Annotated in this window: 61 protein-coding genes and 1 tRNA gene (1 of these 62 running past the window's edge); 55 read left to right on the forward strand and 7 right to left on the reverse strand. The window is 45.6% G+C overall.

What is annotated here, in order from left to right; translation table 11 throughout:
• Positions 1-532: 532 nt before the first annotated feature.
• The 15 genes from ACSW3C_RS18435 to rsmI all read left to right on the forward strand — a co-directional run bounded on the left by ACSW3C_RS18435 (position 533) and on the right by rsmI (position 13,105).
• Positions 533-1,750 carry a sensor histidine kinase gene (locus ACSW3C_RS18435; protein WP_486564374.1) on the forward strand — a complete coding sequence of 406 codons (1,218 nt, stop codon included), beginning with the start codon at positions 533-535 and terminating at the stop codon, positions 1,748-1,750.
• Positions 1,747-2,412, forward strand: coding sequence for a response regulator (locus tag ACSW3C_RS18440; protein WP_486564375.1), 666 nt, complete (start codon positions 1,747-1,749; stop codon positions 2,410-2,412). The genes ACSW3C_RS18435 and ACSW3C_RS18440 overlap by 4 nt, the downstream gene beginning before the upstream one ends.
• Before the next feature lie 137 nt (positions 2,413-2,549).
• Positions 2,550-3,482, forward strand: coding sequence for an ABC transporter ATP-binding protein (locus tag ACSW3C_RS18445; protein WP_486564377.1), 933 nt, complete (start codon positions 2,550-2,552; stop codon positions 3,480-3,482).
• A gap of 12 nt (positions 3,483-3,494) precedes the next feature.
• Positions 3,495-4,706 carry an ABC transporter permease gene (locus tag ACSW3C_RS18450; protein WP_486564378.1) on the forward strand — a complete coding sequence of 404 codons (1,212 nt, stop codon included), beginning with the start codon at positions 3,495-3,497 and terminating at the stop codon, positions 4,704-4,706.
• Position 4,707: 1 nt separating this feature from the next.
• Entirely contained in the window at positions 4,708-5,853 is a 1,146-nt protein-coding gene (locus ACSW3C_RS18455) for an ABC transporter permease (RefSeq protein WP_486564380.1), read from the forward strand.
• 127 nt (positions 5,854-5,980) lie between these two features.
• Positions 5,981-7,411 (forward strand): aminotransferase class I/II-fold pyridoxal phosphate-dependent enzyme, encoded by a 1,431-nt coding sequence (locus ACSW3C_RS18460; RefSeq protein ID WP_486564382.1) that lies wholly within the window; start codon positions 5,981-5,983, stop codon positions 7,409-7,411.
• A 12-nt stretch (positions 7,412-7,423) separates the two neighbouring features.
• Positions 7,424-8,062 (forward strand): dTMP kinase, encoded by a 639-nt coding sequence (tmk, locus tag ACSW3C_RS18465; RefSeq protein ID WP_486564384.1) that lies wholly within the window; start codon positions 7,424-7,426, stop codon positions 8,060-8,062.
• A 48-nt stretch (positions 8,063-8,110) separates the two neighbouring features.
• Complete coding sequence (locus ACSW3C_RS18470; protein ID WP_060206001.1) at positions 8,111-8,440, forward strand: cyclic-di-AMP receptor; 330 nt, start codon at positions 8,111-8,113, stop codon at positions 8,438-8,440.
• A 56-nt stretch (positions 8,441-8,496) separates the two neighbouring features.
• A complete protein-coding gene (locus tag ACSW3C_RS18475; protein ID WP_486564385.1) occupies positions 8,497-8,937 on the forward strand; it encodes a YaaR family protein in 441 nt (146 codons plus the stop codon).
• Between the two features lie 52 nt (positions 8,938-8,989).
• Positions 8,990-9,985, forward strand: a complete 996-nt coding sequence (gene holB, locus ACSW3C_RS18480; protein ID WP_486564387.1) for a DNA polymerase III subunit delta' — start codon at positions 8,990-8,992, stop codon at positions 9,983-9,985.
• Complete coding sequence (locus ACSW3C_RS18485; RefSeq protein ID WP_238079168.1) at positions 9,978-10,805, forward strand: PSP1 domain-containing protein; 828 nt, start codon at positions 9,978-9,980, stop codon at positions 10,803-10,805. Before holB ends, ACSW3C_RS18485 begins: the two co-directional genes overlap by 8 nt.
• Positions 10,806-10,818: 13 nt before the next feature.
• Entirely contained in the window at positions 10,819-11,178 is a 360-nt protein-coding gene (gene yabA, locus ACSW3C_RS18490; RefSeq protein ID WP_207959658.1) for a DNA replication initiation control protein YabA, read from the forward strand.
• Between the two features lie 55 nt (positions 11,179-11,233).
• A complete protein-coding gene (locus tag ACSW3C_RS18495; RefSeq protein WP_486564389.1) occupies positions 11,234-11,983 on the forward strand; it encodes a tRNA1(Val) (adenine(37)-N6)-methyltransferase in 750 nt (249 codons plus the stop codon).
• A complete protein-coding gene (locus tag ACSW3C_RS18500; protein ID WP_486564391.1) occupies positions 11,967-12,233 on the forward strand; it encodes a GIY-YIG nuclease family protein in 267 nt (88 codons plus the stop codon). Before ACSW3C_RS18495 ends, ACSW3C_RS18500 begins: the two co-directional genes overlap by 17 nt.
• Positions 12,230-13,105 carry a 16S rRNA (cytidine(1402)-2'-O)-methyltransferase gene (gene rsmI, locus ACSW3C_RS18505; RefSeq protein WP_486564393.1) on the forward strand — a complete coding sequence of 292 codons (876 nt, stop codon included), beginning with the start codon at positions 12,230-12,232 and terminating at the stop codon, positions 13,103-13,105. The genes ACSW3C_RS18500 and rsmI overlap by 4 nt, the downstream gene beginning before the upstream one ends.
• A gap of 70 nt (positions 13,106-13,175) precedes the next feature.
• On the opposite strand, the gene abrB is transcribed toward rsmI, so the two are convergent.
• Both abrB and ACSW3C_RS18515 read right to left on the reverse strand, forming a co-directional pair.
• Complete coding sequence (gene abrB / locus ACSW3C_RS18510) at positions 13,176-13,451, reverse strand: transition state genes transcriptional regulator AbrB (RefSeq protein WP_238079164.1); 276 nt, start codon at positions 13,449-13,451, stop codon at positions 13,176-13,178.
• A 394-nt stretch (positions 13,452-13,845) separates the two neighbouring features.
• The gene (locus tag ACSW3C_RS18515; RefSeq protein WP_486564395.1) at positions 13,846-14,340 is read right to left on the reverse strand and encodes a tetratricopeptide repeat protein; all 495 of its coding nucleotides are present in this window, start codon (positions 14,338-14,340) and stop codon (positions 13,846-13,848) included.
• A gap of 199 nt (positions 14,341-14,539) precedes the next feature.
• On the opposite strand from ACSW3C_RS18515, the gene metG reads away from it, so the two are divergent.
• The 21 genes from metG to spoVT all read left to right on the forward strand — a co-directional run bounded on the left by metG (position 14,540) and on the right by spoVT (position 34,481).
• Positions 14,540-16,498 (forward strand): methionine--tRNA ligase, encoded by a 1,959-nt coding sequence (gene metG / locus ACSW3C_RS18520; RefSeq protein WP_486564397.1) that lies wholly within the window; start codon positions 14,540-14,542, stop codon positions 16,496-16,498.
• Positions 16,499-16,627: 129 nt separating this feature from the next.
• Positions 16,628-17,398, forward strand: coding sequence for a TatD family hydrolase (locus ACSW3C_RS18525; RefSeq protein ID WP_486564399.1), 771 nt, complete (start codon positions 16,628-16,630; stop codon positions 17,396-17,398).
• A 158-nt stretch (positions 17,399-17,556) separates the two neighbouring features.
• The gene (locus tag ACSW3C_RS18530) at positions 17,557-18,780 is read left to right on the forward strand and encodes a resuscitation-promoting factor (RefSeq protein WP_238079160.1); all 1,224 of its coding nucleotides are present in this window, start codon (positions 17,557-17,559) and stop codon (positions 18,778-18,780) included.
• Positions 18,781-19,016: 236 nt separating this feature from the next.
• A complete protein-coding gene (gene rnmV, locus ACSW3C_RS18535; RefSeq protein ID WP_486564400.1) occupies positions 19,017-19,571 on the forward strand; it encodes a ribonuclease M5 in 555 nt (184 codons plus the stop codon).
• Positions 19,568-20,455 (forward strand): 16S rRNA (adenine(1518)-N(6)/adenine(1519)-N(6))-dimethyltransferase RsmA, encoded by an 888-nt coding sequence (gene rsmA / locus ACSW3C_RS18540; protein ID WP_238079158.1) that lies wholly within the window; start codon positions 19,568-19,570, stop codon positions 20,453-20,455. The genes rnmV and rsmA overlap by 4 nt, the downstream gene beginning before the upstream one ends.
• A gap of 145 nt (positions 20,456-20,600) precedes the next feature.
• A complete protein-coding gene (gene veg / locus ACSW3C_RS18545; RefSeq protein ID WP_238079157.1) occupies positions 20,601-20,867 on the forward strand; it encodes a biofilm formation stimulator Veg in 267 nt (88 codons plus the stop codon).
• Between the two features lie 194 nt (positions 20,868-21,061).
• Positions 21,062-21,235, forward strand: coding sequence for a small, acid-soluble spore protein, alpha/beta type (locus tag ACSW3C_RS18550; protein WP_184212132.1), 174 nt, complete (start codon positions 21,062-21,064; stop codon positions 21,233-21,235).
• Between the two features lie 179 nt (positions 21,236-21,414).
• The gene (gene ispE, locus ACSW3C_RS18555) at positions 21,415-22,281 is read left to right on the forward strand and encodes a 4-(cytidine 5'-diphospho)-2-C-methyl-D-erythritol kinase (RefSeq protein WP_486564402.1); all 867 of its coding nucleotides are present in this window, start codon (positions 21,415-21,417) and stop codon (positions 22,279-22,281) included.
• 55 nt (positions 22,282-22,336) lie between these two features.
• On the forward strand, positions 22,337-23,170 hold the full coding sequence (gene purR, locus ACSW3C_RS18560; RefSeq protein WP_486564404.1) for a pur operon repressor: 834 nt from the start codon (positions 22,337-22,339) through the stop codon (positions 23,168-23,170).
• Complete coding sequence (locus ACSW3C_RS18565) at positions 23,167-23,538, forward strand: RidA family protein (RefSeq protein WP_238079154.1); 372 nt, start codon at positions 23,167-23,169, stop codon at positions 23,536-23,538. Before purR ends, ACSW3C_RS18565 begins: the two co-directional genes overlap by 4 nt.
• 385 nt (positions 23,539-23,923) lie before the next feature.
• Positions 23,924-24,379, forward strand: a complete 456-nt coding sequence (locus ACSW3C_RS18570) for a MarR family winged helix-turn-helix transcriptional regulator (protein WP_486564406.1) — start codon at positions 23,924-23,926, stop codon at positions 24,377-24,379.
• An 84-nt stretch (positions 24,380-24,463) separates the two neighbouring features.
• Positions 24,464-25,093 (forward strand): hypothetical protein, encoded by a 630-nt coding sequence (locus tag ACSW3C_RS18575; RefSeq protein WP_486564407.1) that lies wholly within the window; start codon positions 24,464-24,466, stop codon positions 25,091-25,093.
• Positions 25,071-25,349: a hypothetical protein gene (locus ACSW3C_RS18580; RefSeq protein WP_486564408.1), complete on the forward strand. Its 279-nt coding sequence runs from the start codon at positions 25,071-25,073 to the stop codon at positions 25,347-25,349. Before ACSW3C_RS18575 ends, ACSW3C_RS18580 begins: the two co-directional genes overlap by 23 nt.
• A gap of 201 nt (positions 25,350-25,550) precedes the next feature.
• Positions 25,551-25,835, forward strand: a complete 285-nt coding sequence (gene spoVG, locus ACSW3C_RS18585; RefSeq protein ID WP_207959675.1) for a septation regulator SpoVG — start codon at positions 25,551-25,553, stop codon at positions 25,833-25,835.
• Positions 25,836-26,065: 230 nt separating this feature from the next.
• Positions 26,066-27,442, forward strand: coding sequence for a bifunctional UDP-N-acetylglucosamine diphosphorylase/glucosamine-1-phosphate N-acetyltransferase GlmU (gene glmU, locus ACSW3C_RS18590; protein ID WP_486564409.1), 1,377 nt, complete (start codon positions 26,066-26,068; stop codon positions 27,440-27,442).
• Positions 27,443-27,452: 10 nt separating this feature from the next.
• Positions 27,453-28,412, forward strand: a complete 960-nt coding sequence (locus tag ACSW3C_RS18595) for a ribose-phosphate diphosphokinase (RefSeq protein WP_248514047.1) — start codon at positions 27,453-27,455, stop codon at positions 28,410-28,412.
• Positions 28,413-28,517: 105 nt separating this feature from the next.
• Positions 28,518-29,138 (forward strand): 50S ribosomal protein L25/general stress protein Ctc, encoded by a 621-nt coding sequence (locus tag ACSW3C_RS18600; protein WP_486564411.1) that lies wholly within the window; start codon positions 28,518-28,520, stop codon positions 29,136-29,138.
• Positions 29,139-29,275: 137 nt separating this feature from the next.
• Positions 29,276-29,839: an aminoacyl-tRNA hydrolase gene (pth, locus tag ACSW3C_RS18605; protein WP_486564412.1), complete on the forward strand. Its 564-nt coding sequence runs from the start codon at positions 29,276-29,278 to the stop codon at positions 29,837-29,839.
• Positions 29,840-29,892: 53 nt separating this feature from the next.
• A complete protein-coding gene (locus tag ACSW3C_RS18610) occupies positions 29,893-30,126 on the forward strand; it encodes an anti-sigma-F factor Fin (RefSeq protein WP_486564414.1) in 234 nt (77 codons plus the stop codon).
• Between the two features lie 193 nt (positions 30,127-30,319).
• A complete protein-coding gene (mfd, locus tag ACSW3C_RS18615) occupies positions 30,320-33,856 on the forward strand; it encodes a transcription-repair coupling factor (protein WP_486564416.1) in 3,537 nt (1,178 codons plus the stop codon).
• 88 nt (positions 33,857-33,944) lie between these two features.
• The gene (spoVT, locus tag ACSW3C_RS18620; protein WP_486564417.1) at positions 33,945-34,481 is read left to right on the forward strand and encodes a stage V sporulation protein T; all 537 of its coding nucleotides are present in this window, start codon (positions 33,945-33,947) and stop codon (positions 34,479-34,481) included.
• A 108-nt stretch (positions 34,482-34,589) separates the two neighbouring features.
• Here spoVT and ACSW3C_RS18625 read toward each other — a convergent pair whose 3' ends face one another.
• Both ACSW3C_RS18625 and ACSW3C_RS18630 read right to left on the reverse strand, forming a co-directional pair.
• Positions 34,590-35,273 (reverse strand): hypothetical protein, encoded by a 684-nt coding sequence (locus ACSW3C_RS18625; protein ID WP_486564419.1) that lies wholly within the window; start codon positions 35,271-35,273, stop codon positions 34,590-34,592.
• Positions 35,270-36,094, reverse strand: a complete 825-nt coding sequence (locus ACSW3C_RS18630; protein WP_486564421.1) for an ABC transporter ATP-binding protein — start codon at positions 36,092-36,094, stop codon at positions 35,270-35,272. The genes ACSW3C_RS18625 and ACSW3C_RS18630 overlap by 4 nt, the downstream gene beginning before the upstream one ends.
• Before the next feature lie 176 nt (positions 36,095-36,270).
• Between ACSW3C_RS18630 and ACSW3C_RS18635 the strand changes: the two genes are divergently transcribed.
• Both ACSW3C_RS18635 and ACSW3C_RS18640 read left to right on the forward strand, forming a co-directional pair.
• On the forward strand, positions 36,271-37,263 hold the full coding sequence (locus tag ACSW3C_RS18635) for an ABC transporter substrate-binding protein (protein WP_486564422.1): 993 nt from the start codon (positions 36,271-36,273) through the stop codon (positions 37,261-37,263).
• Positions 37,263-39,227: an iron ABC transporter permease gene (locus tag ACSW3C_RS18640; RefSeq protein ID WP_238079137.1), complete on the forward strand. Its 1,965-nt coding sequence runs from the start codon at positions 37,263-37,265 to the stop codon at positions 39,225-39,227. The genes ACSW3C_RS18635 and ACSW3C_RS18640 overlap by 1 nt, the downstream gene beginning before the upstream one ends.
• 138 nt (positions 39,228-39,365) lie before the next feature.
• Here the strand turns inward: ACSW3C_RS18640 and ACSW3C_RS18645 are convergent, their stop codons facing one another.
• A complete protein-coding gene (locus tag ACSW3C_RS18645; protein WP_486564423.1) occupies positions 39,366-40,073 on the reverse strand; it encodes a permease prefix domain 1-containing protein in 708 nt (235 codons plus the stop codon).
• A 272-nt stretch (positions 40,074-40,345) separates the two neighbouring features.
• Between ACSW3C_RS18645 and ACSW3C_RS18650 the strand changes: the two genes are divergently transcribed.
• From ACSW3C_RS18650 to ACSW3C_RS18685, 8 genes are all read left to right on the forward strand, one after another.
• Positions 40,346-40,762 (forward strand): YhfM domain-containing protein, encoded by a 417-nt coding sequence (locus tag ACSW3C_RS18650; RefSeq protein WP_486564425.1) that lies wholly within the window; start codon positions 40,346-40,348, stop codon positions 40,760-40,762.
• A 9-nt stretch (positions 40,763-40,771) separates the two neighbouring features.
• On the forward strand, positions 40,772-41,236 hold the full coding sequence (locus tag ACSW3C_RS18655; protein WP_486564426.1) for a hypothetical protein: 465 nt from the start codon (positions 40,772-40,774) through the stop codon (positions 41,234-41,236).
• A 230-nt stretch (positions 41,237-41,466) separates the two neighbouring features.
• Positions 41,467-42,726 (forward strand): MFS transporter, encoded by a 1,260-nt coding sequence (locus tag ACSW3C_RS18660; RefSeq protein WP_486564427.1) that lies wholly within the window; start codon positions 41,467-41,469, stop codon positions 42,724-42,726.
• 409 nt (positions 42,727-43,135) lie between these two features.
• Positions 43,136-43,594 carry an NUDIX domain-containing protein gene (locus tag ACSW3C_RS18665; protein ID WP_486564428.1) on the forward strand — a complete coding sequence of 153 codons (459 nt, stop codon included), beginning with the start codon at positions 43,136-43,138 and terminating at the stop codon, positions 43,592-43,594.
• Between the two features lie 133 nt (positions 43,595-43,727).
• Positions 43,728-43,922 carry a hypothetical protein gene (locus ACSW3C_RS18670; protein ID WP_486564429.1) on the forward strand — a complete coding sequence of 65 codons (195 nt, stop codon included), beginning with the start codon at positions 43,728-43,730 and terminating at the stop codon, positions 43,920-43,922.
• A gap of 281 nt (positions 43,923-44,203) precedes the next feature.
• A complete protein-coding gene (locus ACSW3C_RS18675) occupies positions 44,204-45,796 on the forward strand; it encodes a putative polysaccharide biosynthesis protein (RefSeq protein ID WP_486564431.1) in 1,593 nt (530 codons plus the stop codon).
• A gap of 4 nt (positions 45,797-45,800) precedes the next feature.
• Positions 45,801-47,267 carry a bifunctional methyltransferase/pyrophosphohydrolase YabN gene (gene yabN, locus ACSW3C_RS18680; RefSeq protein WP_486564433.1) on the forward strand — a complete coding sequence of 489 codons (1,467 nt, stop codon included), beginning with the start codon at positions 45,801-45,803 and terminating at the stop codon, positions 47,265-47,267.
• Positions 47,257-47,547 carry an RNA-binding S4 domain-containing protein gene (locus ACSW3C_RS18685; protein WP_486564435.1) on the forward strand — a complete coding sequence of 97 codons (291 nt, stop codon included), beginning with the start codon at positions 47,257-47,259 and terminating at the stop codon, positions 47,545-47,547. Before yabN ends, ACSW3C_RS18685 begins: the two co-directional genes overlap by 11 nt.
• Positions 47,548-47,617: 70 nt before the next feature.
• Here ACSW3C_RS18685 and ACSW3C_RS18690 read toward each other — a convergent pair whose 3' ends face one another.
• The gene (locus tag ACSW3C_RS18690; RefSeq protein WP_486564437.1) at positions 47,618-48,169 is read right to left on the reverse strand and encodes a hypothetical protein; all 552 of its coding nucleotides are present in this window, start codon (positions 48,167-48,169) and stop codon (positions 47,618-47,620) included.
• Between the two features lie 408 nt (positions 48,170-48,577).
• Between ACSW3C_RS18690 and yabP the strand changes: the two genes are divergently transcribed.
• The 5 genes from yabP to ACSW3C_RS18715 all read left to right on the forward strand — a co-directional run bounded on the left by yabP (position 48,578) and on the right by ACSW3C_RS18715 (position 50,970).
• A complete protein-coding gene (gene yabP, locus ACSW3C_RS18695) occupies positions 48,578-48,874 on the forward strand; it encodes a sporulation protein YabP (protein ID WP_184212190.1) in 297 nt (98 codons plus the stop codon).
• Positions 48,871-49,338: a spore cortex biosynthesis protein YabQ gene (yabQ, locus tag ACSW3C_RS18700; protein WP_486564438.1), complete on the forward strand. Its 468-nt coding sequence runs from the start codon at positions 48,871-48,873 to the stop codon at positions 49,336-49,338. The genes yabP and yabQ overlap by 4 nt, the downstream gene beginning before the upstream one ends.
• 56 nt (positions 49,339-49,394) lie before the next feature.
• Positions 49,395-49,811, forward strand: coding sequence for an FtsB family cell division protein (locus ACSW3C_RS18705; RefSeq protein ID WP_486564440.1), 417 nt, complete (start codon positions 49,395-49,397; stop codon positions 49,809-49,811).
• A 127-nt stretch (positions 49,812-49,938) separates the two neighbouring features.
• Positions 49,939-50,355, forward strand: a complete 417-nt coding sequence (locus tag ACSW3C_RS18710; protein ID WP_238079125.1) for a S1 domain-containing RNA-binding protein — start codon at positions 49,939-49,941, stop codon at positions 50,353-50,355.
• Between the two features lie 147 nt (positions 50,356-50,502).
• Complete coding sequence (locus ACSW3C_RS18715; RefSeq protein WP_486564442.1) at positions 50,503-50,970, forward strand: DinB family protein; 468 nt, start codon at positions 50,503-50,505, stop codon at positions 50,968-50,970.
• Positions 50,971-51,017: 47 nt separating this feature from the next.
• On the opposite strand, the gene ACSW3C_RS18720 is transcribed toward ACSW3C_RS18715, so the two are convergent.
• Positions 51,018-51,091 (reverse strand) — tRNA-Met (locus tag ACSW3C_RS18720).
• A gap of 215 nt (positions 51,092-51,306) precedes the next feature.
• Between ACSW3C_RS18720 and ACSW3C_RS18725 the strand changes: the two genes are divergently transcribed.
• The 4 genes from ACSW3C_RS18725 to ftsH all read left to right on the forward strand — a co-directional run.
• On the forward strand, positions 51,307-53,715 hold the full coding sequence (locus ACSW3C_RS18725; RefSeq protein ID WP_486564443.1) for a SpoIIE family protein phosphatase: 2,409 nt from the start codon (positions 51,307-51,309) through the stop codon (positions 53,713-53,715).
• A 32-nt stretch (positions 53,716-53,747) separates the two neighbouring features.
• Complete coding sequence (gene tilS, locus ACSW3C_RS18730; protein WP_486564445.1) at positions 53,748-55,184, forward strand: tRNA lysidine(34) synthetase TilS; 1,437 nt, start codon at positions 53,748-53,750, stop codon at positions 55,182-55,184.
• Between the two features lie 71 nt (positions 55,185-55,255).
• Positions 55,256-55,798 (forward strand): hypoxanthine phosphoribosyltransferase, encoded by a 543-nt coding sequence (hpt, locus tag ACSW3C_RS18735; RefSeq protein ID WP_184212206.1) that lies wholly within the window; start codon positions 55,256-55,258, stop codon positions 55,796-55,798.
• Between the two features lie 129 nt (positions 55,799-55,927).
• Positions 55,928-57,671: the 5' portion of an ATP-dependent zinc metalloprotease FtsH gene (gene ftsH / locus ACSW3C_RS18740; protein ID WP_486564447.1), read on the forward strand. Its footprint extends 278 nt past the window's final position; 1,744 of the gene's 2,022 nt are visible here — the first part of the coding sequence; the start codon lies at positions 55,928-55,930; its stop codon lies beyond the right edge, outside the window.

Genomic DNA, 57,671 nt, shown 5'->3' on the forward strand with positions numbered 1-57,671 from the left:
GTAGATACCGCAAGGTATCCTAAGAGATCTTGTAAGAAACATTCTTTTCTTTCATTCAAGTAAGAACCGATTGCGCGGCTTTGCCGCTTCCCTGTGATAATAGGACGTCGCCAGGATAAGACCTGAGAGATGTTTTGTTGTGTTTACATAGTCACTCTGGCTAAGGAAACTTGGAGAGTTATGGTGAGGATTGTTAATTGGCAAAGTTACAAATGGAGAATCCTCTGGTGTATTGCCATTTATAATATAATCATCTCTACTTAGAAGAAGATCATCCTTCCTCATGCTCCAAAAAGTCCCCATTAACTCGTCTATCACCGCCTAAACCCAAATGATCACCACTTGACTACAATTCAGCCGGAAAAATGTGTGTTCCTTCATAGTCAGACGTGGCACACCCGCCCCCGCCTATCAAAAATCCTCCCCCTCCCTTCCACCACACTACCGCAATATAAAAGATTATGTTGCGGGCGCTCTCTTTTTCATTCATCATAAGAAATAAGTAGAAATAGTTTAATAAAAGGAAGATGTCATGAAAAGCTTATCGATGATGTTGCTCACTTCCATTCGGCTTGTTACTTTGATGATCTTATGCATCTACTATATTCCAACCGACAAAGCGTCATGGACGGGATGGTCGTTTTATGTGCCTGTTGCAATGCTGGTATTTGTCCTGACTCATTTCATCCATATGTCGACTTCCCGGTCCATTGTGCGGATAATCTGCTCGTCTGTCGACTTTTTATTGGCCTTCGGATTTGGCATGATTTTTCCGGACAGCGGTTATTTGTATCTGATCTTTTTTGGGATTATTGCTACTACTGTTTTCATTGCCTATGATGCAAAACAAGTGGTGAGGGTGTTTCCAATTGCCTTTTTTGCTGCGTGGGGGATTGTGAGTTATCGCCAATATGTATTGAACGAATTTATGATTACCAGTAATTTAATCAATCTGACGTTTGTCATTTACTGTGCGTTGGTGGGGAGTTTGATTCGCCATATCCAGTTGGCGAAGGAAACGATTGCGGTGCAATATGAACAATTGAATGAGACGCATACAGCGCTGCAGGATGCGCACGGGCAGTTGGAGCGTTATGCAAATCAGGTGGAAGAGTTGACTGTGATCCGGGAGCGCAATGAAATTGCCCGGGAAATTCATGATACGGTTGGACATAAAATGACAGCACTGATAGTTCAGCTACAGTTGGCGAATGAAATGTCTGTCCGTGATCCGGATAAGACCAAAGCGATCATTGGGACGTGCGAACAGTTGGCGCGCGATTCGCTTCATGAGGTGCGGTTGTCTGTTCGAACCTTAAAAGAAGAGGATCATTTGCAGGTGTCCTTCTTGCATGTCTTAAAAGAACTAATGAAGGACTTTGCCGACTCCGCCCATATGCAAACTGAATTGGATGTACAGGGTGATTTGTCGTCGATACCCCTTTTCTTGCAGCCAACCTTGAAACGAATTGTCCAGGAGGCATTGACGAATGCCAAGCGCCACGGGGATGCAGATGTTTGTAAGGTTTCCATTCGGGTGCATCCGAAGGAATTGCGGCTGGAGATCCAGGATGACGGAAAGGGGGCCGGTCAGGTGGTCCCGAGTTTTGGTTTGTTGAATATGAAAGAACGGGTGGCCGAGCACGGAGGCATTTTGCAGATGGAGAGCGAAGAAGGAAACGGATTTACGATTCATGTGTCCTTTCCGCTGCAACGGGTGAGATGGTCATCGACAGGAGTGATTGCATGATAAATGTATTGATTGTAGATGATCAGCCGTTAATCCGGGAAGGGTTAAGTTCCTTGCTGAGCCTGCAGGAGGATATCCATATTGTCGGTACAGCAGTGGAAGGCTCCGACGCTTTAGCTCAAGCATCCCGGCTGGAGCCGGATATTGTCCTGATGGATATACGGATGCCGGGCGTCAATGGAGTGGAAGGTACGAGGCTGATCCGAGAAAAGCTGCCGCATATTAAGGTTTTGATCCTCACGACGTTTAATGACAGTGAATTAATTTTTGATGCATTGGAGGAAGGGGCCAGCGGCTATTTATTGAAAGACATGCCGACCGAGACGATTGCCAAAGCAATTAGCACGGTCTACCATGGGGGCGTCGTGCTACCAAAGGATTTTACGGCCCATCTTCTGGCGGAAGGACGGCTTAAGCAAGCGGAGAAGGCATTGGAAGGTGCATCGGAACCTCCGGAAGGCCTGTCTGAGCTGACGATCCGTGAGCGGGAAGTGTTGCAGTATTTGGGGCAGGGGCTGAACAATAAAGAGGTGGCGGAAGGGTTGTTCATTACAGAAGGCACAGTGAAGAATCATGTTTCGAACATCATCCATAAACTTGGCCTCCGAGATCGTACGCAAGCGGCCATTTTTGCGGTCCGTTATGGCATCACCACTTTTTAAATATGACATCTCGCATAAGCGACTATGAAAAACGGCATACGCATGCCGTTTTTTTTCATGGCCAAAAATCTATCGCGCGCCAGATGGAGAAATCTTCCCTTTCTCTTATGATAGGAAGTGAAGAAGGAGGCATTTGCATGTTAACGATGACGAATGTAAAAAAGCGCTTTGGTGAGAAAGAAGTAGTAAAGGGGATTACGTTGCATGTAGGAAAAGGTGAAGCATTTGGCTTGCTTGGACCGAATGGTGCAGGGAAATCGACTACCATTTCTATGATTTGCGGACTTGTTCCTTATGATGAAGGTGACATTCAAGTGGATGGTTTATCTGTAAGTCGGTCTCCTTATGAAATTAAAAAGAAAATCGGGGTTGTTCCGCAGGATATCGCCCTTTATCCAACTTTGTCGGCATTTGATAACTTAGTGTTTTGGGGGAAAATGTATGGCTTGAAGGGAAGGGAGGCAAAGGCCCGTGCCTTGGAAGTATTGGAGACGGTAGGGCTTTCAGAACGAGGAAAAGACCGGATTGAGACATTTTCTGGGGGAATGAAACGCCGCATCAATATCGGAGCTGCTTTGCTCCATCGGCCCGAGCTTCTTATTATGGATGAACCGACCGTTGGCATTGACCCACAATCGCGCCATCATATTTTAGAAACGGTGAAGCGCTTGAATGAACAGGGAATGACGATTATCTATACGAGTCACTACATGGAAGAGGTTGAATTTCTATGCAAACGGATCGCCATTATGGACCATGGGCAAGTGATTGCAACCGGGTCAACGCAGGAGCTTTGCAAACGATTGGCCGGGGGAAATCAGCTGCTATTGGATGTTGAGGAAGCGCGGCCTGCCTTTGTGGAGAAATTAAAACAGCTGGATGGGGTCGAGAAGGTAGTGAATCCGGAACCGTCTGAGATCCATTTGTATATGAAACAAGGGCAGGACATGATGGCTTCCATTGTTTCGATGGCTGCTGAAGAGGCTGTGAAACTTCGACAAATCAAACTGAAAGAAGCGGACCTGGAAACACTGTTTTTGCAAATGACGGGCCGTTCTTTGCGAGACTAAGGAGCGTTTAGTATGAAGAAAATGGTGTTGATTGCCCGAAAGGATATGGCCATCCAGCTGAAGGACCGAAAAGCTTTTTTGCTCCTATTGCTCATGCCCTTTTTGTTAACGGCCATATTGGGGTTTGCCTTAAAAGGGGTAATGGAAGGGGAATCACTCCCTGCCACGGTGATTGGGATCTATGCGGAAAAAGACGATCCTCTGGCTAAGGAATTCGTGGAGAATTATTTACAACAGGATTTGACCATGTTAACGGTGAAGGTTGCAGCAACTGATGGGCAATTGAAGGATTGGGTTAATCAGGGTGAAGTGGATGCAGGCATCGTCCTGCCAAATGAATGGGGAGAGCAGAAGAACCCGGCAACGATTTTAGCTGTGTCCGGTAAGGAATCCAGTGCCCTGTTCACCCAGCAACTGACGGATTCGTTTGCACAAACTGTATGGGCAATGTCTAATTCGACTGAAAAAATCATGACTAATCTTGCTGTAGCTGCTTCCTATCAAGATCCAGCCATAGAGCCGGGGAAAATCCAGGCGGAGCTGCTCAATGGAATGAAAGAAGTAGTGGAACGTAACGGGCAGTATGTAGAGGTGGCTTCAGTCGGGGAACGGGAGGTGTCCTCGATGCAATATTATGCTGCTGCAATGGCGGCGATGTTCCTTCTTTTTAATGCAGTTCGGGGAGGGAAGTCCCTTCATCAAGAACAACATTCGGCCACATTAGATCGGCTGCGGATGACACCGACGCGGGTGGATTTCATTTTAGGCGGCAAGTTTTTAGGGACGTGGTGTTTGGCCTTTGGTCAGTTCATTGTCTTCATGGCGGCTACACACTATCTATTAGGAGTAGATTGGGGCGAGAGTGCAGTTCAGACACTATTTATCGGTTTTGTCTATAGCTTTGCTGTGTCTGGTTTAGCCATTCTGATTGCGGCTTTCTCCGCAAATGAAAAGACGGCAGACATGGCAGGCGGCATCATGGTGCAAGTACTCGCGCTTTTGGGTGGTTCTATGCTGCCGTTATCCGCATTTCCAGAAGTCATGCGAAAAGTGGCGCTCGTCCTGCCGAATTCATGGGCACTGAATAGCTTTACATCCATCATGAACGGAGCGACGTGGGCGTCACTAGGGGCGGCGGCTCTTGTGTTGCTTGCCATAGGTGCCGCGTCTATCGTTATAGGCTCGGCTCGCATGCGGGACAGTGCGTTATCGGGAGGAAAATGAAGTGAGAAAAATAATAGCGATTTGTTCGTTGGAAATGAAACGCACCTTTAAAAGGCGCTCATCCTATTTCATCATGTTTGCCATGCCATTGATTTTCACCTTGCTGTTCGGCGGATTATTTGGAGAGAACGCCGGCTCGGCGATGCCCGTGGCAATTGTTGACGAGGATGGATCCGTATATTCGCACCATTTGATCGGCCAGCTGAAGGCCCATCCTTTTGTTGAGTATGAAGAGGTCGATGCAGCAACTGCGAAAGAGTTACTTTCCGAGAAGTCGGTGGAAGGCGTCATTACAATTAAAAAAGATTTCCTAGGCCATGTTGCTAAGGAAGAACCAGCTGTCATGCTACAGCATCCTCCTGGCACGGCGGCGGCACCCATGTTGGAGCAATTGTACAATCAGGCGCTCCGAACGCTCGACCTACAGTTGACAGCAGCCCAGATTGGCGCGTCCTATGAAAACAAGGAGTGGGATTTGGTTTTTAACCAGCTGATCGAGACGGAGAGCGGAACAGACGGGATCAGCGAGATCCATATGAACGATACGCAAGTGGAAAGCTGGAATAAGATGTCTTATAGCTCAGCAGGCTTCTCCATCATGTTTGTCATGATTGTTATGCTTTTCACTACAGGGACATTGATTGAAGCGCGTAGCATGGGCATTTGGTCAAGATTGTTAACTACACCGGCGACACGGATCCAATTGACACTGGGCTATGTCCTGTCCTTTTTCATCATCGGATTTGTGCAGTTCTCCATACTCATCGTGCTGACATCCCTGCTGTTTGGCGTTCAATGGGGAGATCCGCTTGGCTTGGCATTACTCGTTACGGTGTTGCTGTTCAGTGTAGTCGGATTGGGCATGGCCATTGCCACCCTCGTGAAAACGTCTGAGCAACAAAGTGCCGTCGGAATGCTTCTTATTATTTCGACGAGCATGCTGGGCGGCGTCTATTGGCCGTTGGATATCGTTCCGGAATTCATGCAGAAAATCGCTAATTTCGTTCCCCAGTCATGGGCGATTGAAGGATTCAAATCACTGGTGGACGGAGCGACTCTTGGAGACATCATGACGCCGATACTGGTTTTGCTTGGCTTTGCCATCGTCTTCTTATCTATCGGAATAGCAAGAGTGCGGTATCAATAAATCGAAAAGCGGCGAGAGGATCCACTTGGGTTCTCCTTCGCCGTTTTTATTTCAACCGATGCACTGTCCCTCTTTTTACACTTCCTCCTTCTTGCTTTATAATGAATACAAAGGAAGTGTAAACGTATTGAAGCGCGACATGGATCGTCCTGTTATTCAGGCATTGGATGAATTTCAAAAACAGCAACCTATCTCCTTTCACGTGCCGGGCCATAAAAATGGGTTATTGTCTACATTGCCGGAAGAGATCCGGTCAGCGCTGTCCTATGACGTGACCGAACTCAGCGGACTGGATGATTTGCATGAACCGGCGGGCATGATTAAGGAAGCAGAACAGCGACTCTCCGATTTGTATCACTCCGATAAAAGCTATTTCCTTGTGAATGGCTCCACGGTCGGTAACTTGGCGATGATGTTTGCAGTGTGTTCGCCAGGAGACACGGTGATTGTGCAGCGGAATGCCCATAAATCGATCTTTCACGCTATTGAACTGACGGGGGCCCGTCCCGTGTTCGTTTCCCCTGAGTGGGATGAAAAGACGCAAACAATCGGGACGGTTCGTGCCTTGCAAATAAAAAAAGCGATCGAGGCGGCACCTGACACGAAAGCCGTTGTCCTGACGTATCCTACGTATTACGGGATTACAGGGAACGAGATGGCAGCCATCATTAAACAATGTCATGAGCAATGCATCCCGGTGCTGGTGGACGAAGCGCATGGCGCTCATTTTGTCGCAAGCGGTGCTTTTCCACCGTCCGCATTGTCACTCGGAGCGGATGTCGTTGTTCATTCGGCCCATAAAACATTGCCCGCGATGACCATGGCTTCTTTTCTGCATGTCCGTTCTTCATTAATTGATCCGCAGAGGGTGGCCCATTATTTAAAAATGCTTCAATCGAGCAGTCCATCCTATTTGCTTATGGCATCCCTTGATGATGCTAGAAGCTATGCCGCCTCCTACACCTCCCAAGACCAGGAAGCATTCTTGCAGGAGCGGTCGGCTTTCATTCGCAGCTTGCGTGAGCTGTCTTCTGTCGAGGTTGTAGAAGTGGATGATCCCTTGAAGCTGCTTTTGCGGGTGGAAGGCTATACTGGCTTCGACTTGCTTGATCAGCTGGAGGCGGAAGGCATATTTGCAGAGCTGGCGGATCCTTTTCAAGTCTTAATGATCCTGCCGTTATTGAAAAAGGACACTTATTTTCCGTTTAAGGAAAGCCTGGTAAGAATAAAGAAGGCTATAATACGATTGAAATCGGAAGCTTTGTCCGATGCTGCAAAGCCTTCCGCATTTACGATAGGCGAGGAGATCAGCATGCTGGCTATTTCTCCAACCGAGTTACGTAAGATGGAAACGGAGTGGGTTCCCATCGAATCGGCGATAGAACGTGTAGCGGCTGGCTCGATTATTCCTTATCCTCCAGGTGTCCCGCTAGTGCTAGGTGGAGAAAGGATCAATGAAAAGCATGCCGAATGGCTGACGCAATATATAATGATGAACGCGAAGTTCCAAGGTGCAATCCGGACGGAACAAAGGAAAATTTTAGTCGCGATTGAATGATGGAGGCTTACTATGTTAAAAAAAGGGGTATTTATTACCTTTGAGGGACCTGAAGGAGCAGGGAAGACAACCGTTCTGGAGGAAGTGGCGAATAAACTAAGACTGGATGGCCATGATGTATTGACGACCCGGGAGCCTGGGGGTATCCGCATTGCAGAAAAGATACGATCGATCATTCTGGATAACACTCACCAGGAGATGGATGGAAGAACCGAGGCGTTATTGTACGCGGCCGCCAGAAGACAGCATTTAGTCGAGAAGATTATTCCGGCGCTGACAGAAGGCAAAGTTGTTCTTTGCGACCGTTTTATTGACAGTTCCCTTGCATATCAAGGCTATGCCCGAGGGCTTGGCATGGAAGATGTCCTGTCTATTAACCGATTTGCCATCGGGGATACGATGCCCGATTTGACGATCTTTTTTAATATCAGCCCGGAGGAAGGCTTGGAACGAATCAACCAAAATGGCGAGAGGGAACAAAATCGGCTTGATCAGGAGAGCATTCAATTCCATTCGCTCGTCTACGAAGGGTATCAAAAATTGCTGGAGCAGTATCCTGACCGGATTACAACCATCGATGCTTCATGCGAATTAAAAACAGTAACTGAAAATGTTTGGAAAATTGTAAGTTCTCAACTCATTTCTGAATGAGTTTCGTGATATAATGAATAGAACGATACAAAAAAAGGAGTGATAGGCGTGAAATTGATAGTAGCGGTAGTCCAAGACCAAGATAGCAACCGGTTGTCTGCAGCTTTGACGAAAAACGACTTCCGGGCAACAAAATTAGCGAGTACAGGTGGTTTTCTACGATCAGGAAATACGACATTCCTCATCGGTACAGATGACAGTCTTGTACCCAAAGCGCTTGAGTTGATCCGTGAAAATTGTCGTTCGCGCGATCAAATGGTCGCTCCGGTATCTCCGATGGGCGGCAACGCAGATTCCTATATTCCATATCCTGTGGAAGTGGAAGTGGGAGGCGCTACCGTATTTGTTCTGCCAATTGAGCAATTCCATCATTTTTAATTCAGATAACAGTTGTTTTTGTACCTCTTTGCTTGGTATAAATGAGGTGAACTTTTTTGAAGGTAAATAGTGATTACCGTGCCGGGCTCGATAAAATGAGAAACGATCCATCGCGATCAGCTCAGACGGGCAACCGGTTTGGACAAATGGTTCTGACGCAGCAAGAGCGTCTTCACGGTGAACAATTGACTAGGCTCCTCGGGGACATTTCTGCTGCCGGGGACCGACTGGCGCGTTCCCGGAATTTACGTGAAATGGCGAAGTTCAAAATGCTTGTCAAACGGTTCCTGAAAGAGGCAGTTGAGTCGGGCCTGGACGTAAAGCAATCGCATACGTGGAACCAGTACGGTGAAGGCCGCCGGTTGAAGATTGTCCAGACAATCGATGAAAAACTGATTGAATTGGCGGAAGCTTTGCTGAGCGAAGAACAGAATTCTGTTGAATTACTTGGGAAAATAGGAGAAATCAAAGGACTTCTCATTAACCTATATATGTAATCCCGTGTTCACGAAAAACACGGGGTTTTTTGCAACGAAAGAGGTGGGGCCTATGAAACAATCAATTGTAGAACGTCAACAGCCGGTGATTGAAAGACTGAAGACTTCTTTTGTAAATAAACGAATTGGCCACGCTTATTTATTTGATGGAGAACGGGGAACGGGAAAAGAAGAAGCTGCTCTTTTCTTTTCGAAACTTCTGCTTTGCGGTAATCCAGTAGATGGCGTTCCATGTGGAACATGCAGCGCTTGTCGAAGAGTCGATTCCGGTAACCATCCGAACATTACAATGATACGACCCGATGGACAAGATATTAAAAAGGATCAAATGTCTGCTTTGATCATGAAAATGACGAAGAAGGGTTTTGAGCCTGGCAGAAAGATTTATATTATCGTCCAGGCAGACCGGATGAATGTGTCAGCTGCCAATACGCTGCTAAAGTATTTGGAGGAGCCGGAGGGCGAGGTAACGGCTATCCTTCTCACAGAAGCTTACCAGACCATTTTGCAAACAATACGATCTCGTTGCCAACGGATCTCTTTCCTCCCGCCGTCCAAAGAAGAATTGATCGCAGAAGTGGTAAAGCATGATATTCATCCTTCCATGGCAGCAACCGTGGCGACGGTAACCGCTAATATGGAGGAAGCCATCTCGCTTGCGAGAGATGAGCAGTTTGCACAGATTCGAAAAACAGTGTTAAAATTGATTGAAGCATCTGACCGCAACGTTAATGAGGCGCTTCTTTTCATACAGACCGATTGGACAGTTTCAATCAAGGAGAAAGAGGATGCGGAACGCGGATTGGACTTGCTTCTATACGCCTACCGTGATATTGTTTCGTTGAAAGCGGGGCTGACGTCGACGTTGACGTTTCCCGATCAGCAGCAATTTTTCAGCAGTCTCTCCATGAAGCTGACGTACAGTCAATTATCGGCCATGATGGAAGCGGTCTTACAGGCGAAAAAGAAGTTGTATAGCAATATGAACCGTACACTTCTAATGGAACAGCTGGTGCTCAATTTGCAGGAGGGGTTAATGCTTGTATAAAATAGTAGGTGTCCGCTTCAAAAAAGCGGGTAAAATATATTATTTCGATCCTCTGGATTATCATCTCGAAATTGGTGATTATGTCATTGTAGAAACGACAAGAGGTATCGAATATGGCAAAGTTGCAAGCCGGGTCAGGGATGTCGAGGAGAATGATGTTGTTTTGCCATTGAAAAAGATCATCAGGGTTGCGCAGCCTGATGACATAGAGCAAGTCGAAGAAAACCGTCAAGAGGCGGAGCGGGCGTTCGGTACGTGTATGGAAAAGATACGGGAACACCAGCTCGATATGAAACTTGTTGACGTGGAATACACATTTGATCGAAATAAAATCGTCTTTTATTTCACCGCGGAAGGACGGGTCGATTTTCGAAATCTCGTTAAAGATTTGGCCGCTATTTTCCGCACACGCATCGAGCTTCGGCAAATCGGAGTGCGCGATGAGGCGAAAATGCTTGGCGGGATTGGTCCTTGCGGCAGGATGTTATGCTGCTCTACCTTCTTAGGGGATTTTGAGCCGGTTTCCATTAAAATGGCGAAAGACCAGAACTTATCGCTGAATCCTTCCAAAATTTCAGGTCTATGCGGCCGTCTGATGTGCTGCTTGAAATATGAAAACGATGAATACGAAGAAGCAAAAGCATTAATGCCGGATATCGGTGAACGGATCAAAACTCCTGAAGGTGCGGGAAAAGTGGTCGGTTTGAATCTTCTTGAACGGGTTGTGCAAGTGAATTTGTCCGAACAGGAGCAAGTGCTTGAGTATTCTTGGGAAGAGCTGGAAGGTAGACAAGATACGGTACCCCAATTGATGAAATAATGAGGTGGAACAGTTGAAAGAAGGGAACTTTCTCGACAGAGTAATGGAATTCGAACAGCAACTCGAGTCCATGCATGAGCAATTCCGGGAATTGATAGGATTTGTAGCAAAGATGACGGAAGAGAACCACTCACTTCAACTAGAAAACCATCATTTGCGTGCACGACTTGAGGAACTGAATGAACCGAAGCAGTCGTCCGATCCAAAACGGAATCCGGAAAAAGTGAAAAAGGTTGATATTGGTGAAGGGGTCGATAATCTGGCCCGCATCTACAATGAAGGATATCATGTATGCAATGTTCATTACGGCAGCAGCCGTAAAGGAGAGGATTGTCTGTTCTGCCTCTCCTTCTTAAGCAAACAAAATGCGTAAGAGGAGCCGATCCTATCGTAGGTATCGGCTCTTTCTTTATGAAGAGGTGTGAAACATGGATCAGATTTTACAAGGTGATGAAAGGCTGGATTATTTATTGGCGGAAAATTTGAGGATCATCCAGAGCCCTTCTGTCTTTTCTTTTTCCCTCGATGCCGTATTGTTGGCGAAATTTGCTTATGTGCCGATACGGTCGGGGAAAATTGTGGACTTATGCACGGGAAATGGCGCCATCCCTCTCTTATTAAGCGCCCGTACGAAAGCCCAGATCATCGGGATCGAATTACAGGAACGATTGGCCGATATGGCGAAGCGCAGCGTGGCGTATAATCAACTGGAAAATCAGATTGAGATTCTACAGAACAATGTCATTGATATTGCAGATGTCATCGGATATGAAAAATACGACACGATCACTTGCAATCCTCCCTATTTTCCCGCGATTGACGCGAGCGAAAAAAATATCCGGGAACACGTCGCAATTGCCAGACATGAAATTCATCTGACATTGGAGCAAGCGGTGCGTTCAGCGAGCGAACTTGCAAAACAAGGAGGAAAAGTGGCCTTTGTCCATCGTCCTGGCCGATTATTGGACATTGTGACCGCGATGCGGGCGAATCGGCTGGAGCCGAAACGAATTCGTTTCGTCTACCCGAAGGAAGGAAAAGAAGCGAACACCTTGCTGATCGAAGGAATTAAAGATGGAAAACCAGATCTAAAAGTATTGCCGCCTCTTTATGTATACGGCGCCGACGGGGAATATACCGAGGAAGTGAGGCAGATGCTATATGGAGAAGGAAAATGATCATATTTTCTACGTATTGGAATGCAAGGACGGATCCTATTACGCGGGGTATACGAATGACTTAGACCGCCGAATTCAGGCACATAATGAAGGTAAAGGCGCAAAATATACCCGTGCGAAGCGCCCGGTGCAGTGCGTTTACTCCGAAACCTTCGACAATAAAAGAGAAGCGATGCAGGCGGAATACCGGTTCAAGCAATTGTCCCGGCTGGAAAAGGAACGATATATGAAGGAAGGAGCGGCAACATGAAATCTCAAAAAAGTGCTGAAGCAGGGAGGGCCAAGCTCTACCTAGTCGGGACCCCGATCGGTAATCTCGATGATATGACGTTTCGTGCCATCCGGATTTTACAGGAAGCGGATATGATTGCGGCAGAGGATACGAGAAACACCATCAAACTATGCAATCACTTTGATATTAAGACGCCGTTAATGAGTTATCATGAGCATAACCTGATGGTGGGCGGCGAGAAAATCCTATCGCTGCTCGAAGAGGGGAAGTCAGTGGCGCTTGTCAGTGATGCCGGCATGCCCTGTATTTCCGATCCAGGAGCGGATATTGCTAAAAAAGCGATTGAAGAAGGCTTCGACGTAGTGCCCGTACCGGGAGCAAATGCGGCGATTGCTGCGCTGGTCGCGTCGGGTCTTGAGACACAGCCATTCTATTTCTTTGGTTTCCTATCCCGTCAAAAAAAGGAACGGACTAACCAGCTGAAGGATTTACAGTTCCGGCGGGAATCCATTCTTTTATATGAAGCACCTCATCGATTAAAAGAAACGTTGCGGGCAATGAAAGAGGTGCTCGGTGAAACACGCCGTATTACACTCGCAAGGGAATTAACAAAGCGGTATGAGGAATTTCTTCGCGGAACATTGGAAGAAGCCATTCACTGGGCAGAGTCAACTGAACTAAGAGGCGAATTTTGTCTAGTCATTGAAGGATTTCAAGGTGAATTGTCTGAGGAAAGTACTGCATGGTGGGAAGGACTGTCTGTGTCTGAACATGTGGAGGCTTTGATGGAGAAAGAAGGAATTTCTTCGAAAGAGGCTATTAAAAAGGTGGCAGCAGACAGAGGGTTGAACCGTAAAGACGTCTACCGGGAATATCATGTCGATAATTGAATAGGTGTTAATACAAAATCCAGAACAACCAGTGTCCTGGATTTTCTATTATATTATCCACCTAATACTATTAATTCATTTTGTCTTCGATTTCTTTGATAAGCTGTTTTGCGCCTTCTTGGCTTAAAATTAATTTGCCATCGATCAGACGAAGGTTGTCATCAGACACTTCACCTGTAATGGAGCATGTCATATTTGGCATGTATTTCTTCAAAATGATCTTATCGTCGTCGACATAAATTTCTAGAGCATCTTTTTGAGCAATACCGAGAGTGCGGCGTAGTTCGATCGGGATCACGACACGCCCTAGTTCATCAACTTTTCTTACGATACCTGTAGATTTCATGACAAGAATTCCTCCTAAGCAAATAAATTTTTCGTCAAATTTCGACATAATTCTCTTGTCTACATATCATCATACCAAGTCTTCCAATTAACGTCAATAAAACTCGCTTAAAAATGTAGACAAAATAATAGTTTTATGGAAGTACTGGGCAACAGGGTAAAAAGTCTAGTTTTTGCTTGCTGTTTGCATTAAAAAAGAATCACCGATTCATAACAAAATAATTAAATAATATTATTTCCGACTAAATAATTTTAAAAAAATGATAGTGTTTGACAACTAACCATATAAATAGGAATCAAGAAATAGGATAGAAGAAGCCCACCCGTTTTTAACATATAGTAATCCTGGGTGGGCAAATAACGAGATGAAGTTGATAGGGACATAGACGTGGAAATCATGCCCACGTTTCGTCCAACCTATCCGAATAGAATGAAATCGCTCTATTATAATTCTGGATTCCTTCATCGGATGAAGTTTCGGCAATACATTTCAGCAGGTATTCCATCGCTTTCTTGTGTTCGTCGACATTGTACAAAGTCATTGCAAAGAATACACGGAGGGCTTGATGGGAGGGGAATCGTTCTATCGCTTCCTGAAAAACGTCTTTCGATCTTTCATACTCCCCGAGAGTTCGTAATGTGCTTCCAAGCCCTAAAAAAGCGTTCACCAAATCAGATTCCTCCAGCCCCCCTTGAATGGCCTTCTCGTAATAGGGCACCGCTTTTGACTCTTCTCCTAAACAGTCAAAACTCCAGGCACATTGATAGTGGTAATACGCATTCTCGGGATGCAACTGAACCAATTCCAGTAAAAGCTCATTCGACTCTTTTAGCTTTTTTTCGTTTCTAAGTTCGATTGCTTTTTGCAATCGGCTCTCTTCATTGTTCATTTTAACCTCCTTCCATATGTCGGAAAAGTTATAATATTCCCCTTTATCATACCTTTGCGGCCCGTATTAATCAAAATAATTTTTTGCAGATAGCTCAGAGAAATCCTCTATTTAATAAAACTCCAACTGTCGTCATGGCACAAATGTTGAACTTCCGATAAAATGGGTAGTATAGATTGAAATACTGGAGGAAATTGTTGTGGCAGATAATAAAAATACTTTCTATATTACCACCCCGATCTACTATCCGAGTGGAAAGTTCCATATCGGAACAGCGTATACGACAGTGGCATCCGATGCGATGGCACGATACAAAAGACTTCGTGGCTATGATGTCCGATTCCTGACTGGTTTGGATGAACACGGCCAAAAAATTCAGGAGAAGGCGGAAGAAGAGGGATTAGCTCCTCAAACCTATGTAGATGGCATTGCGGACATTGCGAAAAATCTTTGGAAGCTGATGGATATCTCCTATGACGATTTGATCCGCACGACAGAGGAACGCCATAAATCTGCAGTCGAGAAGATTTTCCAAAAGTTCCTCGATAACGGTGATATTTACAAAGGCGAGTACGAAGGATGGAAATGCGTTCCATGCGAATCATACTTCACGGAAGCGCAGCTAGTCGAGGGCAACTGCCCGGATTGCAATCGGCCTGTTCAACGCGTCAAAGAGGAATCGTATTTCTTTAATATGAAGAAATATGCGGACCGGCTGCTTCAATATTATGAAGAAAACCCGACATTTATTGAGCCGGAATCACGAAAAAATGAAATGATCAACAATTTCATTAAACCAGGGTTAGAGGATCTTTCGGTCTCCCGTATGTCATTCGACTGGGGCATTAAAGTGCCTGGCGACCCGAAACATGTGATTTACGTCTGGGTGGATGCCTTGACGAACTATATTACGGCGCTTGGGTACGGAACGGATGATGATTCCCTGTTCCAGAAGTATTGGCCGGCAGATGTACATGTGGTCGGTAAGGATATTGTCCGATTCCATACGATTTATTGGCCGATCTTCTTGATGGCTCTTGATTTGCCGTTGCCGAAGAAAGTATTCGCCCATGGATTCATCATGATGAAAGATGGAAAAATGTCGAAATCCAAAGGAAACGTTGTCTACCCAGAAATGCTGGTGGAACGATTCGGCTTGGATGCGACGCGCTACTTCTTATTAAGAGAGCTGCCGTTTGGACAAGATGGTACATTCTCACCGGAATCGTTTGTGGAACGCACGAATTATGATTTGGCAAATGACCTCGGGAACTTGTTAAATCGTACCGTATCTATGATTAATAAATACTTCGACGGAGCGGTTCCGACAGAAGGATTAGAAGATACAGGATTTGACGAAGAATTACGGAATTTCATGACAGAAACAGTGAAAAAATATGAAATTTCTATGGAAAAAATGCAGTTCAGTGTCGTCCTTTCGGATTTATGGGCACTTATTTCCCGGACGAATAAATATATAGATGAAACAACGCCGTGGGTGCTCGCAAAAGATGAAGCAGACAGAGGGAAATTGGCGTCAGCGATGGCCCATTTAGTCGTCTCTTTACGCCATATTGCGACGTTGCTCCAGCCATTCATGACAAAATCTCCTATTAAGATTATGGAACAGCTTGGATTGAATGAAAGATTATTGGCATGGGAAACACTTGGTGATTTCAGCTTGCCAGCGGGAACAAAAGTCGTTGAAAAAGGTGTGCCGATCTTTCCGCGTCTTGATCCAGAAGTGGAAATTGTATACATTCGTGACCAAATGTCTGTTTCTGCACCAAAGCAGGCAGAGGTGAAAGAAGAAAAGAAAGAGGAGACATTCTCTGAAGAAATTACGATTGACGATTTCATGAAAGTAGACTTGCGTGTTGCAACTGTCACTGCATGTGAGCGGATTCCGAAGGCGGATAAATTATTGAAATTGCAAGTGGATCTAGGGTACGAGCAGCGTCAAGTTGTTTCCGGCATCGCCGAGCATTATGAACCGGAGCAATTAGTCGGACAAAAGGTCATTGTCGTTGCCAATCTGAAACCTGTCAAATTGCGCGGCGAGTTATCACAAGGAATGATCTTGGCGGGTCAATCAGGCGGCACATTGAAGCTGGCAACAGTCGATCCACAATTGGAAAATGGCGCTAAAGTAAAGTAAGACGATGAAAATGTAACAATGACGGCGTTTTGTTAAACGCCGTCTTCATTTTTTAATTGTTCTGTAATTGATTTGTTACGATAGAAATATAACTTTTTAATAGAATAAAGCTATTGTGAGGCGAAAAATATGTTTATCGATACCCATGTGCACTTAAATGCGGATCAGTACGAGGAAGATTTGGAAGCAGTGATTCAACGGGCATTGGATGCCAACGTGACAAAAATGGTAGTCATCGGCTTTGATCGGAAAACAATTGAAAAAGCGATGGAGCTGACAGAGGCTTATCCATTTATTTACGCAGTAGTTGGCTGGCACCCGGTTGATGCGATTGATTGCACGGAGGAAGATTTGCAGTGGATTGAATCTCTTGCCAAGCACCCAAAGGTAGTGGGCATCGGAGAAATCGGGCTCGATTATTATTGGGACAAGTCGCCGAAGGATGTTCAGCAGGAATTGTTCCGCAAACAGATTCACCTGGCGAAGAAAGTGGAATTGCCGATCATTATTCATAATCGGGATGCCACGGCGGATGTTGTACAGATATTGAAAGAAGAGGGAGCCCGTGAAGTGGGTGGCATCATGCATTGTTTCAGCGGAAGCGTGGAAACGGCCAGAGAATGCATTGACATGAACTTCATGATCTCACTCGGAGGCCCGGTGACATTCAAAAATGCCAAAACACCTAAGCAGGTGGCGACAGAAATTCCTCTTGAGCACTTGTTGATTGAGACGGATGCACCTTATCTGGCACCCCATCCAAATCGGGGAAAACGCAACGAACCGGCATTTGTGACGTTGGTGGCAGAGGAAATTGCACACCTGAAAAATATGCCAGTGGAAGAAGTGGCAGAGGCGACGACCCGGAATGCTTTGAAGTTATTTAATATTTCTGATTGAAAGTTTAATGTGCATGTGTTTAAGCGCTAAATTTCTAGGATTGCAGTGAATGAATGCGATCATTTGTTCTTGTTTTTGAGTGAGAGAAAGTTCTAAGAGGTTGACAGCCCAGATTATAGCCTTTATAATTTGCCGAGTGATGAAGGAGGGGTTTTTTCATGCCAAAAGGAAACATGAAAAATCTGTTCTTTAGGTCATTGAGGAGTCAACAAATAGCTGCGACCATTCTAGCAATCGCATTATTTGTGACAGTTATTTCACTAGTCCTGAACGAAGGGGCAAAGAAATCCGTCACGCTGCAAGCGAACGGAGAGCAAATCGAAGTTAAAACACATGCACATACAGTTGGCCATCTACTTTCCGAACAGGAAATTGATGTGTCAGAGAAAGATTTAGTAGTACCCTCAGTGAATACACCGATTGAAGAAGGTTTGTCAATCAGGTGGGAACAGGCAAAAAAAATTACAATAGATGACGGTAAAAACAAAACAGCCGTCTGGACAACCGATCGACAGGTTGACGACATTTTAGCGGAAGCGAAAGTCGACGTTTCAGAACACGACAAGATTTCTCCAGCACTCTCACAACGAGTGGGAGACGATAACAAAATCTCAATCGAACGGGCATTTACAGTTACGTTGAATGACGGGGGAAAAGAGAAGGAAGTATGGTCAACTTCGACTACGGTCGCTGACTTTTTAAAGAGAGAAAACATTCAAATGAATGAACATGATAAGCTCAATCGGAAAGCGGATGGTTTGGTTAAACCGGGTTCCATTGTGGAAATCGTTCGAGTGGAAAAGGTCACCGATGTAGTGGAAGAACCAACGAACTTCACAGTCGTTACACAAAAGGATTCCAAATTGCTGAAAGGACGCGAAAAAGTAGTCCACCCAGGCAAGAAAGGAAAAGTGGAGCGGAAGTTCGAAATCGTCAAGGAAAATGGGAAAGAAGTGTCAAGAAAGCTAGTTGCTGAAACGGTACTTTCCAAACCGCAGGATAAAGTGGTCTCGGTTGGTACACGAGTGCTTGTAGCGAGTGCCGGCCCATCGAAGGGAGTCGGGGTTTCCCGGAATAACGGCTCTTCAGGCGGCAAGGAATTTTACGTCACTGCGACAGCCTATACGGCGTATTGTAATGGGTGTACAGGAAAAACGGCGACAGGTCTCGATTTACGGGCCAATCCAAATTTAAAAGTCATTGCGGTCGACCCGAGTGTCATTCCACTTGGTTCAAAAGTATGGGTGGAAGGCTACGGATATGCCGTAGCAGGTGATACTGGCGGTGCCATTAAAGGCAATCGCATCGACTTGCATGTGCCGACTAAATCGGATGCTTATAATTTTGGAAGACGCAAAGTGAAAATCAAGGTAATTGATTAAGTAAGTTCAACGTATTCAGTACACAAAGGTCAACCAACCTGAGTCTTATGAATAGATCGTTCCGCAGGGCTTCTTACAGGCCCTGCGGTTTTTCCGTTCAGTAAAGTGGATGGGATTGTTATAAGCAGCAGGGGAACCGGCCTGTTTCTACGTGACGGATGCTTGTCTATAATGCTGTACAGAATGAATATTGAGAAGTAAGATGAAATGAAATCAAGTAGGAAAGAGGATGTTGTGTGAACATCAGAGAAATTATCGTGGTGGAAGGAAAATCTGACACGATTGCGGTTAATCGAGCAACTGGTGCGGAGACGATTGAGACCAACGGGTCCGCTGTCAGTGAAACGACACTCTTGCAAATCAAACATGCACAAGAAACAAGGGGAGTCATCGTCTTTACCGATCCGGATTATCCAGGCAGACGGATCCGTGCGATTATCGAAGAGCGAGTGCCAGGTGTGAAGCACGCGTTTCTGCATAAAAAGAAATCCATTGCAAAAAACGGGAAAAAAGTTGGCATAGAGCATGCTGCCGATGACGATATCCGGGAAGCGCTGCAGCAAGTGTATACAACCGACACGGAGTGCAACACAGAGATTCCGTTGTCATTTTTATATGAGGAGCGGTTGATTGGCCATCCAGATGCCAAACAGCGTCGTGATCGATTAGCTACATTGTTGAATATAGGCCAGGTGAATGGCAAAGGTTTAAAGAAGAGGCTTGAAATGTTCCGGATTGAAGTGGAACAAGTGAAGCGGGCTTTAGAGGCTATAGAGGAGGCGCAAGGATGAAAGACATTGCTACACCCAATCGAACGAAAGAAATTTTGGAGACGTATGGGTTTTCATTTAAGAAAAGTTTAGGCCAGAATTTCTTGATCGACGTCAATATTTTGAAGAATATCGTGTATCACGCCGGACTGACAAAACGGACGGGTGTTATTGAAGTCGGACCTGGCATTGGCGCCCTTACTGAACAAATTGCAAGGGAAGCAGGACAAGTCGTGTCTTTTGAAATTGATGGGCGGCTGCTACCTGTGCTTGAGGATACGTTATCGCCTTATCCGAATGTGAAGATTATCCACCAAGACATTCTGGAGGCGGATTTAAACGCTGTCATGGAGCAGTATTTTACAGATGTGGACGAAGTAGTGGTCGTCGCCAACCTTCCCTATTATGTGACAACACCAATTATATTAAAGTTCCTCATGAGCAAGGTGCCAATTGAACGGCTTGTTATTATGATGCAAAAAGAAGTAGCTGATCGGATTACGGCTTCTCCTGGAACGAAAGCATATGGTTCATTGTCCATTGCCATTCAATATTACATGGATGCGGAAGTCGCTATGATTGTGCCAAAAACGGTGTTCATGCCACAGCCGAACGTGGAGTCTGCTGTGATTCGTTTATCGAGAAAGACAGAAGCGCCTGTCGAGGTAATTGATGAGGACTTCCTATTCGAGGTGTCCAGAGGTTCCTTTGTGCAAAGGAGAAAGACGATTTTAAATAACTTGCAATCGTCACTTCCAAGCGGCAAGGAGAAGAAGGATGCGATATTGGATGCATTCGAGAAAGTGGGAATCGATCCGGGCCGAAGGGGAGAGACGCTGACGATCGAAGAGTTTGGCCGATTGGCGAACGCCCTTTATCCTGATTTCCATAGACCTCAGAAGTGACAAATTTGGTACGTCGAAATGTCAAAAGTGTCGAAAAAAGCGAAAAAACGATTGACAAAAGTAAGCATCTACTGATAAAATTCTAATTTTAATTGACAGAACTTTTTAAAAGTGTTATGCTTATACACAGTGAGGTGTAAGCGACGTGCCAAAAACATTAGCGGACATTAAGAAGTCATTGGATGCTCACTTAGGAAAACGTTTGTATGTAAGAGCAAACGGCGGCCGGAAGAAGACGATTGAACGGGCCGGAGTCCTTCGAGAGACGTATCGGGCAGTTTTTGTAGTGGAACTGGACCAGGACGAAAATTCTTTTGAAAGGGTGTCTTACAGCTACGCGGATATTTTGACCGAAGCGGTCGAAATAACAGTTCTAGCAGACGGTGACGCAACTGCGTTTGTCGTCAAATAATTCGTTTTGCCATCATGGTTTGATTTATTTTTTTCATCTCATTTTGCCTCGTCCTCCTATTTGGGAGGATGAGCGCGGAATGTTTTTAAAGATTACGTTTGGACATCTATTTCCTTTTATCTATAGAAGGAATAGGTGTTTTTTTATGGTTTGGACTCATACTACGGTTGTCAGTCGCAAAGGAGGAAAACCGAATGGCGAGAAAACGAGTAATGTCTGAGCGCTTGAAGGAAGAAATTGCGAAAGAACTTGGATTTTACGATGTTGTCCAGCGAGAAGGTTGGGGAGGAATCAAATCACGCGACGCAGGAAATATGGTGAAGCGAGCGATTGAAATGGCGGAACAAGGTATGGCCCAAAAGAAATAACCGCTTAACACCTTTCAACTCATAAACGACTGACACGGGAAGGGCTGCGAGGAAGAGAAATCTGTTCCAAGCAGCCCTTTTCCATCCCATATGCCGTTTTGCAAATGAAAGTACCGCAAACGGCTTGGCCTATGGTAAAATAGGGAACAATGAGTAGCGGAATGAATGGAGGGAGCTGGATGTTATATGAAAAAGCACCGGCCAAAATTAATCTGACGCTTGATGTGCTGTATAAACGTCCAGACGGGTATCACGAGGTCGAAATGATTATGACCACTGTGGATCTGGCGGATCGCGTTTGGCTCAAGCCGACAGACGATGGGAAAATTACAATAAAAGCATCAGAACGGTTCGTGCCGAGCGATCGGAAAAACTTGGCCTACCAAGCCGCCGATCTGCTTCGGAAAGAGTATGGCATACATAAAGGTGTCGAAATCACGCTCGACAAAAATATCCCCGTTGCGGCTGGCCTGGCAGGCGGAAGTTCGGATGCGGCGGCTGCACTCCGAGGGCTGAACCGTCTTTGGGGTTTACAGCTCAGCGCGGACAAGCTTGCTGAACTGGGTGCCCGCATCGGTTCGGATGTGTCGTTTTGTGTCTACGGCGGGACTGCATTGGCTACAGGACGCGGAGAAAAGATTCAGCATCTGGCGGCACCGCCGAATTGTTGGGTCATTCTAGCGAAGCCATCCATTTCAGTCTCGACAGCGGACATTTATCGCAATTTGGACATCTCATCTATTCAACATCCAGATACAAAACAGATGATGGATGCTTTAGCTTCGAACGATTATCAGCAGATGTGCCGTTCACTCGGCAATGTACTGGAGCCGGTTACGATGAAACTGTATCCTCAGGTGGTTGTTTTGAAAGAAAAAATGGAGCAGTTTGGCGCAGATGCTGTGTTAATGAGCGGAAGCGGCCCTACGGTGTTTGGCCTGGTCAAACACGAATCACGGGTCTCGCGTATTTATAATGGATTAAAGGGCTTTTGCACCGAAGTGCATGCAGTCCGGATGACAGGGGAACGGTTTCCTCTTGTATAAAGACGTACATTTATGTTAAGTTGCAAGTAAATATTCGGTTTTAGGGGGTGTTCAAATGAAATGGAAAAGAAGTGAGAGGTTGGTTGATATGACACGCCACCTTTTGGAAAATCCCCATTTATTAATTCCTCTTACGTACTTTTCAGACCGGTACCAGGCGGCAAAATCATCGATCAGTGAAGACTTGACGATCGTGAAAGAAACCTTTGAAGAAAACGGAACCGGCAAATTGGTTACTGTTTCAGGTGCTGCTGGCGGTGTTAAATATATTCCGAAAGTGACGGAATCAGAAGTCCGGGAAGTGATGGCCATGTTAAAGGAAAACTTGGGCCGATCCGACCGTCTGCTTCCAGGCGGCTACTTGTACATGACCGATTTTCTTGGAAATCCAAAGATGATGGACCGCATTGGCAAGGTATTTGCCTCCGCTTTTGCCGAAACGGAAATTGATGTGATCATGACCGTTGCGACAAAAGGCATTTCTATCGCGCATGCCATTGCGCGCCATTTGAATGTTCCTGTCGTTGTTGTCCGCCGGGATAGCAAAGTGACCGAGGGATCTACCGTCAGCATTAATTACGTATCAGGCTCTACACGGAGAATTCAAACAATGGTATTATCGAAAAGAAGTATGCAAAGCGGACAGCGTGTCCTTCTCACAGATGACTTCATGAAGGCGGGCGGAACAATGGCCGGCATGAAGAATCTGCTCGAGGAGTTCGGTTGCGAGCTTGCCGGCATTGCAGTATTAGTGGAAGCGGAACATACCGAGGAAGTGCTCGTCCAAGACTTCTTGTCATTGGTCAAACTGAAAGCGGTGAATGAAAAAGACCGCACCATCGAACTGCAGGAAGGCAACTATTTTAAGAAGGGTGGAACGATGTCATGAACTATGTAGCGACAAAAGATGCACCACAAGCGATTGGACCCTATGCACAAGCGGTGAAAGCAAACGGATTTGTGTACACATCCGGCCAGCTTCCAATGACACCAGACGGCCAACTGCTGGAAGGAACCATTCAAGAACAAACACACCAAGTATTCGCCAACTTGAAAGCTGTACTAGAAGAGGCTGGCACAAGCCTTGATAAAGTCATCAAAGCAACTGTCTTCATTAAAGACATGAACCAGTTTGCGGCATTGAACGAAGTGTACGCTGAACACTTCGGCTCCCACACACCTGCCCGCTCTACAGTGGAAGTGGCTAGACTGCCAAAAGATGCAGCGGTTGAGATTGAAGTCATCGCGGTAATCTAATGATCGATCAGGAAGAGAACACAGATTGTGTATCTCTTCCTGATTTTTTATTGTTTTTTTTCTGGTAGCCACATTTGATGAAGCGCTTGATGAACACCTCTCGCATATAGTAGCTGGTGACGTCGCTTGATGATGTGCTCGAAAATTAAAGCGACCGCTCGATTCTTCCCGCTAACCGCTCGTATAATCGCAAGACCTCTCATATATATAGTTTACCGCTCGTATATCACTGTGAACGCTCGTATGCAATTTCCTGTTTTTCTTGCATATCCGTATACCGACAACTAAGAAGCTGAAATCAAACTATGAGAGAGACTTCGCATTTGATTAATCGTAAAGCCTGCTATATAATTAAGTTGTCTAAACTATAAAGGTGGTTAGAACATTGAACAAAGAGTTAATTCAGACGGTCAAGGACTTGAACCGGACGGTTTATGAGATCAATTTAGCCTTAATGGAGAAATATGAATCCCAAATAGACAATGAAATTACGTCCAAACAAGCAGTCTTGCTTGAGGTCTTAAATAAACACAAGCGATTGACAGTCAGTGAGCTTGCCGACTTGATGAAGGTTTCATCCAGCGCTGTAAGCCAGATCATAAGCAAGCTGGATAAGAAGAATTATGTGCGGCGGGAGATTAATACGAATAATAGACGGGAAATCATCGTTTTATTAGGGGAAGCAGGCATAAAATATTTTGAAGCGAGAGACCGTATTGACCAAATCATTATAGAAAAGTACTACGCACAACTGGATTTTACTGATGTAGAGAACGTGAAAAAAATGTTTCAACAATTAAAGACAATCATTGAGGAAGATATAAATCAGCCGGAAAATTAATTTTTGGTTGATTTATTAAGGGTAAATAAATGGTCAATATTTAAGTAACCTTAATAATTAAGCTTAATGAAAGGAGATAGCAGGTTGAAAGATAAAATCAAGGTGAAGGGATATGCAAACTATGACAGCGACATATCAACTGACACTTTCACAAGTATTGGGCAATGCATCCTACAATCAATCCATACGAATGAATTTAGAAATTCAGGTGCGTGCAAAGTAAAAGGCAATTGTACCACTACATTAATGACCAATACGGGCAGTGCAACTTTGAATAGCTTGGTGGCAGATCAAGTCGATTCCTCAGGTTCTCTTCGAGTTGAAACGCAGGTTACATCAAGAACATTTCATGCAAAAGGACATGTGATGATTAAGGGGGTACTGGAAGCGCAATTCGTCACACTTCTCATGACTTCCACGTGCCATATCTCCAACATCAAAGGAGCGCAAGAAATAACAGTAAGTAGTCATGCCATCTCGTATATCAACTTTTTGGGTATTGGAAAGAAAACATTAAGAAGCGAGAGAATCGAAGGGAGGGTCATACGGTTGGAGCATACCGTTGCGGATTTGGTAATTGGTGAATGTGTTTATATCGGGAAAGGCTGCGAGATCAAAGAAATTCGCTATGCAAAGACGTTGGATATTCATCCGGATTCAACAGTGAATTTATCTTATAGGAGGGAGGGAAATGAAAATGAAAAATATTTATAAAGCGCTGCTATTTATGTTTGCCTGTCCCGTGCTGGGTGTCTTATCAGTTGGTTTAGCTGTGTGTTCCATCGTTTCACTCATTGGAGGGATTGCAAGAACATTTGGCGTTGGTTTTCGCATGGATATTTGGGATTACGGTTCCGTTCCAACCCTATTAAGTATCCCGGTTGCCGCCTTGTTCAGCCTCCTTTTATTGTTCATTGCCTTCCTGGCATGGAAATTACTTAAGCAATCCGTCGGCTTTGTGAAATCTTGAGGAAGAAGAGGCTCTTCAGTTCCAAAATTCTCTTTATTGAGGATGGAAAGCAACGCTCCTTTTTAATTCTTTATACTATTCACTCCCAACAGATAACCACTTTTCAAAATCGTGTAAATATTTTAGAACAAAAGAAGGGTTCTCATTGCTTTTGTAGAATATAGAAAGTGAAACGCATTTGAAAAGGGAGTGGGGTAAAAAATGGAAGTTACAGATGTGAGATTACGTAAGGTAGATACGGATGGCAGAATGAGAGCGATCGCTTCCATCACATTGGATAGCGAGTTTGTCATCCACGATATCCGGGTCATTGAGGGGAATGACGGGTTGTTTGTGGCCATGCCAAGCAAACGAACGCCGGAAGGGGAATTCCGCGATGTGGCCCATCCAATTAATTCGGGAGCGCGTACAAAAATACAAGACGCAGTGCTGGAAGCGTACCATCAGGTAGCAGAGCGCGGCGTACTGGAAGAAGCAGGCGCGTAACCCTGTACCACAATTTCATACAACTGCAAAAGACCAACGCGACAGATAGAGTTGGTCTTTTATTTTGTGCAAGAGAGTGAGAAATACATGGATGGAAAGTCAGTTTATACATAGAAAAAAACAAGCAAATAATACTAAAAGAAAAAGAAGCTGTTGTCAAGAGGGGATAGTTGAAAAAATGCTGAAATTCATATATAGTCAATAATGAAATTATGGATGGAGGACAGCACATGACGAATACATATGCCATCGTCCTTGCTGCAGGACAAGGTACGCGGATGAAGTCCGATCTATATAAAGTAATGCATCCTGTCTGTGGAAAACCGATGGTCGAGCACGTAGTCGACCATATTAAAGGTCTTGGCGCCGATAAGATTGTTACCGTTGTCGGACACGGGGCTGAAAAAGTGCAGGACTTGCTCGGGGAATCCTGTTCTTATGCATTTCAGGAGGAACAGCTCGGGACAGCCCATGCGGTGAAACAGGCAGAAGAGTTACTCGGTGGTTTGGAAGGTACGACGATTGTGGTTTGCGGCGATACCCCGCTGATCAAATCGGAAACAATGGAAGCGCTCGTCGCCCATCATCGCGAAATGGGTGCGAAAGCGACCATCTTAACAGCCATCGCAGAAGATCCGACTGGGTACGGACGGATTATCCGGGATGAAAACGGAAATGTCATCCGTAATGTCGAGCACAAGGACGCCAACCAGGAGGAGCAACAGGTTACTGAAATCAACACAGGTACCTATTGCTTCGACAATAAAGCCCTTTTTGCCTCTTTGGAAAAAGTGAAAAACGACAATGCCCAAGGCGAATACTATCTTCCAGATGTGATCGGCATCTTGCAATCGGAGCAAGAGACGATCGCCGCTTATGTAACAGATGATTTCAGCGAAACAATTGGTGTAAACGATCGGGTAGTGCTCGCGCAGGCGGAAGCGGCTATGCGGAAACGCATTGCGGAAAAGCATATGCGCAATGGCGTGACGATCATTAATCCTGAGCAAACCTACATCAGTGTGGATGCTGAAATTGGCCGTGATACAATCTTGCAGCCAGGCGTCATGATTGAAGGGCGCACGATTATCGGTGAGAGATGTACAATCGGTCCAAACAGCCATATAGACAATAGCATAATCGGCAATGAAACAACGATTCATTCGTCAGTCGTGCGAGATAGCAAAATCGGTTCCCACACAACAGTCGGGCCGTTTGCTCATATCCGTCCGGATTCCAATCTCAGCGACAATGTTAAAATTGGCAATTTCGTCGAAGTGAAAAAATCGACACTCGGTGAAGGCAGCAAAGTATCCCACTTAAGTTATATCGGCGATGCGCAAGTTGGTTCCCATGTAAATGTTGGCTGCGGGTCGATCACAGTCAATTACGATGGAAAAAACAAGTTCCAAACGATAATTGAAGATGATGCTTTTATCGGCTGCAATTCAAATTTGGTTGCGCCCGTTACCATTGGAAAAGGCTCATTTATCGCGGCTGGATCGACGATTACAAAAAATGTACCAGAATCTTCACTTGCAATTGCACGCACTCGACAGGAGAATAAAGAAGGCTACATCTCTAAATTAAATCTTAAAAAACCATAGGGGGACCATGATGGCTAATCATTATCCTAATGATAAACTCAAAATCTTTTCGTTAAATTCCAACCAATCGCTTGCGCAACAGGTAGCGGATGAAATCGGGCGTCCGCTCGGTAAATGTTCTGTAAAACGATTCAGCGACGGAGAAATTCAAATCAATATTGAAGAGAGCATCCGGGGATGTGATGTATTCGTAATTCAATCTACATCCAACCCTGTAAACGATAATCTCATGGAACTTCTCATTATGATTGACGCGCTTCGACGTGCATCAGCTCGGACAATTAATGTCGTTATGCCTTACTACGGTTACGCACGCCAAGATCGTAAAGCTCGTTCCCGCGAACCGATTACGGCTAAGCTAGTTGCAAATATTTTGGAGACGGCAGGTGCGAATCGTGTGATCGGTCTCGATCTACACGCACCACAAATCCAAGGTTTCTTCGATATTCCAATCGATCACCTTGTCGCAGAACCGATTTTAACAGAGTACTTCAAGAGCAAAGGGTTGGAAGGTGATGATCTTGTCATCGTATCTCCTGACCATGGTGGAGTGACACGTGCCCGCAAAATGGCAGATCGCATGAAAGCGCCGATTGCGATCATTGATAAACGCCGTCCGCGTCCGAACGTGGCGGAAGTCATGAACATCGTCGGTAAAGTAAGAGGGAAAACGGCTATCCTAATCGATGATATTATCGATACAGCCGGTACAATTACAATTGCTGCCAACGCAATTATCGAAAGTGGAGCGAAGGAAGTGTATGCTTGCTGTACACACCCTGTCCTATCCGGTCCTGCAATTGAACGGATCGACAATTCACAAATCAAAGAATTGGTTGTTACCAATTCGATCGACTTGCCTGAATCTAAAAAATCACCTAAGATCAAACAATTATCGATTGCGAAGCTGCTTGGAGATGCAATTATCCGGGTATTTGAAGAGAAATCGGTCAGCACATTGTTTGAGTAAAAATCCTTATCCGCAAAGTTAAGGGAAATGTTTCTGTTTAATGTCGTCTGATGTTGGGTATTTCAATAGTTAGAATACTTTTTTTCAGGAAAGGTGACTACGCATATGAGTACAGCAATACAGTCGAAATTAAGAGAAGTTAAACCAAAATCTACATTAACCAAGCTTCGAAAAGATGGGTTCATCCCTTCCGTGGTATATGGATACCAAATCGAATCCATGCCAATCGCAGTGAAAGAAAAAGATCTGATGAGCACATTACGTGAGGTCGGCCGAAATGGCGTACTGAAAATAAACGTAGATGGAAAAGACCTGAATGTCGTATTGGAGGATTATCAGGAAGATGCGCTGAAAGGCGAGATCTATCATGCCGACTTCCTTGCGATTAATATGACAGAGGAATTGGAAGTTAACGTGACGGTACACCTTGTGGGAGAGGCGCCTGGTGAAAAAGAGGGCGGCGTTCTGCAACAGCCGATCCGGGAAGTAACTATCAAAGTAAAACCGTCCGACATTCCGGAATCATTTGATGTTGATATCTCGAACCTGCAAATCGGCGAGTCGATTACAGTTAAAGATATCCGGGAGTCTTCCAACTTTGAACTTCTCAACGACGATGAAGAAGCGCTTGTCGTCATCTCGGCTCCACGTGCTGAGACGGATGAGGATGCAGATGAATCGGAAGAAGCAGCTGCACCTGTAGAAGAAGTGAACGACGCGGAATAATGAACTGAGCAGGCATTGAATCCTTTCATGCTTCCCAGTTCCAAGGAATAAACAGAAAAGCTATAAGGCGTACGGTTGTTGCCGTGCGCCTCTTTTCTGCATTATGGGTTTGAAACGAGCTATAGGAGAGAACGTTTATGAAAATGATTGTGGGGCTCGGAAATCCGGGTAAACAATATGAACACACCCGACACAATATCGGATTTCTCGTTATCGATGAATTGGCACGTCGGTGGGATGCTCCTCCGGCCCAGTCGAAATTCAACGGGGCCTATTCGGTGATCCATCGTCCCGAAGGCAAGGTCATTCTGGTAAAACCGTTGACCTATATGAATCTTTCGGGTGAATGTGTCGGCCCGCTAATGGATTACTATGGCGTGGAAGACGATGAAATCGTTGTACTATACGATGATCTCGATCTGGCGCCAGGAAAACTCCGGCTCCGCCAAAAGGGAAGTGCGGGAGGCCATAACGGCATGAAATCGCTGATCGCCCATATGGGGACAGATCAGTTCAATCGGATCCGTATCGGCATCGGACGCCCAACAGGCGGCATGAAGGTACCCGACTATGTGTTATCCAATTTCGGCAAAGAGGAAATACCGGTCATGGAAGAAATGATCAAGAAAAGTGCAGACGCTTGCGAGGCCTGGCTCAAAGCGCCTTTCTTGGAAGTCATGAATGATTACAATGGATCCTAAGGAATAAACCCATGTGTTTCCGCCTATACTTTCATAAAAAGGGGCGGATCATCATGATGTTCGTACGATATACATGTAAGCATTGCAATACGGAAATTGGAAGTATTCCGTTCGATTCAGCAAGAGATGTTATTCGGCAGCTTCAGGAAAACGATGAGAAAGAGAAGGAACGATTTCTCGATACCGATGATAAAGGCTCGATGACGGTCCGTTGCATTTGTGAGCAATGCGAGCAATCACTGCGGATGTTCCCGGACTTATATCATCTTGAAAATTGGAAACAGTGACGATCTGCTTTGGCGTAGCATTACGCACAAAGCTTTTTGCACTTTACTACGTAGGAGGAGCTTGCCGTCTGTGCAAGCCCTCTTCCAGATGTTTAATTAGATTTATGAAAATGAAACCAAAGACTCGATGATGAGGTTATTATATAAAAAAGCGTACCTGATGCCTGAAACCGCGCAGAAAGGAAATGGATGAGTGGAAACACTAATAAAATTGCTTTTACAAGAAAAAGAGATTGCTAATGTGATGGAGGAGCTGAAGGGTGGACAGGACCGTCAATTGATCACGGGTCTTTCGGGTGGAGCAAAACCGCTGTTCTTCCATGCGCTGCAACGCTCCATCGATCAACCGATCATGATTGTAACCCCCAATATGCTTCAAGCGCAGCGTGCATATGATGATCTTGTGAAAATGGCCGAAGATCCATCCCTTGTCCATTTATATCCTGCGGAGGAGCTGATCGCAGCCGATTTTTCCGTATCCAGCTATGAATTGAGAGCATTGCGGATTGATACACTCGATCATATGGCAAGGGTCGGGAAGGGCATTTACATTACTCCGCTGGCCGGGATGAAAAAGCTGCTGCCCGCAAAGGAGAAGTGGAAATCCGCCACCCTCACGGCCCAAGTAGGTGACAGCATTCAAATCGAGGACTGGCTGAATCAGCTCGTTCTCATGGGATACTCGAGACAGGATATGGTAACAACGCCGGGCGATTTTGCATTGCGTGGCGGTATTTTTGATATTTATCCCCTGACGGAGGATGATCCGATCCGAATTGAGTTATTTGATACGGATATTGATTCCATCCGTACGTTCTCGGCAGAAGATCAAAGGTCGACCGGCAAATTGGACACGGTAACGATTTTGCCTGCGACAGAGTTTGTCTGGAGCCGCCTCGATCTCATGCAAGTTGCTGAGCATTTGGAAGTCGCACTTAGTACCAGCTTGAAGCGAATGAAGAATGATGAGGCGAAAGAGGCGCTAACAGCTTATATAAGCCAAGACATCGGGTTATTACGGGACGGCATTGTGCCGGAAGGAATGATGAAATACATTTCATTCTCCGAAGAGCCGCCATCGTTTCTCGGTGATTATTTTCCATCCAATGGACTCGTGCTGCTTGACGAAATCGGCAGAATCCATGAAGTGTCTACATCCCTCGAAGCAGAGGAGAAAGAATGGTTCCTTTCTTTGCTGGAGGAAGGCAAGATTGTCCACGATGCCAAAATTACCTTTTCTTTCGAAGAGGTGCAGGGCATGCTGGAGCAAAAAAGGGCGTATTTCTCCCTGTTCACAAGAGCAGTTCCAGGCATTACGTTAAAGAAAACCGTTTCGTTTTCCTGTAAGCCTATGCAGGAATTCCACGGCCAAATGAACGTGCTGAAGCATGAGATGGAACGCTGGAAGCAAGGGAATTTCGACGTCTTTGTCGTTGCGGACGGCGATGAAAGAATGAAGAAAGTGCAAGGTATATTGCAAGACTACGAGATAAGCGGAACCGTAAACGGCACGCCGAAGGGCAAGGGGAATGTCATCATTGTCGATGGCGATTTGTCCGCCGGATTTGAGCTGCCGTTCCAGCGTCTTGCAGTCATTACCGATGCCGAATTGTTCAAAGGGAAGGCCAAGCGGAAATCACGTGCGAAGAAGATGACGAATGCCGAGCGGATCAAGAGCTATTCGGAAATCAAACCAGGTGACTACATCGTCCACGTCCACCACGGAATCGGGAAGTATTATGGTGTTGTGACGCTCGAAGTGAACGGTGTCCATAAAGATTATTTGGATATTCGTTATCGAGCCGAGGATAAGCTGTTTGTTCCGGCAGATCAAATTGATTTGATTCAAAAATATGTGGCATCGGGTGAAAAAGAGCCGAAACTGCATAAACTAGGCGGAGCAGAATGGAAGAAGACCAAATCGAAGGTTTCCGCAGCCGTTAAAGATATCGCCGATGATCTGATCAAACTGTATGCCAAGCGTGAATCGGAAAAAGGATATGCTTTTTCTCCTGATGATGATCTGCAGCGTTCTTTTGAGAATGCGTTTCCTTACGATGAGACAGAAGACCAGCTGCGTTCAATCACCGAGGTGAAACAGGATATGGAACGGGAGCGGCCGATGGACCGGCTGCTTTGCGGGGATGTCGGTTATGGAAAAACTGAAGTTGCGATACGTGCAGCATTCAAAGCTGTCACGGACGGTAAACAAGTAGCCTTCCTCGTCCCGACGACCATCTTGGCCCAGCAGCATTATGAAACGATGAAGGAACGGTTCTCCGGCTTCCCTGTCGAGGTCTCCTTATTAAATCGTTTCCGTTCAAAGAAAGAGCAGACGGAAACATTGAAGGGCTTGAAGGCGGGGACGGTTGACGTTGTTGTCGGCACACATCGTCTTCTCTCGAAGGATGTTGTTTATAAAGATCTAGGGCTTTTAATTGTCGATGAAGAGCAGCGGTTCGGCGTGACGCATAAAGAGAAGATCAAGCAGCTGAAAACGAATGTGGACGTGTTGACGTTAACGGCGACACCAATTCCGCGGACATTGCATATGTCCATGCTCGGAGTCCGGGACTTGTCCGTCATTGAAACACCGCCGGCAAACCGTTTTCCTGTACAAACCTATGTGATGGAACATAATTTTGGACTCGTCAAAGAAGCGATTGAACGCGAGCTGGGACGTGGTGGCCAAGTATTTTACCTATACAATCGCGTGGAAGACATGACGAAAAAAGTGGAAGAGATCAAACAGCTTGTTCCAGAGGCGAGAGTGGCGTTTGCCCATGGACAAATGTCGGAATCGACGTTGGAGGCTGTCATCCTGAGCTTCTTGGAAGGCGAATACGATGTCCTCGTAACGACCACAATAATTGAAACGGGCATTGATATCCCGAATGTGAACACATTAATCGTTCATGATGCCGATCGGATGGGCTTGTCCCAGCTGTATCAGCTACGCGGGCGTGTTGGCCGTTCCAACCGGGTAGCCTATGGATATTTCCTGTACCAACGGGATAAGGTGCTCACGGAAGTGGCGGAAAACCGTTTGCAGGCAATCAAGGAGTTCACAGAATTAGGATCTGGTTTCAAAATCGCAATGCGTGACTTATCCATTCGCGGTGCGGGGAACTTGCTTGGTGCACAACAACATGGATTTATCGACTCGGTCGGTTTTGATTTGTACTCGCAGATGCTCCAAGATGCAATCGAGGAAAAACAAACGGGCATATCGAAGGCGGATCTTGTCGATGTGGAAATTTCATTGCCGATCAACGCCTACTTGCCGGACACATATATTAAAGACGGCTTCCAAAAGATTCAAATGTACAAACGAGTGAAAGCGATCGAATCGGAAGAGGATTATGCGGAACTGTTTGATGAGATGACCGACCGCTTCGGTGATTTGCCGCTGGAGGCTGATCTGTTGCTACGGGTGGGCCGCATTAAAGCGTGGGGCCGCCATGCGGGAGTCGAATCGATTAAGAAACAACGAAATGTTATCGAGATCCGCCTATCCAAAGAAGGAACCGAGAATATGGACGGCGCAAAAATTGTGGCAGACACAATGAAATTTGGCCGGGCCGTCGGTTTTACTATGGAGGACGGCCAGCTGATTCTAACTGTGGATGACCGCCATACCGGTAAAATGACTGAATTTGATGTGCTGGAACAAGTGATGGAACTGCTAAGCCAATCCGTAAAAGAAAAAGCACAAGTCGATGCCGGCTAAAGGTTCTATTGCATAAAATGTCCATCCATGATGCATACTAAGTCCGAACGGAAGACGGTTATCAATTTTGGAAAGTGAGGCATCATGGATGAAAGCAACAGGTATCGTGCGTAGAATTGACGATTTAGGCAGGGTCGTAATCCCGAAGGAAATCAGAAGAACGCTACGCATCCGCGAAGGAGATCCGCTAGAAATTTTCACAGATCGGGATGGGGAAGTCATCTTAAAGAAGTATTCCCCGATATCCGAATTAGGGCAGTTTGCAAAAGAGTATGCGGAAACGTTATACGAGACACTTGGCACCCCCGCCCTTATCAGCGATCGGGACGAAATGATCGCCGTATCCGGATTATCAAAAAAAGACTATTTGAACCGCCAGCTATCACCAGACGTCGAGGATGTTTTGGCAGGCCGTACGATGGTGATGGAAAAGATGGAGAAATCCGTCGAATGGGTTCCTGGACAAGTCGAGCAGGTGAAATCGTATTGCATTATGCCAATCGTGGCAGGCGGCGATACAATCGGCGCCGTCTATCTACTCTCTAAAGTCCATTTCCTCGGCGACGCCGAACAAAAAGCTGCCGAAACGGCCGCCCATTTCCTTGCGAAGCAAATGGAGCAATAAAAAACAGCCTACAAGTACCGGAAGTGACGGTGCGTGTGGGCTGTTTTGTTATATGTAGACATATTAAACATTAGGCATAGCTGCAATAAAATCAAAAGAATTCTAGAATCAAGACTTCACCCTTAAAGGACAATACGGACACATATCCGTGCCGGGCAATTCCTTATAAAGACAGCAAGTGGTCCGCTTGTAGTGCTGGGAAGCTTCCTCTACGGATTCGCCTTGCAAGTAACGTTGAAAAGGGGAGCGGCGCATCGCAGGCTTCCAGCTATCATCTTGAAACAGTAGGTTCAGATCGTCGTCTTTGTAGGGAGAGTCCAGATTGGCATACATCCAGATGACATAGCCCCAAACGTTTTCCCACAGTATCCATTTTGAAATCTTAGCCCGTTTGCTCAATGCTTCAACGAATGGATGGCCCCATTGGTCAAGGACGGACCGCAGGGCTTCCTCCCGATTAGTTACAGGATGGCTGGCTGTTTCGGGAATGGCGTAGTGAATGAGGCCATCTTTGAGGAAGATTCCTATTTCATCGATGCCTCGGCGCCACATGATTTGATGCTGGCTGATCGATAAAAACAGGCCAGCCATGAAAAAGCCATGCCGCCTCATGTAAACGGAAGCGGCGACCGCATCAGTAGGTGCTCCCGACAATTCCGTCGTCAGCTCCAGTATCCGATCGACCCCTGATCCCACGAGCAAATCGTCCAACAAGAGCAAGGGAGCCGTGTCGTTGTTTATATGAAGAGCAAAGCGTTCCAAGTCTTGCTGTTGTACGTCGGTTACCATCACGCGCCGGTCTCCGTCTTTAATTGCTGGATAATGCAGCGTCCCCGGCCGTACGGCACGCAAAACGGAGTTCCGAACAAAGGATCAGTCGTCACCTGGCATTCCATCCCGAAAACGTTGCGCACTACATCACAAGTGATGATATCTTCTGGTTTCCCTTGTGCGTACACAGCCCCGTCCTTAATGGCGACGATATTATGGGCATAGCGGGAGGCGAGATTCAGATCATGCAATACCATCACGATCGTTCTATTTTTTTGCTCGTTCAATTCAAACAACAAATCCAATATTTCAATTTGGTGGGTCATATCCAAATAGGTCGTAGGCTCATCCAGCAAAATGACATCTGTATCCTGAGCAAGTGTCATCGCAATCCACGCACGTTGTCGTTGCCCGCCTGACAATGAATCGATGGCTCGGTCGCGCAAGTCGCTGATCTTCGTCGCTTCCATCGCAGCTTCCGTCTTTTCCGTGTCTTCCTTCGTCCAGCGGGTAAGCCAGGAATGGTGTGGATAGCGCCCTTGTTTTACGAGGTCATGAACAGTCAATCCTTCTGGGGATACTGGACCTTGAGGCAGGATGCCCATCTTCTTTGCCACGTTGCGTGCTGACATGGAATGAATGTCTTTCCCTTCGAGGAGTATGCCGCCTTCAGAAGGTTTTAATAGACGGGCGATCGATCGCAATAATGTCGATTTACCACAGCCGTTGCTTCCGACAAACACAGTAATCTCTCCGCGAGGCAAAGATAGATGTAAATCCTCGAAAAGAATTCGGTCATCATAGCCGATCTTCAAACCGTCCGTCCTAATTACAGGTTGCATATCCATATGACTTCCTTTCTGCTCGTTCTCAGTTTTCGTTACCGCTAGCATACCATAGATACAATCAATTGAGAATGATAATCACTAATTTGCCAAAACGCTTTACAAACTATATAACTTACATATACACTACTAATTGATAATGATTATCAGTATTTAAGACGGAGGCATGCGAAATGAAGAAAACAATAAAACCACTTCTTATAGTTATGATGTTATTTGCAATCGTACTCGCAGGTTGCTCATCCAAGAAAGTGGATGATAACGCAGGTGGCGAGAAGGACAAGGCAAATAAGAGCATTACAATTACAGGTTCTAATGGGGACGTTACGTTAAAAGAACCGGCAAAGAAAGTAGTAGTTCTGGAATGGACGTATGCAGAAGACCTACTGGCACTTGGGATGCAACCAGCCGGAATGGCGGATATCCAAGAGTATCATAACTGGGTAAACATCGACGCGGAACTTAGCAAAGATGTGGCAGATGTCGGCGGTCGCCAAGAGCCGAACTTGGAGGCAATTGCGGCATTGGAACCAGATTTAATTATCGGCGTTAGCTTCAGGCACGACAATATGATCGCGGACCTTGAAAAAATCGCACCGACCGTCATTTTTAATCCATATCCAGAAGACGAATCGATTGATCTATACAAAGAAATGACAACAACATTCCATGAAATCGCGAAAGCAGTTGGTAAAACGGATAAAGCTGACGAAGTAATGAGCGACTTGGATAAAAAATATGAAGAAGCAAAGGCGAAAATCGACGGAGCTGACCTAAAGACGAAAGACGTCATTCTGACTCTTGCTTATTCAGGACCACAGGCACCGGAAATCCGCGTCTTTACACCGAACTCAATGGCCTCTCAAATCATTGAGAAAATCGGTTTGAAGAATGTCCATGTGCCAGATCAATTCGAAGTATTCGGCTCCAGCACATTCAATGTGGAAGGCTTGACGAAATATGAGGACGCGAATTACCTCTATATTGTACAAGACAATGACAATGTTTATGAAAAACAATTGAATGGAAATCCGGTTTGGCAAAACTTGAACTTTGTCAAAGAAGGACGCCTATACGAATTAGGCGGAGATACATGGCCTTATGGCGGTCCACTTTCCGCTGAAACGCTGCTCAATAAAATCGTGGACACTATGGTAGCCAAGTAATGCACGCCAATACGAAAGGAACAAGGTCGCTGATAGTCGCTATCGTCGGCCTTTTCCTATTACTTGTCCTATCATTTATTCATTTAACACAGGGCCAGGCGGACTATACAGTTTCTCAGCTGCTTGAAGAAGTGTGGTTTGAAGGCAGGGTGCAGGACATTGTGATGTCTCTTCGGTTGCCGCGCCTCGCCATCGGAATTATAGCAGGAGGAGCCTTGGCGGTTGCAGGGACGTTATTGCAGACATTGACAAAAAACCCGCTTGCATCAGCGAGCACACTCGGTATTAATGCCGGAGCCTACTTCTTTGTCGTACTGTCCATGATCTTTTTTCCATCTGTCCTCGGGCAATTTCCATTTTTCGTCGCACTCGCCGGGGCGATTCTCTCCTCGGCGCTCGTCGTGTTACTGGCAGGGAAGCAGATGGAGCCGGTTCGGGTTGCGCTGACAGGGATGATCATTTCGTTGCTGTTCTCCTCCATAACAGGGTCACTCCAGCTCCTTTTCGAAAACCAGACGAACGGACTGTTTCTCTGGGGAGCGGGAACCTTGGTCCAACTCAATTGGAATGGGGTCGCGTTTGCGGCACCGATGATTGTTGTTCTATTTATCGGCGCGATTTTTTTAGCCAAACCGATGGACGTCTTATCGTTAGGGGAAGATACAGCTTCCTCGCTTGGTCAAAATGTCCGCGTTGTTAAAATAGCTGCTTGGGCTGTGGCGATTTTGCTGGCGGCTACGACTGTCAGCGTCATAGGGCCGATTGGTTTTGTCGGCTTGATGGCCCCGCATATTGTTCGCATGCTCGGTATCCGGGGGCATCTGCAAGTCATCCTGCAATCATTCTTATGGGGGAGCGTCATTCTCATTGGAGCGGATGTGCTTGGGCGAATGATTGAGCCAGGACAGGAAGTTCCTGTCGGGGCGATGACCGCATTGATAGGCGGTCCGTGGCTCTTGTATCTGGCATGGAAAACAGCCAAAACCCATTCAAAAGGCGATCGGCAAATGGGCGGCGCCTTAAAGCCAAAAAAACTGCCCGTTGTCGTGCCTGTTGTACTCGCATTGATTGCGGTTGTCGTAGTGGTCGCCTTATCGTTTAACGGATCCGCATGGTCAATGGAATGGACGAAGCCCGTCATTTGGAATTTCCGCGTGCCGCGAGTATTGACCGCTTTTGTCATCGGCGTATTACTAGCGATTGCGGGGGTTTTATTGCAAGGCGTCCTGCGGAATCCGCTTGCAGATGCCAGTGTGCTCGGCGTTACCTCGATGGGCGGCGCTGGCGCTATGTTGCTGTTGGTCATGATTCCATCGATCCCGGCTGCCTATATGCCGCTCGGAGCGGTAGTGGGTTCGGCAATTGCGCTTGGGATCATTGTCGGAACGTCTTGGAAAAATAACTTCCAGCCCATGCTCGTCGCCTTAATGGGGATTGCCATATCGGCATTCGGCTCCGCAGCGACTCAGGTGTTCGTCGTTAAAGCGAAATTGGCGGTAGCTGCGGCACTCGTCTGGTTATCCGGCAGCACATACGCGAAAGGTTGGGATGATTTCCAACTGGCGGTCATTTTCTTCCTCATCTTGATCGGTCCCGCCGTCTATTTGACAAGAAGCCTGGACGCCTTGTCATTTGGCGACGATATCGCAGCGGGTCATGGAACGTCGGTCAAGTCTGTGCGTGTCTGGGCACTAATCATCGGTGTGGCTATCAGCACCGGGGCAGTCGCCATTGTCGGGACAATCGGCTTCATCGGCCTCGTCGCACCGCACATCGCCCGCCGTCTCGTCGGGTTCCGCCACTTGCCGTTACTGATCGTTTCCGGTCTACTTGGTGGTCTGCTGCTCATTACCGCCGATTTTGTGGGGCGAATTGTCATTGCTCCAAAGGATATTCCGAGTGGGCTGATTGTTGCGTTGATTGGTACGCCGTATTTGTTGTATTTATTGAGGAAGCTGAAGTAATTCAAAGCTAGCTTACCTTTTATGACCTCTTCTCTGTATATTGGGGAAGAGGTTTTTTAATTCGCGATAAAGTATAAGCGTATTGAAGTGAAATGTATTAAAGATGAGTCATAGTATATCTGCTTGACCTCTTTTGAGCTATCTCCATGTTAAAGCAAAAGCTCTCAAGCCATTCCGATTATAGATACGGACTGTGCCCCAAAGAATGAATATTACACTTGAGATAACGAAGAAAATGTAATAGAAATATCCATTTTGCATATAATCATACGTTTTATATTCCCACTCCACGTACCCATGATCCTTGTAATTTATTTTCATCATACGTGATTCCCCAATACCTTCTGTTCCCTGGCTTAATAATTTTCCAATCTTGCCCTCTGCCTCAGATTCCTTAATCAATGCGAAGTAACTAATATTATCAAACCACTTTGAATTCCGTTGAATTCCTTCTTGCAATGCAAGTTCATCTTCAAAAGTGAAGTCATCTTTCGTTAGGTATACTTGTCCCAAATGTTCCATTAAAGCTGTTGTTTCGCCGTACGATTTGTCCCTCATAAATAAGTTAGCTGCAAAAAATAAACCTACCAAAACTAATAGGATGGCGGAGCAAAGAAGCCATTTTGCAAATTGTTTTTGTAACTGAAACTTTTTTAATGAACCTTTGTTTTCCGCTTTAAACCTGTCTATAGCAAGCGTAAATGCTTCTTGCTCCGATTTTCCTTCTTCTTTTAACTCTCGAACAGTCCCTAATAAATGTGAACGCATTTCTTGTTTCAGCTCTTTTGCTTCTTTCCTGCTCAAATGGGCAAATATCGAATTGCCAAGTTGCTCAATTTGCTTCATCACTGTATTCCTCCTTAGAAAAAAGAGTTACGAATCCGTTCGAACAACAAATAGATATCATAGTTAAAGACTGTAAGTTATTCCGGTATTTTCATTTAATAATAGCATTGTGAAGGTGGCGAGGCTACTGAACAGAAGGGGCTAATAATTTATTTACAGAAGATTAAGGGAAACGCATGTAACGATTCCTTTCCATACGTCGTCATATGTATAAGAAGGAATTGGAAATCGGAGAAATAAACACGCTTAAGAAGCAAAGGAAGGAAACAACATTGAAGAAACTGTTTGTTTTACTCAGCCTCTTGCTGCTGGTTGGATGTGATGATAAAGAAGATGTGGAGGATCCTCCATTTGCATTTAAAGACGAAATCCAAGCAATGACTGCAATCGGCCAAGGGACAGAAGCGGGGAATCCAGTAGAAGTGAAGAACGCCGAGGAGATTCATTTATTTGTAGACGCTATGCAAGATGCAGAAAGATATGAAGGTCCTTTGTCTGATGTCGGAGCGGAGTATGAACTTGAAGTAAATTATCAAGATAATTCAACAGAAACCATATATGTATGGTTCTTTTCCAATACGGCAGGGCGCTTTGAGGTAAACGATGTAATGTATCGTATGAATGAAAAAGTAATCCCTGAGTTAAGGGATCTCTTAGAAAAGCAGCTGGTTAAAGATGAGATGAAATGAGGGGGTTAAATGAGGAAGCTTGGGTATGTGACAATCCTTATTGTTGCTATTGTGATCTTCTTTTCACTGAAAGTTTTCAATGAGTACAGAGAGAGAAATCTGGTTGATGTTATGCGTTATAAATCATCTGATTTCTATGCGTTAGGAGTTATTAAAGATGTGAACGAGGTTCCAAAAGACAAAGGATATGAATGGTTTACAAAGGATAAGGAGCCTGTGAATGAATTAGTGGAATACCTAGGCAGCTATCGTGTGAAAAAAATAAAGGAAGAAGAATTCAAAGCAAGCCAAAACAAGGGCGAGAGATTTGAATTTACAATCACACATGCTAAATCCAATCCAAGCATCGTTTGGATTGGTGCGAACCATGTCCAGGTCCTTGTTGGCAACTATTATGAAGTGGTAAATGGACCGATTGATATGGAATGGATGGAAGAATTTAATGATAAGTATAAGGCGAGTTATCGTGAATAGTAGATATTCTTTCAATATCAGTATAGGGCTCTTTGGCATTCTTTGTATTCATTCTTAAAGCAAAGCTGCAGCAATCCGGTAGTATGTAAGAGTCTTTGGGGGTATTGATTATTGGGCAATTGCAACGAATTAATCGAGGCGGATTGTTAGAAAAGAGAGGAGAGAATTTTTAATAGGTAAATTTTAATCAAGGGGAAGGTGGTACATTACATTTTATTGAGGTGTTCAATTTGAATAATTTACTGATTAACGCTGATTTTAAAAATTTATGGTTTCATAATTTAACAAAAATCCTAAGTGAACGTTTTCGAGAGCTGCTGATCCCTATTATCGTACTGGGGCTTTCTGGGTCGCCACTTATGACATCCTTTGTCCTGATGGCTCAGAGAATTGGTTCCATATTATTCTCTATCCCAATTGGCACTTGGATAGAGAAAAAGAACCCAGTCTTGGTTTCTTCCATCTGTAATTGTATATATGCCATATTATTATTTTTGTTGGCGTATCTTTTAACAATCGACGTATCTAGCCTTTTTGTTATAGGTTCCATATTATTTCTGATGGGCTTGCTGGTGTTAATTTCCAATCTTACTCTATCCGCAATGGTTCCCAAAATTGTTGGGCGACAGCGTCTATTAAGTGCGAATAATTTATTTGAAGCTGCTGATGCAATTGTAACCTTTGTTGGCCCTGCCTTAGGTGGATTCATATTTGCAAAATATGGGCCAAGCAGTACTTTAATTATTTGTGGGATTTTAGTACTGATTTCTTCGTTATGTATTTCTCTTGTAAAATATCGCACGATACGTACGGAAACAATTGAACGCCCCAAGAAGGGAAACGAAAAACTGAAGAAATTCTTACAGGAATCCTTTGAAGGAGTAAAATACCTGTACGCGAATGATTCTCAAATAGCATCGACGATCTCAGCTTTAGCTCTGGGGTTTTCGACCACTTTTATTGTCCTAACTGTTATTATTCATTCAGAATCCACACTCCGCTTTTCCGAAGAGTTTATTGGAATCCTATTGTCCTGTGCCGGTATAGGAAATATTATTGGCGTCCTTATCATGAAAAGATTTAAAAAGACCAACTGGTTACATTTCCTTAGCACATTGATGATTATATCGTCACTAGGTATTTTATTGCTGACGTCCCATTCATTTATCGCCATGTGTGTAGGGATGATCATCTTTGATGGTGCATTATCAATGGCCTTTGTAGTTCAGATTACTGTGCAACAGGGAATTACCCCAGACCATCTGATTGCCAGAGTTCGAAGTGCCATATATGTCCTTGGCGGAATTGTAACCATGCTGGCAACCCTATTATCTGGTTTGATCTCTGAATGGGACTCTACGGTCGCACTCGTTTTCGGGGTAATGGTATTATTGGGTAGCGGTTTATTTATTGTTAAATATAAAAGACAAAGTGTGGCCATGGATAGAATAAGTCCGATTTATGCTTCACCCCAGAGTACCCGTAATTGATTGATTAACAGAAACAATAGGGTGTTTTGCTTAATAATTTTCATGATTAAAAGACCTTACATACACATCATTTTATACGTGGTCGGTATGTTAAAGGTCTTTTAATATGCAAAAATACAGGGATATTCCCGTATGAATTTAATGTCTTGATTTGCCAAGGAAGAGTCTGCTTGATACTGCCCTTCAAGCGACATCTGGGGAAATAAAATCAAGGAACGATACAGGAATTAACTTTGCTGACGGAATGTCGAATAAACTGCCAGTCGGTACAAAGATTTATTCAACGAAAGAAAAAGAAGGTCCTATTTTACTCGTGGAATTTGAAGGGGAAATCCTAAAATATTATGCATTGGTTGAGGGATAATGAACTCATCGATGTGCAGCTGAAGGACAGTCTGGGGGAAGTCATATGAGAATTAGAAATTCTGCTAAAGCTTTAATCATGAAAGATGGAAATCTGCTGGCCTTAAAAATGCAAGAGAATGGCGAAACGTACTACATTCTGCCGGGTGGCGGACAAAAACATGGGGAAACACTTCACCAAGCGTTGGAAAGGGAATGTTTAGAAGAGATCGGAGCAGAAGTGGAAATTGGTGAACTGCTTTTTGTCAGAGAATACATCGGTAAAAACCACGAACTGGCCGCTTACCACTCGCATGCCCATCAGATTGAATTTATGTTTCTATGCAAGGTGAATACAGAGACATTCTCGGAAGGGACCCAATTAGATAAGGGGCAGATCGGCACCGTATGGTTACCAATCCAAGAGTTGATGGAATATAACTTATTTCCTCGGGCCCTGCGTACTCATATTATTTCTTACTGTGATAATGGTAGGTCTCCAATTTATTTAGGGGATATCAATTAGTAATGAGGGATGCATAAGAAGTATAAACACAGGACTTGATTTGAAAATAGCGCTTAATAGGAAAATGTGAAGGCGGCAAAGCAAGTCAAACAGACATTTATGTTCAAAATGAAGGTAGCTAGGAGGATTATGGATGATTGTGTTTTATGTTATCAGTTTTTATCTAATGCCTATTTTAGCAATCATTTTTTGTTTGAATCTTGTGAGCATAATTAAAAAGGTGAAGAAAGACGAGTCCACTTCGATGAACACCTTTTGGTTAACGGTATCCTTTGCTTTAATCGTTTGGAGTATTGCAATTACAGCAATGACAGGAGGTGCCGGTTGAGAGTTTTTTTAGAGGGGACTGTTGGATTTATTTCATATATAGTCAGGAGCAATAGTTGAACAAAGAATTACAAACGATACGGGAGATCCTTCTCGTGTCATTTTTTATTGGGTGGTTTTTTCATCAAATGACAATTGCAATTATATTTTAGTGTCTTGCTGACTTCACTATGTGTACTCTATTTTTTGTGTTTCAGTGCCCCGCTGCAGGGCTTGTTTTTCTAAAACACATGCCTTAATAATGCTATACTAATGATATTACACAACGAAAGAGGCTCAACTATGGCTAGTACGGATTGGAATATGAAGACGTTCACGAAGGGTGCATCGATCCTTGCGATTTCGGCGATTGTTGTCAAATTGCTTTCCGCGGTGTACCGGGTTCCATTCCAGAATCTTGTAGGGGATAAGGGCTTTTATATATACCAGCAGGTCTACCCGTTCATCGGTATTTTCATTATATGGACCTCCTACGGTTTCGCGGTGGCGGTTTCTAAATTGCTCGCGGAGGAAAGGACACCGGGAGAGTCCAAGGCGATTATGCGGATCGCGTTTCTTTATTTGGCTTGTTTATCGGTTGCCGTTTTCCTCATTCTTATGGCGGGAGCGCCGTTTTTTGCGAATGCCATGGGGGATCCGAAACTTGTTTCCTTATTGCGGGCAGGTGCGTATATTGTGCTGCTCATGCCGATGCTGGCCATGTTGAAAGGCACTTTCCAATCATCAGGCCGGATGACACCGGTAGCTATGTCGAATGTCGGCGAACAGGCCATCCGTGTAACTGTCATCTTAATTGGCACATGGCTTGCGATCCGTGCAGGGGCTTCTTTGTATAAAGCAGGAGAAATTGCGATGTGGGGAGCGGTCGTCGGACAGGCAGCAGGCGTCCTCATTTTGGCTTTTTATTATCGGAGTGCCTTCAAAGGGCCGAGTGTTCAGATTGATCGTTTACGGGTTGTGAAGGAGCTGACGGTTGTCAGTTTGAGCGTCAGCGCCAGTTCCCTCATTCTCTTGCTATTTCAGCTGGTCGATTCGTTTACGATCTTTAATCTGCTTGTTTCGAAAGGGACTCTAGTGGAACGTGCCATGGAAATGAAAGGCGTCTACGACCGGGGCCAGCCGCTTGTGCAAATGGGCATTCTGATTGCTTCTACCCTTGCGCTTGCCATCGTGCCGCTAATAGCACATCATGCGTCAAAACAGGACGGACGAGGAGCGGTTCCCTTCATTCAGTTGACGTTCCGCACGGCATTCCTGTTCGGAACCGCGGCAACAGTCGGACTGGGCCTCGTGCTGCCGTTTATGAATGAAATGCTGTTCGAAACACGCGACGGCTCTGTCGCCTTGATTGTTTTCGTTATGCAAGTGTTCTGGCTCTCTCTCATTCTGCCGTTGACGGCTATTTTACAAGGGGCAGGGAAAGTGAAAATCCCGACACTGTTCCTGCTAGGCGGACTTGTTGTTAAAGCCATCGCGAATCAATGGCTCATTCCCCTATGGGGCATAACAGGAGCGTCGATAGCTGGAAATATTGGATTTGGGGCAATCTCCATCGCTTTGCTTCTTTACTTTAAGCGGGTATGGCCAGTGCGGCTTGCGCCTTCCCGCTTTTATGGCTGGACTTTTGCAGCAACGATATCGATGGTCGTTCTTGTCGTAGCCTGGTCGCTCGTTGCAGATGTCTTCTTATTTGACGATTTGCCTTCACGCATTGGGGCAACACTGACAGCATTGACATCTGTTATGATGGGAGCAGCCGTTTTCCTCCTCATCGTCATGAAGTCGAGAATCATGGCAGAGAAAGAGTGGTATTTATTGCCGTTTGGAAAACGATTGGCGAGATTACAATTACAACTTACGCGAAATAGAAGGTGAAACCATGCAGACGATTACAATTATCGGGCTTGGCGCAGGCGATTTGGAACAGCTTTCGCTCGGCGTGTACCGGAAAATAAAATCACTGGAGACCATTTTTGCACGTACCGAAATGCATCCGGTCGTACAGGAATTAAGAGAAGAAGGCGTTTCGATTGAAAGCTTTGATTTCGTTTATGAGAAACATGATTCGTTTGAACAAGTGTATGAGGAAATTACGGAGCAGCTCCTAGCCATGGCAGCTGACGGACCGGTTGCATACGCTGTCCCGGGCCATCCGCTTGTCGCGGAGAGAACCGTGCAGTTATTGATTGAAAAAGAACGGGAAGGACTTGCGACCCTTCAAATCGTTGGCGGCAACAGCTTTCTTGACCCGATTTTCTCCGCTTTGCGGATTGACCCGATCGAAGGCTTTCAGCTGCTCGACGGAACCGATATGGCGCGGGACGATGTGAATATGAAGCAGCATGTGCTCATTGGGCAAGTGTATGACGCTTTCATTGCCTCGGAAGTGAAGCTGTCTCTCATGGAAAAGTATGCGTATGACCACCCCGTGACGATCGTGACGGCTGCCGGCTCCAAAGAAGAGAGAGTGCGTACCGTGCCGCTTTTTGAACTGGATCGGGAAACGGAAATCGATAACCTGACTACTGTATACGTTCCGCCTGTCACGGAGCGCGAAGGACGATTGAAGGAATGGTCGGCATTCCGGGAGATTATCGCCGCGCTGCGCGCGCCTGACGGCTGTCCGTGGGATCGGGAACAGACGCATGAGTCGCTCAAGCGGTATTTGATTGAAGAAGCACATGAGTTGATTCAAGCGATTGACGAGGAAGACGACGAAGGCATCATTGAAGAGCTGGGGGATGTATTGCTGCAAGTGTTTCTCCATGCCCAAATTGGCGAGGATGATGGATACTTTGCGATGGAAGACATCCTGCAATCTGTTGGCGACAAGATGATTCGCCGTCATCCGCATGTTTTCGGCGAAATCGATGTGAAGAACTCGGACGAAGTGCTTGCCAATTGGCAGGACATCAAGCAGGCGGAGAAACCGCAGAAGACATCACAATTGGATGGGCAGGACCGTTTCTCTTCTTCGCTACTCACCTCGTTTAATTATCAAAAAGCCGCGGCGAAGGTTGGATTTGACTGGCCAGATATCGAGGGAGCATTCGAGAAGTTTGCGGAAGAGTGGGAGGAGTTCCAAGTCGAGGTGCGCGGAGGCTCGAAGGAAGCGCAGCTCGATGAACTCGGTGATGTGCTGTTCACCATTGTAAATGTGGCGCGGTTCCTGAAATTATCGCCGGAAGAAGCGATGGTGCATGCAAACCATAAATTCAAACAGCGATTTACATTTGTCGAGAAAAGTGTAAAAGAGGGGCGGGGTTCATTCGCCGAATATACACTCGATGAACTAGAAGCATTCTGGCAACAGGCCAAGGGAAAGGGAGATGGACATGAGACTTGATAAATTTTTGAAAGTATCACGATTGATCAAACGGCGGACATTGGCAAAACAGGTGGCCGACCAAGGACGGATTACAATTAACGGCAAGGTGGCAAAAGCATCTTCGGTTGTGAAAGAAGGGGACGAGCTCGCCATCCGCTTCGGCCAGAAGATCGTCACAGCAAAAGTCGACCAATTGAAGGAATCAACAAAGAAGGAAGACGCAGCTTCCATGTATACGATTTTAAAGGAAGAGAAGCTTGCGAAAGTCGAACCGGATTTTATTGATGATGAAGATTAAGTAAGGTTTTATTGAAAAGAGCGACGCAGTTTCGATGCTGCGTCGCTCTTTCCTGTTTTACAAAGACGGGTTATTTCATAATCGAAAGATCAGATTGACTAATTTTATTTAAATCTGTGTCTTTAAATACGTTCAAAAAATCACCGTTTCGATCTTCTCTATAGATATGATTCGGCGACACCGACGTAAATTGATACCGATCTACCGCGCTGCTATTTAAAAACAATAGATATGTCCCTGGTTTTAGCGACTCAGACTCATCTACCAAGGCATACTTTGAATTTCCCATTTTGAAAAATAAAGCACGGCTAACAGTCAGCTTGTCACCGATCGTAATCTCCTCAGTCAATTTATTGTGTAGCACATCAGAAACGCTCACTTGATAAAGATGTTCCGTAACTACTTTATCGGTAAGCTGTCTTTCGTATTCAACAGGCTCCTCAGAAATCTCCCCAGTTATGACTAATTGTGAGGAGTCGGTCATCTCTTCAATACTGTCAAACATTATTGCTAAAGCTGTATGGGCCGACTGTTTTTCTTTAGTTGAACTGGATATTTTGTAACTAATGATGCCGATTGCCAAAGTGAATGAAAGAAGTAGGAGTATTACTGGTCTTTTCATATTGAAACGCCTCCTGTAATTTCCTTATTGTATGTTATTTTATATTAGTTTCGGTGTTATGCGGAGAAATTATAAATTCTTTGCTGTCCTATATGCACGGAGCAAAGCCGTCCCAGACTTGCTTCAAAAAACAAAGCGTTTTGGGTAAAGGAAAGGGGCTGCCTTAATTTCTGTTAAACCCCAGAAATACGGCAAATCGAACCCTTCGTTGTTCGATTGGCTGAAGATGTGCCCGCGGAAAGCGTCCGTCCGAAACGGAAATCAATTTGACCAGCAACATATCATTATTAACAAAAGTTTATTATTTTTCTTTCGTTCAACAGCTCAGCATGTCAATTTAATTCCCAGTCATGTTTTTAATTCTGCTGCATAAGATGGCAGTGAACGTACAAGCAAAGGAGGAATACAATGCAAATTCAAACAGACAGTCCGACGTACGCCATCCCTTCCGGCGATCATGTGGTAACAATGCGAAACCGGAAGCGGATGGATATCACATCTGTGAAAACAATTGACCGGTTTGACCAAGAAGAATTTATCGTAAGAACCTCACAAGGCATGCTGCAAATACGGGGGGAGGAGCTGCGCATCGTTCATCTCGACGTAGATAAGGGGCTGCTCACATTGGAAGGAACCATTGGTACTCTCCAATACGACGAAGAAGAATCAGGGTCTCGAAATTTCCTCCATAAATTGTTTGGATGAGCCTCTCCGTCCAGTTTCTTAGTTTGCTTGCCATGATTGGGACAGGCATTGGGGCCGGAGCCATTATGGATATGGTCGGCACCGGCATTTCCCAGACAGGAAAAACATCCTGGATTCGAAGATATGCTGCCTGGCTGGAAATTATTTGCTGGATATTGATCGGCTGCGGCGCCTTTTATGTTCTCTTCCTCGTCCGTGACGGTGCGTGGCGAATGTATGACCCCGTTGCGCAAGTGAGCGGGCTGCTCTTATATGCAGCTATTTTTCATAAGCCGTTTCGTTTGTTCGGACGGATGATCATCTTGCTGATCTTGAAGCCGATTTGGTTCATCCTGCGGCTGATCGCAAGGATCATTCAATTCTTTGTCCGGGTGATTATTCGAATTTTGACAGTCCTCGCATTTCCGTTCACGACTCTCTTCTTTTTCGTCAAGAAAAGACTCTTCAAAAATAGTGCTGAATAAGCTATAATTGATAGACTATTGAAGAGAACGGAAAGTAATGAGAGGAAGTGCAGGACATGGAGCAAAGGAAGAGCAAGGCAGCCGCAACCGTTGCATCGATTGAAACTGAATATGTCCGCTCGTTGCGTAAGAAAGAGGATTGGCGAAATAAGCAGAGGAAGCGGCTGAAGAGAAAGCTTACTATCTATGCAATTTTGGCGCTGCTTATTTTTGGTGCACTGACGAACACGTTTGTGCAGCAAAAAAAGGCGTTGGCAAAAAAAGAGCAAGAGAAGGCGGAAGTGCTGGCGGATCTGAAGGAAGTAAAGGAAGAACAAAAATCCTTGAAGCAACAGCTCGTCAAGCTGGATGATGATGAATATATCGCCAAGCTCGCAAGGAAACATTATTTCTTATCCGAAAAGAATGAGATCATTTTCTCGGTCCCTGAACATACCAAGAAAAAGGGAAAAAAAGAGTCCGGAAAAGAGTAGTCTTATTGACACTCTTTTTTTGTTGGCTATAATGAGAGTAAGGATCTTGCGCAAGCAAGTGTCGCCGATGTGGTAAATAGGCTTCCGGCGAGAGCCGCTTAATTTTTTAAGGAGGAGCAATTTTTTTATGTCAATTGAAGTAGGCAGCAAGTTACAGGGGAAAGTTACAGGGATCACAAACTTCGGAGCATTTGTTGAGCTGCCGAACGGTTCAACTGGTCTGGTCCATATTAGTGAAGTCGCGGATAATTATGTAAAGGACATTAACGACCATTTAAAAGTGGGAGACATGGTTGAAGTTAAAGTGATGAACGTCGGAACAGACGGTAAAATCGGGCTCTCCATCAGGAAAGCAAAGCCTGAAGCAGAACGTCCTCAACGCCCTCAACGTCCTCGTCATGGTGGAGGCCGTCCTCAAACAGAACGACCTGAAAATTTCGAACAAAAAATGGCAAAGTTCATGAAAGATAGCGAAGAACGTCTTTCCACTTTGAAAAGAGCAACAGAGTCTAAACGCGGTGGCCGTGGCGCAAGAAGAGGGTAACTTGCTGGCTGTTTCAATTTAGGTCCATATATGTAATATGAATTAAGCAATTTTGGTGGCATCGTCCACTGAGATTGCTTTTTTTATTTGAGATAAAAGGATTCCGTCTCTCTGGAAGCGAATGAAATGGGAAAAGGGGGAATGACAATGGCTGAACACGTAATGAAGGGGTTGCAGCAGTATATCGAGTGGGTGGAAGCACTTCACACCCTGCCTGAACAGGAGGCGGCTATGCCGTATGCGGACGGGAAATGGTCGCCTAAAGAGATTCTTATGCATATGGCGGAGTGGGATCGTTACACATTGGAAGAGAGATTGCCTTATATGAAAGATAGCTCCACCGTTCAGGAAGTCCTTACGGATATTCCGTTCGACGAGTTCAATGCGGAAGCTGCGCGACAGGCGAGGGACAAAACGTTTGAGGAGATCAGGGCATATGCCGTGGACGTGAGAGGCCGTCTGCTTAGCGAGCTTGCGCAGGTGATGGAAGATCAATGGGACAAACCAATTCAAATTGGAGAGTTTACCATTACAATCCGTCAGTATTTTACCGATTTCATCGAACATGACCAGCATCATAAGAAGCAGATTGACTCTTTGCAAGTGACAGGATGAAAAAAAGCGGCTCCCGGGAAGGGGAGCCGCTTTCGTCTTTTTCAGTATAGCGGCGGAGGGAGTCGAACCCACGACCTCACGGGTATGAACCGTACGCTCTAGCCAGCTGAGCTACACCGCCATGAATGTTCATGAAGTTTGCTTGCGCTACCTTTTTGAACAACAATCAACATATTACATGCGTTTGTGATACATGTCAACTACTCTTCTAGAAAAAGTAGAGAAATTGTCCGTAACACGTCGAAAGATTTTTTGGCACCCTTGTCATGAACAGACAAAATCTGTTCCAAGTCCTATGTATACTTTGAGAAAAGCAGACATAGGGGGAATATGGAAATGAAGATGATAGGTAATTTGGAGAGACCGGTCAGTCAACAAATCCGCCACGCGGTCGAGTCGGTAATGAAGCGAAAACTGTATATTGCGCTGGCGGCTTTGTTCTTAGTAGGATCCTTTTTCTTATCCCAAGCAATTTTATTCGACTCCGCAGTCCCTTTCTTTTTGCCAATTTGGGCATTGGCGCAGCTCCGTTTCCGTAAGCATCTCCTGTGGGCATTTATTGGAGGAATGGCAGGGAGTGCGTTATTAGGAGTAGGACAAGCCGTCATTCATTTGCTGGAGCTGTTGCTTTTCAGCGTCGTTGTAAAGCAACCGCTGCTACGTAAGTCCATTCCGCTGACAGTGGCCGGTTGTATTATTGTCGTCCAAGTCGTATGGCAATTTATTATGTTTGGCGGAAATCCTCCGGTTATTGTCCAGCTGACGATCGGGTTTGAGGCGGTGATCGCCCTTTTCATGACATTTTTCCTCCTTGTCGCGTTTCCTCATACGGAACGGATTTTGTTTGGCCAATGGACTCCTGAGAGGCTGGGCGCCATTTGTATAGTCGGAACGATGGCGACAACCGGGATGGGCGGCCTGATGATCGGACCGGTGTCTATTCCAGGAGTCCTCTTGCATTTAACTATCCTTCTTGCGGCTTTAGCGGGTGGATTGCCGTTTTCTACGACAATCGCGATGATGATTGCGGCCATCGCCGGCATTGCGGAGCTTTCATTTACCGGCATGATGGCGGTATATGGAATGACCGGCTTTTTTGCGGGTGCCTTTCGAAGGCTCGGCAAGCTCGGAATTGCGACGGGAGGATTGGCCGTTTCCGTCTTCTTTCTTCTCTATGACTTAACATTGCCATTAGACGCTTCCCATTTTTATACGATAGCTGCCGCCTCGTTCCTATTTTTCCTTGTGCCTGCGAAGAAAATGGAACCGATCCGCAATATTTTTGTTTCGGAGAATCCAGATATGTCGGTAAAACGGCAAAAATGGTTGACCGATCGGATGAACGAGCAATTAAAGGACTTTCAGCAATTTGCTAACTTCATGTCCACTTTGGTGAATGACCGCTTTTCAGATGATCAAGAGGAGCCGGATCGAGCGATTCCGACGATCTGTCAGTCGTGCTTCCGGTATTCTAAATGCTGGGAAAATAAGGATGAAGGGATGGCGAGGCTTCTTTACGAATGGGAATCAACGTATTCTGCAACGAAAAAAGCGGCCCGGCACCGGGTGGAGGAGCGGATTAAACAGAAATGCATCCGGTCCAACGGGTTAATTACTGAAATGGAAGAGCAGTCGACGAACAGGCTGCTGATGGGGCAATTGCAGCACGGCAGGAAGATGCTCGCCCTGCAGCTTCGAGATATGAGCAGTCATCTGGAAAAAATCATGAGTGAAATAAAGGAGGATTTATCTGTTCATAAAGTGGCAGAGGAGGAATTGGCCAAACGGATGGAGCGGCAAGGAATCGAATTTTATCAAATCGATATCTTATCGGAGGTGAGAGGGGCCTATCAAATTGTCTGTTCAGTTCCGGAGAAACGATCGGCATTTGAAACGGATACGACTGTTGCTGAAAGGTTGATTGTGCCAATATTAGAAGAGATGTACGGAGAACCGTTCAAAGTGGCCAAATCTGTTGCGGAACAGCTTCCTTTTCCGCATCTCCAATTAACGTTCAGCTCAGCTGTCCGTTTTTCGATGGAATATGGCGTCGTGGCGACGGCGGGCACAGGGACTTTCTTTGCGGGAGATGCTTATGAAATTTTCCCGATTCATGATGGCTTGACAGCAGTCCTGCTCTCGGACGGAATGGGCCAGGATGTAAACGCTTACCGGGAGAGCCGAAAAGTGATCCGCCTGATGCGGGAATGCCTGGACCGGAAAATGGATCCCGAAACAGCGATGCATACGCTGCATTATATGATGTCGTTGAATGGGCTTGATGATATGTATGCGACACTTGATTTGGCATTGCTCGACTTGCAGGATGGCAAGCTGTGGTCATGGAAGGCCGGTTCCATGAGCACATACATTAAGAGAGGTCAGGAATTCATTCGCCTGGATAGCAAATCGGTGCCCGTCGGCTTCTTGCCATCCTTCTCGGTCGAAGCAAAAAATGAAGAATTGAAGTCGGGTGATTTGATTGTCATGTTGACGGATGGGATGTTCCATCCGAATGTGTCTATTGAAAAGCAGGAGCAGACACTCTACCGGATCCTGGATACGCATGGGGATTTAAGTGCGGAAGTAGTGTCGGATAAAATCATGTCAGAAATGGAGAGGAAGTTTGGGATGGTGGCGGATGACAGGACGGTGCTAGTCATGAAAATCGATCATATTTTGCCGAAGTGGCAAACAATCCGTCCGCATGATCGAATTATTTCCCGGGAAAGGGTGGTAGTATAGAAGCAAGATCTTGATGTAATGGAGGGTCCTAAATGGACAAGTTTGAGCGAAAAGTGATGGACTATATAGAAAGGAGAGCTTTGATTGAACGTGGGGACCGGATCCTAGTCGCTTGTTCAGGCGGCGTTGATTCGGTCGGCCTGCTTCTTTTTCTCGCCAGGCAGCGAGAACTCTTAGGCATTGAACTCGCGGCAGTCCATGTGGATCATATGCTGCGCGGCGAAGAATCAAAAGAGGATGGGATGTATGTAAAAAATCTTTGCGAGCAGACTGATATTCCGTTTTACGGTGGCCAGGTGCCAATACCCGAACTGATAGGAAAGGAAGGCGGCAATGTACAGGATGTTTGCAGAAAGGAGAGATATGGCTACTTTGCAAAAGTGATGGAGGAAGGAGGCTATACGAAGCTCGCAGTAGCGCATCATGCGGAGGATCAACTGGAAACGGTTCTTATGCAGCTGTCCAAAGGAAGTGTTCCTGTCGGGATGCGTGATGCAAGAGTGGTTGAAGGAGGCATGCTCATCCGTCCATTTATGGCGGTGAATAAATTGGAGATCCGATCATTTATTGAAAAGCTGGGGGTTACGCACCGTGAAGATCCGAGCAACGCCAGTGATAAGTATACACGCAACTATCTCAGGCATCATGCGGTGCCGCCGATTCTTAAAACAAATCATATGGCAGCGGTCAACTCGGTCCGAATGGCGGAGAGTCTCCAGGAGGATGATGCATTACTGAACGGCATGGCGAGCGAGGCGCTTTCCGGTATGCTTACATTGGCAGCTGAGTGTCTTCCGTCCATTGAAATAAAGCGGTTTGTTCGTATGCACCCTGCTTTACAAAAAAGGATGATTCCTCTACTATTAAATTATCTTTATCGTGGGGAAAAAATACCTGTCGAGTACAGTGCGGCACTTATCGAGCAGCTCCTGCGCCAAATGCAGACGGATGCTGGAAATGTGGCACTCCATCTTCCTGGCGGGTATCTTTGCATAAGGGAATATGGAGTTTTGCGGTTCGAAAAAAGCGTTCAACAGCCGGAGCCCGATCCACCAAAGGAACTGCTGAAAGGCGCCTGGACAAAGTGGGGGGAGCAGTACTTTTACTGGAATGCTGTATCTGCAGAAAGCCTGCCGCCTTCCATTGAATGCGAGGAGCGCATGTACTTTACGCTTCCTGCAGGGGAGTTGCCGCTTTTTGTGAGAGCCAGGAAAGACGGTGACCGGATTTGGCTGAAGGGAATGGCCGAACCGAAGCGGTTATCCCGCCTGTTCATTGATGAAAAGGTCGCTTCGCAGAAAAGGGAGAGACTTCCGATCATTGTAACTGCAAATGACGAAGTTTGCGCAGTGCCCGGCATTCGTTATGGAAAGTTGTTTTCCAGGCAGGCAATTGGGGAAGAGTATGTATTCATGGTGAAATCAGTTGGCAAATGTTATGGTCCCGATCAGGAATTGGCGGGTACATAAGTCCCTTCACTTCAATAAGTGGAGACGTATTTGTTTGTCCATCACATCATTTGGAAAGAGGAGGACTTTCGATGTTAGAGAAAGATATCGAAGAAGTATTGATTACTGAGGAACAACTTCAAGAAAAGATAGCGGAGCTTGGAGCTGTCCTGTCTGAGGAGTATAAGGATAAATTCCCGCTAGCCATCGGAGTCCTCAAAGGCGCTCTTCCGTTTATGAGCGATTTGATTAAAAGGATCGATGCATACATAGAATTGGATTTCATGGATGTGTCCAGCTATGGAAACGCGACAGTTTCTTCGGGAGAAGTAAAAATCGTCAAGGACTTGAATACGAGTGTCGAGGGAAGAGACGTCTTAATTATTGAAGACATCATCGACAGCGGGAAAACATTAAATTACCTTGTCGATCTGTTCAAATACCGCAAAGCGAAATCCATTAAAATTGTCACGCTGCTTGATAAACCGACCGGCCGGAAGGTGGACTTGAGTGCTGACCATGTTGGTTTCCTCGTTCCGGATGCGTTCGTTGTTGGATACGGACTGGACTACGCGGAAAAATATCGCAACTTGCCCTATATCGGTGTTCTGAAAAAGGAAATCTACTCTTTTTGAAAGCTTTCCGACAAGTCCTCCTCAAGGGCGACGGAAAGCTTTTTCCATAAGTCGTTTTCATTGTAGATTGGTTCCTATCTGTGTTAAGATTTACAATAGTTTTCTGTTGAAGAAATGAGGAGGCTTGGGATGAATCGAATACTTCGATACTTTCTATTATACGGACTGATTTTCCTTGCCATCATGGGGATTTTCAGTTCACTAAATAATCCGAATCCAAAGATGGAAGAGATCACTACTGACAAATTCTATAGTGAGTTGGAAAAAGGCAATGTTGAGTCCATCACACTTCAACCGGTCAATCTCGTCGTGAACGTCGTCGGGACGATGAAAGGGTATGAAGAAGGCAAGAAATTTACGACCAACATCCTGACCAGTGATACAACAGTGATGAACCAGTATATGGATAAGGGTAAGGCGAAAAATCCAGAGCTGATTATCAAGCAAGCTCCTGAAACAAGCGCGTGGGTATCCTTCTTTACAGGACTTGTTCCGTTCATCATCATTATCATCCTGTTCTTCTTCTTGTTGAACCAAGCGCAAGGCGGCGGCGGTGGCCGTGTCATGAACTTTGGTAAAAGCAAGGCAAAGCTTCATACGGATGAGCGCAAGAAAGTGCGTTTTTCGGATGTTGCGGGTGCAGATGAGGAAAAGCAGGAATTGGAAGAGGTTGTTGACTTCCTGAAAGACTCTAGGAAGTTTGCCGAGCTTGGAGCTCGCATTCCGAAAGGGATCTTGTTAGTAGGTCCTCCGGGAACAGGTAAGACATTGCTTGCCCGTGCGGTAGCAGGTGAAGCGGGCGTGCCGTTCTTCTCGATTTCCGGTTCTGACTTTGTTGAGATGTTTGTCGGTGTCGGTGCATCCCGTGTTCGTGACCTATTCGAGAATGCAAAGAAAAATGCGCCTTGTATTATCTTTATTGATGAAATTGACGCAGTTGGCCGTCAGCGTGGCGCCGGTCTTGGCGGTGGCCATGATGAGCGTGAGCAGACGTTGAACCAGTTGCTCGTTGAAATGGATGGTTTCGACGGTAACGAAGGAATTATCATTGTCGCTGCGACGAACCGTCCGGATATTTTGGACCCGGCTCTGCTTCGTCCGGGACGCTTTGACCGTCAGATTACGGTTGGCCGTCCGGATGTAAAAGGCCGTGAAGCAGTGCTAAAAGTACATGCTCGCAACAAGCCGCTTGATGAATCAGTTAACATGAAAGCTCTTGCGCAGCGGACACCAGGTTTTTCCGGTGCTGATCTTGAAAACTTGTTGAATGAGGCTGCGCTTGTTGCTGCCCGCAGAGGAAAAGCGAAAATCGATATGGCGGATATTGATGAAGCGACAGACCGCGTTATTGCAGGTCCAGCTAAAACAAGCCGCGTCATTTCCGAAAAGGAAAAGAATATCGTCGCCTTCCACGAAGCAGGACACGTTGTTGTCGGACTCATGTTGGATGACGCTGAAATCGTCCATAAAGTAACCATCGTTCCACGCGGCCAGGCAGGCGGATATGCAGTCATGCTACCGAAGGAAGATCGTTATTTCATGACGAAGCCAGAGCTTCTAGACAAAATCGCGGGTCTATTAGGTGGCCGCGTCGCGGAAGAAATCGTGCTTGGCGAAGTATCGACAGGTGCGCACAATGACTTCCAACGTGCCACAGGAATTGCCCGTTCTATGGTGACGGAATACGGTATGAGTGACAAGCTCGGACCGATGCAATTCGGCCAGGCGCAAGGCGGTAACGTGTTCCTTGGCAGGGATTTCAATTCCGAGCAGAACTATTCCGACTCGATCGCATATGAGATTGATCAGGAAATGCAAAGAATTATTAAAGAACAATACAATCGGACAAAACAGATCCTTACAGAGAATCGTT

The sequence above is a fragment of the Sporosarcina sp. AD_1 genome, from assembly GCF_057373025.1.

Coding starts and splice junctions, on each gene's coding strand:
- ACSW3C_RS18435 (WP_486564374.1), top strand. CDS start 533: ATGAAAAGCTTATCGATGATGTTGCTCACTTCCATTCGGCTTGTTACT.
- ACSW3C_RS18440 (WP_486564375.1), top strand. CDS start 1,747: ATGATAAATGTATTGATTGTAGATGATCAGCCGTTAATCCGGGAAGGG.
- ACSW3C_RS18445 (WP_486564377.1), top strand. CDS start 2,550: ATGTTAACGATGACGAATGTAAAAAAGCGCTTTGGTGAGAAAGAAGTA.
- ACSW3C_RS18450 (WP_486564378.1), top strand. CDS start 3,495: ATGAAGAAAATGGTGTTGATTGCCCGAAAGGATATGGCCATCCAGCTG.
- tmk (WP_486564384.1), top strand. CDS start 7,424: ATGTTAAAAAAAGGGGTATTTATTACCTTTGAGGGACCTGAAGGAGCA.
- holB (WP_486564387.1), top strand. CDS start 8,990: ATGAAACAATCAATTGTAGAACGTCAACAGCCGGTGATTGAAAGACTG.
- ACSW3C_RS18495 (WP_486564389.1), top strand. CDS start 11,234: ATGGATCAGATTTTACAAGGTGATGAAAGGCTGGATTATTTATTGGCG.
- ACSW3C_RS18500 (WP_486564391.1), top strand. CDS start 11,967: ATGGAGAAGGAAAATGATCATATTTTCTACGTATTGGAATGCAAGGAC.
- rsmI (WP_486564393.1), top strand. CDS start 12,230: ATGAAATCTCAAAAAAGTGCTGAAGCAGGGAGGGCCAAGCTCTACCTA.
- abrB (WP_238079164.1), bottom strand. CDS start 13,451: ATGAAATCTACAGGTATCGTAAGAAAAGTTGATGAACTAGGGCGTGTC.
- ACSW3C_RS18515 (WP_486564395.1), bottom strand. CDS start 14,340: ATGAACAATGAAGAGAGCCGATTGCAAAAAGCAATCGAACTTAGAAAC.
- ACSW3C_RS18525 (WP_486564399.1), top strand. CDS start 16,628: ATGTTTATCGATACCCATGTGCACTTAAATGCGGATCAGTACGAGGAA.
- ACSW3C_RS18530 (WP_238079160.1), top strand. CDS start 17,557: ATGCCAAAAGGAAACATGAAAAATCTGTTCTTTAGGTCATTGAGGAGT.
- rsmA (WP_238079158.1), top strand. CDS start 19,568: ATGAAAGACATTGCTACACCCAATCGAACGAAAGAAATTTTGGAGACG.
- ACSW3C_RS18550 (WP_184212132.1), top strand. CDS start 21,062: ATGGCGAGAAAACGAGTAATGTCTGAGCGCTTGAAGGAAGAAATTGCG.
- ispE (WP_486564402.1), top strand. CDS start 21,415: ATGTTATATGAAAAAGCACCGGCCAAAATTAATCTGACGCTTGATGTG.
- purR (WP_486564404.1), top strand. CDS start 22,337: ATGAAATGGAAAAGAAGTGAGAGGTTGGTTGATATGACACGCCACCTT.
- ACSW3C_RS18565 (WP_238079154.1), top strand. CDS start 23,167: ATGAACTATGTAGCGACAAAAGATGCACCACAAGCGATTGGACCCTAT.
- ACSW3C_RS18580 (WP_486564408.1), top strand. CDS start 25,071: ATGAAAATGAAAAATATTTATAAAGCGCTGCTATTTATGTTTGCCTGT.
- spoVG (WP_207959675.1), top strand. CDS start 25,551: ATGGAAGTTACAGATGTGAGATTACGTAAGGTAGATACGGATGGCAGA.
- glmU (WP_486564409.1), top strand. CDS start 26,066: ATGACGAATACATATGCCATCGTCCTTGCTGCAGGACAAGGTACGCGG.
- ACSW3C_RS18595 (WP_248514047.1), top strand. CDS start 27,453: ATGGCTAATCATTATCCTAATGATAAACTCAAAATCTTTTCGTTAAAT.
- ACSW3C_RS18600 (WP_486564411.1), top strand. CDS start 28,518: ATGAGTACAGCAATACAGTCGAAATTAAGAGAAGTTAAACCAAAATCT.
- pth (WP_486564412.1), top strand. CDS start 29,276: ATGAAAATGATTGTGGGGCTCGGAAATCCGGGTAAACAATATGAACAC.
- ACSW3C_RS18610 (WP_486564414.1), top strand. CDS start 29,893: ATGATGTTCGTACGATATACATGTAAGCATTGCAATACGGAAATTGGA.
- spoVT (WP_486564417.1), top strand. CDS start 33,945: ATGAAAGCAACAGGTATCGTGCGTAGAATTGACGATTTAGGCAGGGTC.
- ACSW3C_RS18630 (WP_486564421.1), bottom strand. CDS start 36,094: ATGCAACCTGTAATTAGGACGGACGGTTTGAAGATCGGCTATGATGAC.
- ACSW3C_RS18635 (WP_486564422.1), top strand. CDS start 36,271: ATGAAGAAAACAATAAAACCACTTCTTATAGTTATGATGTTATTTGCA.
- ACSW3C_RS18640 (WP_238079137.1), top strand. CDS start 37,263: ATGCACGCCAATACGAAAGGAACAAGGTCGCTGATAGTCGCTATCGTC.
- ACSW3C_RS18645 (WP_486564423.1), bottom strand. CDS start 40,073: ATGAAGCAAATTGAGCAACTTGGCAATTCGATATTTGCCCATTTGAGC.
- ACSW3C_RS18655 (WP_486564426.1), top strand. CDS start 40,772: ATGAGGAAGCTTGGGTATGTGACAATCCTTATTGTTGCTATTGTGATC.
- ACSW3C_RS18665 (WP_486564428.1), top strand. CDS start 43,136: ATGAGAATTAGAAATTCTGCTAAAGCTTTAATCATGAAAGATGGAAAT.
- ACSW3C_RS18670 (WP_486564429.1), top strand. CDS start 43,728: ATGATTGTGTTTTATGTTATCAGTTTTTATCTAATGCCTATTTTAGCA.
- ACSW3C_RS18675 (WP_486564431.1), top strand. CDS start 44,204: ATGGCTAGTACGGATTGGAATATGAAGACGTTCACGAAGGGTGCATCG.
- yabN (WP_486564433.1), top strand. CDS start 45,801: ATGCAGACGATTACAATTATCGGGCTTGGCGCAGGCGATTTGGAACAG.
- ACSW3C_RS18685 (WP_486564435.1), top strand. CDS start 47,257: ATGAGACTTGATAAATTTTTGAAAGTATCACGATTGATCAAACGGCGG.
- ACSW3C_RS18690 (WP_486564437.1), bottom strand. CDS start 48,169: ATGAAAAGACCAGTAATACTCCTACTTCTTTCATTCACTTTGGCAATC.
- yabP (WP_184212190.1), top strand. CDS start 48,578: ATGCAAATTCAAACAGACAGTCCGACGTACGCCATCCCTTCCGGCGAT.
- yabQ (WP_486564438.1), top strand. CDS start 48,871: ATGAGCCTCTCCGTCCAGTTTCTTAGTTTGCTTGCCATGATTGGGACA.
- ACSW3C_RS18705 (WP_486564440.1), top strand. CDS start 49,395: ATGGAGCAAAGGAAGAGCAAGGCAGCCGCAACCGTTGCATCGATTGAA.
- ACSW3C_RS18710 (WP_238079125.1), top strand. CDS start 49,939: ATGTCAATTGAAGTAGGCAGCAAGTTACAGGGGAAAGTTACAGGGATC.
- ACSW3C_RS18715 (WP_486564442.1), top strand. CDS start 50,503: ATGGCTGAACACGTAATGAAGGGGTTGCAGCAGTATATCGAGTGGGTG.
- ACSW3C_RS18725 (WP_486564443.1), top strand. CDS start 51,307: ATGAAGATGATAGGTAATTTGGAGAGACCGGTCAGTCAACAAATCCGC.
- tilS (WP_486564445.1), top strand. CDS start 53,748: ATGGACAAGTTTGAGCGAAAAGTGATGGACTATATAGAAAGGAGAGCT.
- hpt (WP_184212206.1), top strand. CDS start 55,256: ATGTTAGAGAAAGATATCGAAGAAGTATTGATTACTGAGGAACAACTT.